At 71.9% G+C, this 57,249-nt stretch carries 46 protein-coding genes and 3 pseudogenes; 24 read left to right on the top strand and 25 right to left on the bottom strand.

What is annotated here, in order from left to right; translation table 11 throughout:
• Positions 1 to 37: 37 nt before the first annotated feature.
• The 3 genes from Pen02_RS33720 to Pen02_RS33710 all read right to left on the bottom strand — a co-directional run bounded on the left by Pen02_RS33720 (position 38) and on the right by Pen02_RS33710 (position 3,605).
• On the bottom strand, positions 38 to 1,036 hold the full coding sequence (locus tag Pen02_RS33720; protein WP_372445726.1) for a sigma-70 family RNA polymerase sigma factor: 999 nt from the start codon (positions 1,034 to 1,036) through the stop codon (positions 38 to 40).
• A 478-nt stretch (positions 1,037 to 1,514) separates the two neighbouring features.
• Positions 1,515 to 2,585 (bottom strand): N-acetylmuramic acid 6-phosphate etherase, encoded by a 1,071-nt coding sequence (locus tag Pen02_RS33715; RefSeq protein ID WP_203870226.1) that lies wholly within the window; start codon positions 2,583 to 2,585, stop codon positions 1,515 to 1,517.
• A 111-nt stretch (positions 2,586 to 2,696) separates the two neighbouring features.
• Positions 2,697 to 3,605 carry a MurR/RpiR family transcriptional regulator gene (locus Pen02_RS33710; protein WP_203870225.1) on the bottom strand — a complete coding sequence of 303 codons (909 nt, stop codon included), beginning with the start codon at positions 3,603 to 3,605 and terminating at the stop codon, positions 2,697 to 2,699.
• Positions 3,606 to 4,007: 402 nt separating this feature from the next.
• Between Pen02_RS33710 and Pen02_RS33705 the strand changes: the two genes are divergently transcribed.
• Positions 4,008 to 4,715 (top strand): SDR family NAD(P)-dependent oxidoreductase, encoded by a 708-nt coding sequence (locus Pen02_RS33705; protein ID WP_203870224.1) that lies wholly within the window; start codon positions 4,008 to 4,010, stop codon positions 4,713 to 4,715.
• Between the two features lie 211 nt (positions 4,716 to 4,926).
• Here the strand turns inward: Pen02_RS33705 and Pen02_RS33700 are convergent.
• Positions 4,927 to 5,589: pseudogene (locus Pen02_RS33700) on the bottom strand (dTMP kinase); the annotation flags it as partial.
• Between the two features lie 247 nt (positions 5,590 to 5,836).
• Between Pen02_RS33700 and Pen02_RS33695 the strand changes: the two are divergent.
• The 4 genes and pseudogenes from Pen02_RS33695 to Pen02_RS33680 form a co-directional block, all read left to right on the top strand.
• A pseudogene (locus Pen02_RS33695) lies at positions 5,837 to 6,391 on the top strand (nucleotidyltransferase family protein); the annotation flags it as partial.
• Positions 6,392 to 6,474: 83 nt separating this feature from the next.
• Positions 6,475 to 6,750, top strand: coding sequence for a hypothetical protein (locus Pen02_RS33690; protein ID WP_203870222.1), 276 nt, complete (start codon positions 6,475 to 6,477; stop codon positions 6,748 to 6,750).
• A gap of 13 nt (positions 6,751 to 6,763) precedes the next feature.
• Positions 6,764 to 7,537, top strand: a complete 774-nt coding sequence (locus Pen02_RS33685) for a metallophosphoesterase family protein (protein ID WP_203870221.1) — start codon at positions 6,764 to 6,766, stop codon at positions 7,535 to 7,537.
• 3 nt (positions 7,538 to 7,540) lie between these two features.
• Positions 7,541 to 7,687, top strand: coding sequence for a GPGG-motif small membrane protein (locus tag Pen02_RS33680; RefSeq protein WP_203870220.1), 147 nt, complete (start codon positions 7,541 to 7,543; stop codon positions 7,685 to 7,687).
• A gap of 183 nt (positions 7,688 to 7,870) precedes the next feature.
• On the opposite strand, the gene Pen02_RS33675 is transcribed toward Pen02_RS33680, so the two are convergent.
• Entirely contained in the window at positions 7,871 to 8,650 is a 780-nt protein-coding gene (locus Pen02_RS33675) for a M23 family metallopeptidase (protein WP_239141733.1), read from the bottom strand.
• Positions 8,651 to 8,779: 129 nt separating this feature from the next.
• On the opposite strand from Pen02_RS33675, the gene Pen02_RS33670 reads away from it, so the two are divergent.
• The 6 genes from Pen02_RS33670 to Pen02_RS33645 all read left to right on the top strand — a co-directional run bounded on the left by Pen02_RS33670 (position 8,780) and on the right by Pen02_RS33645 (position 16,142).
• A complete protein-coding gene (locus Pen02_RS33670; protein ID WP_203870218.1) occupies positions 8,780 to 9,535 on the top strand; it encodes an HD domain-containing protein in 756 nt (251 codons plus the stop codon).
• Positions 9,536 to 9,709: 174 nt separating this feature from the next.
• Positions 9,710 to 11,053 carry an ABC transporter substrate-binding protein gene (locus tag Pen02_RS33665; protein ID WP_203870217.1) on the top strand — a complete coding sequence of 448 codons (1,344 nt, stop codon included), beginning with the start codon at positions 9,710 to 9,712 and terminating at the stop codon, positions 11,051 to 11,053.
• A gap of 78 nt (positions 11,054 to 11,131) precedes the next feature.
• The gene (locus Pen02_RS33660; protein ID WP_203870216.1) at positions 11,132 to 12,199 is read left to right on the top strand and encodes a carbohydrate ABC transporter permease; all 1,068 of its coding nucleotides are present in this window, start codon (positions 11,132 to 11,134) and stop codon (positions 12,197 to 12,199) included.
• Position 12,200: 1 nt separating this feature from the next.
• Positions 12,201 to 13,166 (top strand): carbohydrate ABC transporter permease, encoded by a 966-nt coding sequence (locus Pen02_RS33655; RefSeq protein ID WP_203870215.1) that lies wholly within the window; start codon positions 12,201 to 12,203, stop codon positions 13,164 to 13,166.
• A gap of 109 nt (positions 13,167 to 13,275) precedes the next feature.
• Positions 13,276 to 14,301, top strand: a complete 1,026-nt coding sequence (locus tag Pen02_RS33650) for a LacI family DNA-binding transcriptional regulator (RefSeq protein ID WP_203870214.1) — start codon at positions 13,276 to 13,278, stop codon at positions 14,299 to 14,301.
• A gap of 215 nt (positions 14,302 to 14,516) precedes the next feature.
• On the top strand, positions 14,517 to 16,142 hold the full coding sequence (locus Pen02_RS33645; protein ID WP_203870458.1) for a glycoside hydrolase family 13 protein: 1,626 nt from the start codon (positions 14,517 to 14,519) through the stop codon (positions 16,140 to 16,142).
• A 29-nt stretch (positions 16,143 to 16,171) separates the two neighbouring features.
• Here the strand turns inward: Pen02_RS33645 and Pen02_RS33640 are convergent, their stop codons facing one another.
• Entirely contained in the window at positions 16,172 to 17,644 is a 1,473-nt protein-coding gene (locus Pen02_RS33640) for an MFS transporter (RefSeq protein WP_203870213.1), read from the bottom strand.
• Between the two features lie 192 nt (positions 17,645 to 17,836).
• Between Pen02_RS33640 and Pen02_RS33635 the strand changes: the two genes are divergently transcribed.
• Positions 17,837 to 19,864 carry an ABC transporter ATP-binding protein gene (locus Pen02_RS33635; RefSeq protein ID WP_307837754.1) on the top strand — a complete coding sequence of 676 codons (2,028 nt, stop codon included), beginning with the start codon at positions 17,837 to 17,839 and terminating at the stop codon, positions 19,862 to 19,864.
• A gap of 50 nt (positions 19,865 to 19,914) precedes the next feature.
• Here Pen02_RS33635 and Pen02_RS33630 read toward each other — a convergent pair whose 3' ends face one another.
• The 3 genes from Pen02_RS33630 to Pen02_RS33620 form a co-directional block, all read right to left on the bottom strand.
• Positions 19,915 to 20,190 carry a DUF6458 family protein gene (locus Pen02_RS33630; RefSeq protein WP_203870212.1) on the bottom strand — a complete coding sequence of 92 codons (276 nt, stop codon included), beginning with the start codon at positions 20,188 to 20,190 and terminating at the stop codon, positions 19,915 to 19,917.
• A 270-nt stretch (positions 20,191 to 20,460) separates the two neighbouring features.
• Positions 20,461 to 20,703: a flavin reductase gene (locus tag Pen02_RS33625; RefSeq protein WP_203870211.1), complete on the bottom strand. Its 243-nt coding sequence runs from the start codon at positions 20,701 to 20,703 to the stop codon at positions 20,461 to 20,463.
• 53 nt (positions 20,704 to 20,756) lie between these two features.
• Positions 20,757 to 21,032, bottom strand: a complete 276-nt coding sequence (locus Pen02_RS33620; protein ID WP_203870210.1) for a hypothetical protein — start codon at positions 21,030 to 21,032, stop codon at positions 20,757 to 20,759.
• A gap of 393 nt (positions 21,033 to 21,425) precedes the next feature.
• Here Pen02_RS33620 and Pen02_RS33615 point away from each other — a divergent pair, with 393 nt between their 5' ends.
• On the top strand, positions 21,426 to 22,214 hold the full coding sequence (locus Pen02_RS33615) for a helix-turn-helix domain-containing protein (protein WP_203870209.1): 789 nt from the start codon (positions 21,426 to 21,428) through the stop codon (positions 22,212 to 22,214).
• The gene (locus Pen02_RS33610) at positions 22,201 to 22,392 is read left to right on the top strand and encodes a DUF397 domain-containing protein (protein ID WP_203870208.1); all 192 of its coding nucleotides are present in this window, start codon (positions 22,201 to 22,203) and stop codon (positions 22,390 to 22,392) included. Before Pen02_RS33615 ends, Pen02_RS33610 begins: the two co-directional genes overlap by 14 nt.
• A gap of 134 nt (positions 22,393 to 22,526) precedes the next feature.
• Here the strand turns inward: Pen02_RS33610 and Pen02_RS33605 are convergent, their stop codons facing one another.
• The 5 genes from Pen02_RS33605 to xylA form a co-directional block, all read right to left on the bottom strand.
• Positions 22,527 to 24,134 (bottom strand): amidase family protein, encoded by a 1,608-nt coding sequence (locus tag Pen02_RS33605; protein ID WP_203870207.1) that lies wholly within the window; start codon positions 24,132 to 24,134, stop codon positions 22,527 to 22,529.
• A gap of 181 nt (positions 24,135 to 24,315) precedes the next feature.
• Complete coding sequence (locus Pen02_RS33600; RefSeq protein ID WP_203870206.1) at positions 24,316 to 25,821, bottom strand: hypothetical protein; 1,506 nt, start codon at positions 25,819 to 25,821, stop codon at positions 24,316 to 24,318.
• Between the two features lie 117 nt (positions 25,822 to 25,938).
• Positions 25,939 to 27,402 (bottom strand): hypothetical protein, encoded by a 1,464-nt coding sequence (locus tag Pen02_RS33595; RefSeq protein ID WP_203870205.1) that lies wholly within the window; start codon positions 27,400 to 27,402, stop codon positions 25,939 to 25,941.
• Between the two features lie 150 nt (positions 27,403 to 27,552).
• On the bottom strand, positions 27,553 to 28,971 hold the full coding sequence (xylB, locus tag Pen02_RS33590) for a xylulokinase (protein WP_203870204.1): 1,419 nt from the start codon (positions 28,969 to 28,971) through the stop codon (positions 27,553 to 27,555).
• Between the two features lie 213 nt (positions 28,972 to 29,184).
• Positions 29,185 to 30,372, bottom strand: a complete 1,188-nt coding sequence (xylA, locus tag Pen02_RS33585) for a xylose isomerase (RefSeq protein WP_203870203.1) — start codon at positions 30,370 to 30,372, stop codon at positions 29,185 to 29,187.
• Between the two features lie 132 nt (positions 30,373 to 30,504).
• Here xylA and Pen02_RS33580 point away from each other — a divergent pair, with 132 nt between their 5' ends.
• On the top strand, positions 30,505 to 31,854 hold the full coding sequence (locus Pen02_RS33580) for an ROK family protein (protein WP_239141731.1): 1,350 nt from the start codon (positions 30,505 to 30,507) through the stop codon (positions 31,852 to 31,854).
• A gap of 372 nt (positions 31,855 to 32,226) precedes the next feature.
• Here the strand turns inward: Pen02_RS33580 and Pen02_RS33575 are convergent, their stop codons facing one another.
• A complete protein-coding gene (locus Pen02_RS33575; protein WP_203870202.1) occupies positions 32,227 to 32,703 on the bottom strand; it encodes a MarR family winged helix-turn-helix transcriptional regulator in 477 nt (158 codons plus the stop codon).
• 116 nt (positions 32,704 to 32,819) lie between these two features.
• On the opposite strand from Pen02_RS33575, the gene Pen02_RS33570 reads away from it, so the two are divergent.
• Positions 32,820 to 33,944: a PP2C family protein-serine/threonine phosphatase gene (locus tag Pen02_RS33570; protein ID WP_203870201.1), complete on the top strand. Its 1,125-nt coding sequence runs from the start codon at positions 32,820 to 32,822 to the stop codon at positions 33,942 to 33,944.
• Positions 33,945 to 33,985: 41 nt separating this feature from the next.
• On the opposite strand, the gene Pen02_RS33565 is transcribed toward Pen02_RS33570, so the two are convergent.
• The 3 genes from Pen02_RS33565 to Pen02_RS33555 all read right to left on the bottom strand — a co-directional run bounded on the left by Pen02_RS33565 (position 33,986) and on the right by Pen02_RS33555 (position 38,713).
• Entirely contained in the window at positions 33,986 to 35,470 is a 1,485-nt protein-coding gene (locus Pen02_RS33565) for a sugar transferase (protein WP_372445720.1), read from the bottom strand.
• A gap of 234 nt (positions 35,471 to 35,704) precedes the next feature.
• Complete coding sequence (locus Pen02_RS33560; RefSeq protein WP_239141729.1) at positions 35,705 to 37,420, bottom strand: substrate-binding domain-containing protein; 1,716 nt, start codon at positions 37,418 to 37,420, stop codon at positions 35,705 to 35,707.
• 240 nt (positions 37,421 to 37,660) lie between these two features.
• The gene (locus Pen02_RS33555; protein ID WP_203870199.1) at positions 37,661 to 38,713 is read right to left on the bottom strand and encodes a lactonase family protein; all 1,053 of its coding nucleotides are present in this window, start codon (positions 38,711 to 38,713) and stop codon (positions 37,661 to 37,663) included.
• 354 nt (positions 38,714 to 39,067) lie between these two features.
• Between Pen02_RS33555 and Pen02_RS33550 the strand changes: the two genes are divergently transcribed.
• From Pen02_RS33550 to Pen02_RS33535, 4 genes are read left to right on the top strand one after another with little or no spacing between them, the layout of a single operon-like run.
• Positions 39,068 to 39,838 carry a GntR family transcriptional regulator gene (locus Pen02_RS33550; protein WP_239141727.1) on the top strand — a complete coding sequence of 257 codons (771 nt, stop codon included), beginning with the start codon at positions 39,068 to 39,070 and terminating at the stop codon, positions 39,836 to 39,838.
• The gene (locus Pen02_RS33545) at positions 39,838 to 40,581 is read left to right on the top strand and encodes a (Fe-S)-binding protein (protein WP_203870198.1); all 744 of its coding nucleotides are present in this window, start codon (positions 39,838 to 39,840) and stop codon (positions 40,579 to 40,581) included. Before Pen02_RS33550 ends, Pen02_RS33545 begins: the two co-directional genes overlap by 1 nt.
• A complete protein-coding gene (locus Pen02_RS33540; protein WP_203870197.1) occupies positions 40,578 to 42,059 on the top strand; it encodes a LutB/LldF family L-lactate oxidation iron-sulfur protein in 1,482 nt (493 codons plus the stop codon). The genes Pen02_RS33545 and Pen02_RS33540 overlap by 4 nt, the downstream gene beginning before the upstream one ends.
• Positions 42,052 to 42,723, top strand: a complete 672-nt coding sequence (locus Pen02_RS33535) for a LutC/YkgG family protein (RefSeq protein WP_203870196.1) — start codon at positions 42,052 to 42,054, stop codon at positions 42,721 to 42,723. Before Pen02_RS33540 ends, Pen02_RS33535 begins: the two co-directional genes overlap by 8 nt.
• A gap of 71 nt (positions 42,724 to 42,794) precedes the next feature.
• On the opposite strand, the gene Pen02_RS33530 is transcribed toward Pen02_RS33535, so the two are convergent.
• The 6 genes from Pen02_RS33530 to Pen02_RS33505 all read right to left on the bottom strand — a co-directional run bounded on the left by Pen02_RS33530 (position 42,795) and on the right by Pen02_RS33505 (position 50,808).
• Positions 42,795 to 43,397 carry a GTP-binding protein gene (locus Pen02_RS33530; protein ID WP_203870195.1) on the bottom strand — a complete coding sequence of 201 codons (603 nt, stop codon included), beginning with the start codon at positions 43,395 to 43,397 and terminating at the stop codon, positions 42,795 to 42,797.
• Positions 43,378 to 43,770 carry a DUF742 domain-containing protein gene (locus Pen02_RS33525; protein WP_203870194.1) on the bottom strand — a complete coding sequence of 131 codons (393 nt, stop codon included), beginning with the start codon at positions 43,768 to 43,770 and terminating at the stop codon, positions 43,378 to 43,380. Before Pen02_RS33525 ends, Pen02_RS33530 begins: the two co-directional genes overlap by 20 nt.
• A complete protein-coding gene (locus Pen02_RS33520; protein ID WP_203870193.1) occupies positions 43,760 to 44,182 on the bottom strand; it encodes a roadblock/LC7 domain-containing protein in 423 nt (140 codons plus the stop codon). The genes Pen02_RS33525 and Pen02_RS33520 overlap by 11 nt, the downstream gene beginning before the upstream one ends.
• Positions 44,183 to 47,068: a sensor histidine kinase gene (locus Pen02_RS33515; protein ID WP_203870192.1), complete on the bottom strand. Its 2,886-nt coding sequence runs from the start codon at positions 47,066 to 47,068 to the stop codon at positions 44,183 to 44,185.
• A 537-nt stretch (positions 47,069 to 47,605) separates the two neighbouring features.
• Positions 47,606 to 49,102, bottom strand: a complete 1,497-nt coding sequence (locus Pen02_RS33510; RefSeq protein WP_203870191.1) for an MFS transporter — start codon at positions 49,100 to 49,102, stop codon at positions 47,606 to 47,608.
• Positions 49,103 to 49,317: 215 nt separating this feature from the next.
• Positions 49,318 to 50,808 carry a catalase gene (locus tag Pen02_RS33505; RefSeq protein WP_203870190.1) on the bottom strand — a complete coding sequence of 497 codons (1,491 nt, stop codon included), beginning with the start codon at positions 50,806 to 50,808 and terminating at the stop codon, positions 49,318 to 49,320.
• A 335-nt stretch (positions 50,809 to 51,143) separates the two neighbouring features.
• On the opposite strand from Pen02_RS33505, the gene Pen02_RS33500 reads away from it, so the two are divergent.
• The 3 genes from Pen02_RS33500 to Pen02_RS33490 all read left to right on the top strand — a co-directional run bounded on the left by Pen02_RS33500 (position 51,144) and on the right by Pen02_RS33490 (position 54,089).
• Positions 51,144 to 51,734 carry a hypothetical protein gene (locus Pen02_RS33500; RefSeq protein WP_203870189.1) on the top strand — a complete coding sequence of 197 codons (591 nt, stop codon included), beginning with the start codon at positions 51,144 to 51,146 and terminating at the stop codon, positions 51,732 to 51,734.
• Positions 51,735 to 51,748: 14 nt separating this feature from the next.
• Positions 51,749 to 53,446, top strand: a complete 1,698-nt coding sequence (locus Pen02_RS33495; protein WP_203870188.1) for a hypothetical protein — start codon at positions 51,749 to 51,751, stop codon at positions 53,444 to 53,446.
• Positions 53,447 to 53,720: 274 nt separating this feature from the next.
• Positions 53,721 to 54,089 carry a hypothetical protein gene (locus Pen02_RS33490; RefSeq protein ID WP_203870187.1) on the top strand — a complete coding sequence of 123 codons (369 nt, stop codon included), beginning with the start codon at positions 53,721 to 53,723 and terminating at the stop codon, positions 54,087 to 54,089.
• A gap of 115 nt (positions 54,090 to 54,204) precedes the next feature.
• On the opposite strand, the gene Pen02_RS33485 is transcribed toward Pen02_RS33490, so the two are convergent.
• A complete protein-coding gene (locus Pen02_RS33485) occupies positions 54,205 to 55,968 on the bottom strand; it encodes a glycoside hydrolase family 6 protein (RefSeq protein WP_203870186.1) in 1,764 nt (587 codons plus the stop codon).
• 760 nt (positions 55,969 to 56,728) lie between these two features.
• On the opposite strand from Pen02_RS33485, the pseudogene Pen02_RS33480 reads away from it, so the two are divergent.
• Positions 56,729 to 57,249 (top strand): annotated as a pseudogene (locus Pen02_RS33480) (hypothetical protein); the annotation flags it as partial.

The raw sequence follows: 57,249 nt of genomic DNA, 5'->3' as shown, positions 1-57,249 counted from the left end.
GGTTTCCCGCCGCCGGGGCAGGAACCCGGGTCGTACGTCAGGCCGCCTGGAGCCCCTCCGCCCGGGCCAGCTCACGCAGCCGGCCCAGCGCCTGGATCTCCAACTGCCGGATCCGCTCCCGGGAGAGCGAGAAGCGGGAGGCGACCTCGGTCAGCGAGTGCTCCCGGCCGTCCTCCAGGCCGTACCGGGCCCGCATGATGCCGGCCGACCGGTCGTCGAGGTGGTTCAGCAGGCCCTCGATGCGCTGCCGCTCCAGGCCGGTGAGCACGATCTCCTCGGGCGACGGGGCGTCGCTGTCCGCGACCAGGTCGCCGAGGTTGGTGTCGCCGTCGTCGCCGACCGGAGTGTCCAGCGAGACGGTGTCCTGCGACCAGCGGACCAGCTCGTGCACCCGCTCCACCGGTACGCCCAGCGACGCGGCGATCTGCTCCGGCTCCGGGTCGGTACCCAGCTCACGGGTGAGCTGACGCGCCACGTTGCGCATCCGGTTGACGTCCTCGACCAGGTGCACGGGCAGCCGTACGGTCCGCTCCTGCTGTGCGATGGCCCGGCTGATCGCCTGCCGGATCCACCAGGTCGCGTACGTCGAGAACTTGTAGCCACGCTCGTAGTCGAACTTCTCGACCGCCCGGACCAGACCGGTGTTGCCCTCCTGGATCAGGTCCAGCATCGGCATCCCGGAGCGGACGTACCGGCGGGCGATGGAGACGACCAGCCGGAGGTTGGCCCGGATGAACAGGTCCTTGGCCCGCTCCCCCTCGACCACCAGCCGCTCCAGCTCGACGCGGCCGACACCCACGGGGAGCTTGTCCTCGTCGATCAGGTGTTCGGCGTAGAGGCCCGCCTCGATGGCCTTGGAGAGGTCGACCTCGGCGGCGGCGTCGAGCAGCGGTGTGCGGGAGATCTCGTGCAGGTACACGCCGACCAGGTCGCGCTCCTCGGCGACCTCGTCGGTCCGCATCACGATCTTCTTCTCCACGTTCCCCACGGTCCCCTCGTCGTTCCTCCCGGTGGCCCGGGTACCTGCCCCTGCCATCCCCACGTTCATCAGCCCTCCCCGTAACTTCCGCTGTGCCCCGCGGTGCTGACACCTACACAACAGTTGAGACGCGTTAGGGATTCCATCTGGTGAGTCGAAAGTGTCACGAATGCCTGAGTAGTTGCTGAAAGCACGATCGACGTTTGCTGTCAGTCGTCCCGATCGGGGTAGGTCGCAGCCGGCGACACCGCAGCTCCGGAGCCTGCGACGGCTGTGCACCGGCTATCGCACCATCGCCACACAACGACACACAGCGATCCAGGTCACCAGGTTGCTGCGATTCTCGTCACGCCTCGATATACGCACGGGGCGGCCGGTCGGTTCATCGCGCCGCCCAGAGGTTACCCCTCCGCCTGCCCAACAATCCGGAGCCCGGACATAGTCCCGCGCCGGTACGTCCGGTCGGCGACACCTTCCGGCACGGCGCCCGCCCGGCCCGGACGCCCGATCCTGGCCGGTACCGGACGGATCGGGCTCAGCCGGCGAGCAGGGCGATGGCGCCGCGTACCTGGTTGGCGGAGCGGTCCAGGGCGGCACGGGCGTCGGCGACGGCAGCGCCGGACAGCAACGCCACCAGGGCGGCCTTCAGGTCGCCGTCGGCCTCGGTCAGCGCGCGCTGTGCGACCTCCTCGGCGCATCCGGTCGCCTCGACCAGGATCGAGATCATCCGACCCCGCAGTTTCGCGTTGGTCGCGACCATATCGATCATGAGGTTCGAGAAGACCCGCCCGAGCTGGACCATCACCGCCGTGGAAAACCCGTTCAGCACCAGTTTCTGGGCGGTCGCGGCCTTCATCCGGGTCGAGCCGGTAACCACCTCCGGTCCGGTCTCCACCCCGATGAACACCGTCACCGAGCGGGCCGCCGCAGCGCCCGGATCGGCGCAGATCAGCACGGTGTCGGCGCCCGCGTCGGTGGCCGCCCGCAACGCCCCCAGCACGTACGGGGTACGCCCGCTGGCGGCCAGGCCGACCACCAGGTCACCGGCGCGTACGCACTCACGGGCCTCCTCGGCACCGCCCGTCTCGTCGTCCTCGGCGTCCTCGACGGCCCGCCACATCGCGTCCGGCCCACCGGCCAGATGGGCGCAGAACCAGCGGTCCGGGGCGTTGAACGTCGGTGCCAGTTCGGCCGCGTCGAGTACGCCCAGCCGGCCCGAGGTACCCGCGCCGAAGTAGTGCACCCGGCGACCGGCCCGCAGCGCCGTCACGGCCAGTTCGACCGCCACGGCGATCTCGTCCAGCACCTTCGAGACGGCGACCGGTACCCGCCGGTCGTCCTCGTTGATCACCTTCAGCACGTCCCGGACGGACATCAGGTCCAGGTCCCGGCTGCGCGCGTTGCGCAGCTCGGTCGGGGCGCTGACCCGGACCACGGGCCGGGGCTCCCGCGCCCGCCCGTCGCCGGTGGCCGGACGAGCGGCCTGCGCACCCGTGCCGTCCGGCCGGTGGTCCGGTTCACCCGGCGGGTACGACGACCCCGCGTCGGAATTCGGACGCGGGGTGCTGGCGGGTGGCGCACCGGGCTCGACCCGTCCGGTCGTCATGTCCGCCCCCCAGCACGTCGACCACCGTCGAGCCCGTCGCTCATGCCACCGCCCCGCGGTGGCCGGTGCCGGCGTCCGGCACCTCGGCGCCGAACCGCCCCATCCGTTGACTCATGCCCGCCTCCCCCTGACCCGGTGCGACTGCACCGCCTCGGCGGTGACCTCCAGTGCCTTCTTCGCCCTCGCCCGGTTCCGCGCCGCCACCCCGACGAAGAGGCAGTCGACCACCGTCAACTGGGCGAGCCGGCTGGCCATCGCACCGGACCGGTACGTCGTCTCCCGGGCCGCCGTGGTGAGCACGAAGTCCGCGACGTCGGTGATCGGCGAGCGCGGGAAGTTGGTCAGCGCGACGGTGGTCGCCCCTCGGGCCCGCGCCTGCTCCAGCACCTCGACGGCGTCCAGCGTGGTGCCGGTGTGCGAGATGCCGATCGCCACGTCACCCTTGCCGAGCAGGGCCGCCGAGGTCAGCGCGACGTGTACGTCCGGGAAGTAGAAGGCGGTCCGGCCGATCCGGTGCAGTTTCTGCTGGAAGTCGGAGGCGACGAAGCCACTCGCCGCGGCGCCGTAGATGTCGATCCGGCCGGCGCCGCTGATCGCCTCGACCACCTGCTCGCAGACCGCCGGGTCGAGCTGCTCCGCCGTCTCCTCGACCGCGCGGGCGTCGCTGAAGGCGATGGTGGCGATGATCTGTGCCAGGTCGGCGCCGGGTGGGATGTCACCGCCGACGACCCGGGCGTCCGGCGGCTCCACCCGGCGGGCCGCCTCGGCCGCGAGCCGGATCCGCAGTTGCGGGTAGCCGTCCATGCCCACGGAACGGCAGAACCGGATGACGGTGGCCTCGGAGGTCTCGGCCGCCGTCGCGAGATCGGTGATGGTGCGGCGAGCGGCGTCCGCGGGGTCGGCCACGACGAGTCTGGCGACCCGTTGCTCGGCAGGTGACAGCGACGGGAGCAGGCCGCTGATATGGACGATCAGCCCACCTGTCTCGTGACTCGCAGAAACCTTCGCAGTCTTCACCACGGATGAAACTTACTTTCACGGAGGCGGGAGCGTCAACCGTGACGCGCTACACCTGCGAAAGTACGCCCAACCAGTGGGAAATTGCGGCCGGTAAGGCCAGCCGAGCGTGCCATTCCCACCACACCTTCGTCTCGGCAGGGCCGCCGAGCCGCAGCACAGGACGGCGTCCGGGTGAATAGTCGTCCATCGATAGGCTACCGGAGCGGTCCCGGCGGTGGACCGGAGCACCGGACCGGAGAAGAAGTCCCGACCGCCCGACCCGGGAACCGGCGCCCGACAGCCGCCGATCCGCCTCCCACCGTACGACGGGGCGGCACCGGCCAACCGTACGGTACGGGGCCGGGTCGGGCTCCGGTGCCGGCCGCGCCGGGCGGGTCGGGTGTGGCCGATAGCGTGACACCCATGGCGGATCGCAGTGTGCTCATCACCGGTGGCGGAGGCGGTCTCGGCGGGGCGGTAAGCGCCGGCTTCGTCGCGGCGGGTTGGCGGGTGGTCGTACCCGTGCGCCCGGCCGGCGCGTCGGGACCGGCCGGCGCCTCCTCGACCGGGGCCGACGGGGTGCTGCGGGTGACGGCGGACCTGACCGATCCGGAGCAGGTCGCCGGCGCGGTCGAGGTGGCCGGCGGCGAGGCCGACGCGCCGTTGCGGGCCGTGGTCAACCTGGCCGGCGGGTACGCCTCCGGCGGTCTGGTGCACGAGACCCCGGTCGCCGACTTCGAACTCATGCTCGTCCGCAACCTCCGCCCGACCTTCCTGGTCACCCGGAGCGCGCTGCCGTATCTGGTGGAGGCCGGCGGCGGCTCGGTGGTCTGCGTCTCCTCCCGGGCGGCGCTCGCCCCGTTCCCCGGCGCGGCCGGCTACGTGACGGCGAAGGCGGCGGTGCTGGCCTTCGCCTCGGCGGTGGCCGTCGAATACCGTCAGTCGGGCGTCCGGTGCAACACGGTGGTGCCGAGCGTCATCGACACGCCGGCCAACCGGGCGGCCCAGCCCAACGCGGACCACTCCCGTTGGGTGGCGCCGACGGAGATCGCCGGGGTGATCCGCTTTCTGGCCAGTGACGAGTCGGCGCCGACGAGTGGCGCGACGATACCGGTGTACGGGCGGGCCTGAGCGGCGCCGGGCCGGCCGGCTCGACCGGATGCGGCGCAGCCCCGTGCGGCTCGGCCGAAAGCGGCGCGTTCGGGTGCGGCTCGGTCGCGTGCGGCTCGGCTGACCGGGTGGCCGGATCCGGTGTACCGAGCGGGTCGGTCGTGCCCAGCGAATCGGGTGTGGCCACCGGGTCTGGTGTTGTCAGCGGGTCGGGTGTGGCGAGCGGTTTCGCCGTGCCGAGCGGGTCGGGTGCGCCGAGCGGCTCCAGCCACTCTCGCATTCCGGCCAGGATCGCCCGGGTCACCTCGTCCGGCGACCGGTTGGCGTCGACCACCACGAACCCGCCGAACTCCGGCAGCGAGCGGTACGCCGCCGCTCCGGCGGCCAGGTAGGTGATGTTCTCGTGGTCGGTGCCCCGCGCCTCGATCCGCCGGTACGCCTCGCCCGGGTCCGTGGCGAGCAGGAAGGTGACGTCCGGCGGGGGGAAGATCCGGTACAGCAGCCGGGCCAGGGTCTCCCAGCGGCGCCCGCCACCGTGCGCCCGGATGCTGGCGTACTGGCAGACCGAGTAGCGGTCCATCACGGCGACCCGGGACCGGAGCCGGGAGCGGAGCAGCGCCCGCGCGATGGCCAGCCAGCGCAGGGCCGACTCGGCCAGCAGCATCCCGTTCCGGCCCAACAGTCGCTGGGCGTCCCGCCGGCCCAGTTTGCGGGCCAGCCGCCCGAACCAGCGCCGCCCACCGGCGTTCTGCCAGTACGTCGCCGGTAGCCCGGCCGCGCTCAGTCCGTCCGCCAAACGGTGTGCCTGGGTGGTCTTGCCCGAGCCGTCGATTCCGACCAGGGCAACGGACCGCAGCCGTCCCCCGTTCCGCCGCTCCTGCAGAGTTCGGGCCACGCTCAGCAACGGTACCCGGCCCGCGCAGCCCCCAGGCCCGACAACGGCGTGATCGGACGGCTTCGGGCCACGACCCGCCGTCCGTCCGGTCCGACCGGTTCCGGCGCCGGACGCCGACCGCCGTGTCCCGGGCCGGTCCGGGCGCTGCCCCGGCGCGGTGCAGGTGTGAAGGAACGAAGTGCCGGGTACCGGTAAATCTCCACCCCATTGACCAGATGTCAATACCCCACCGACACGGGAGACCCTGATGGATCACCGCGGCGACGAGACCCTCCTTGCCACCCTCAAGCGGGTCGCCGCCGTCCTCAAGCAGTCCGAGATCCCCTTCGCGCTGGGTGGCAGCTTCGCCGTGTACGCGCACGGCGGCCACTCCAGCGACCACGACGTCGACTTCCTCATCCGCGAGCAGGACACCGAGCGTGCCCTGGCGGCACTGGTCGAGGCCGGCTTCACCGCCGAGCGCCCCCCGGAGGACTGGCTGGTCAAGGTCTGGGACAACGACCGGTTGGTGGACCTGATCCACCGCCCGATCGAGACCCCGGTCACCGACGAGACCTTCCGGGACACGGTGGTACGACCGGTCGACGCCATCCACATGCCGGTGCTGTCGGCCACCCACCTGATGGTGCACAAGCTGCTGAGCTTCTCGCAGCACTACTGCGACTTCGCCCGTGGGCTGCCGCTCGCCCGCTCGCTGCGCGAGCAGATCGACTGGGACCGGGTACGCAAGGAGACGGCGCACTCCCCCTATGCCGAGGCATTCCTGGTGCTGTTGGACCGGCTGGACGTGGTGCCCTACTCGCCGGCCGGCGGGGAGCGGGACTACGCGACGGCCGGACGGGAGAAGGGACTGACCGCCATGGACGAGCGGAGCGAGGTGGCGACATGACCCAGCGCGGCGCGGGCGGCGGCGAGCCGCCCGACGACTATCTGGAGGCGGCGATCCAGCGCCTGCTCACCGAACGGACCGAGATCGCCGAGCAGGGCATCACGGTGTCCCGCCGGGACCACTCCGTGGTGCTCTGCGGCGAGGTGGAAAGCGCGCAGCGCCGGGAGGAGATCCTCCGGCTGGTGCTGGAGCACTTCCCCGAGGTGCCGGTGATGGTCGACATCGGACTGATCCGTACCCAGGCGCCGACCGAGGTGGAGGAACTGCGGTGAGGGAGGCGACGACATGGTGATCCGGATCGCGGCCGTCGGCGACGTACACCTGGACAAGGACGTGGTCGGGCGGTTCCGGCCGGCCCTGGAACAGTTGCCGGACAGCGCCGACGTGCTGCTGCTGGCCGGCGACCTGACCCGGCACGGCACCGAGTCCGAGGCCCGCTGCGTGGCGACCGAGTTCGGCAACCTCGGCGTACCGGTGGTCGCCGTGCTCGGCAACCACGACCACCACTGCGACGAGGTACCGGCGGTGATCCGGACCCTGGAGGACGCCGGCATCCTGGTGCTGGAGGGCACCAACGTGGTGCTGGACTGTGCCGGGGTGCGGCTCGGCATCGCCGGGGCGAAGGGCTTCGGCGGCGGTTTCGCCGGCCGGTGCGCCAGCGAGTTCGGCGAGCCGGAGATGAAGGCGTTCGTCCGGACCACCAGCGCCATCGCCGACCAACTCGGCGAGGCGCTGCGGGAGATGGACTGCGACGTACGGGTGGCGCTGACCCACTACGCCCCGGTACCCGACACGCTGGCCGGGGAGCCGCCGGAGATCTATCCGTTCCTCGGCTCGTACCTGCTCGGTCAGGCCATCGACTCGGCACCGACCGAGCTGGCCCTGCACGGGCACGCGCACGCCGGCACCGAGCGGGGCACCACCCCGGGCGGGGTACGCGTCCGCAACGTCGCGCACCCGGTGATCAAGCAGGCGTACAGCGTGTTCCACCTGCACCCGCCGTACGCCGGGGCCACCGCCGGGAAGGTTTCCGCGATCAGCGCCCGGGGTAGTTCCTGAGCCATGGAATTCTTGCTCTGGATCCTCGCGGTTGTACTGGTGGTCGCCGGTGTGTTGGCACTGTTCCGGCGGCAGCTCCTCTGGGGCATCGTGCTGATCGTGGTCGGACTTCTGGTGGGTCCGTTCGGCGTCAGCATCTTCAGTAGTTGACCTCCGATCGACGCTGGTGCCGCGCGGGCCCCGCACGACTGACAGCCACCCTTCCCGACTGAACGACCCCACTACCCCCACAGGCGAGCCGGGGTCGCCGCGCCCGGGTCTCCGTCTCCCCCTGGACGACCCGGGTCCGGCGACCCCGGCTGTTCGTCTGTCCGGACTACCGCCGGCCGCCGGTCAGCAGCGCGGTACGCCGGGGATGAAGCCGTCGTACCCGGTGAGGACGTAGGCGTCGGAGATGAAGCGTCCGGTGCCGATCCGGTCCCAGATGTTGCTGGTGCCGTAGGTGCCGGTCACCGTCGTACCGGTGGTCTGGCAGCCGATGGTGACGCTGGCGCCGTCGGCGACGGTGCCGACCGAGGCGTACCCGGTGCCGGGGCCGGACCGGACGGTCAGCGGGCTGCCGGCGGTGTTCACCGTGCCGGAGCCGGTGCTGCCGCCGGAGCAGCCGTTGTCGCTGGTGTAGGTGCGGGTGCCCCAGTAGAGCGCGAGTGCGCCGTTGAACCGCACCTGGATGTCGGAGCCGTTGAGCCGCTGCTCGTAGTGCAGGTGCGGGCCGGTGGAGCCGCCGGTGGTGCCGACGTACCCGATCACGGTGCCGTGGGCGACGGTCCGGCCGACGGCCGTGTTGAAACTGTTCAGGTGCGCGTAGTACGTCGTGTACCCGCCGCCGTGATTGATCCGCACATACTTGCCGTAGCTGGTGTTGCCGAGGTCGGTGACGACGTCGACGGTGCCGGGCGCGCTGGCCACCACCGGGTCACCCTGGTCGTCGGTCCGGTTGAAGTCGACGGCGTTCGCCGGGCTGTGGTTGGTCCGGGTCTGCCCGGACCAGGACTGGCCACACGGGAAGGGCACCTTGAAGGTGGGTGCGGCGGCGGCCGGCGAGGCCGGCACCAGCACCGCGGCGGCCAGCACCAGACCGGCGCCGACCGAGGCGAACAGGCGGAAGCGCACGAGAAACCTCCTATGGAGAAAGTTTTCCATGTATGGATTGATCGTGGCAGAAAACTTCAGTCAGCGGAAGGGCGGCGCCGGGCGCGGGCGGGGTCCGGCGGTGGAGCCGATCCGGTATACCTGGACGACATGGCCTCGCCGACGTACCTGAGAAGCATGCCGCTGCACGCCGTGACCGAGGTGTACGGCGAAGCCGGCCTGCGGGACCGGTTCGGGCTGGAGACGGAGCGCTTCGCGGCGGCGGACCGGGCCCGGCTGGCGGCGGCGCTCGACCTGGCCGGCACGCTGCACCGCGACGACCGGCGGGTACGCGAGCCCTACCTCAACCACCTGCTCCGGGTGGCCATCCGGATCATCTGCTACTACTCGGTCACCGACGTCGACGTTCTCGTGGCGGCACTGCTGCACGACGCGGTGGAGGACCATCCGGCGGAACTGGCCGGGCTGCCCGCCGGTACGTCCGGGACGGCGGCCACCGAGGCGGCACTGGCCGAGGTGGCCCGGCGGTTCAACCCCCGGGTCGCCCGGCTGATCGCGGCGGTCACCAACCCGGAGTACGACCCCGACCGCGACCGGGACGAGCAGTACCGGGCGCACCTGGCGGAGAGTCTGGACCGGGAACCGTGGGCCCGGGTCATCAAGGTCTCCGACTTCACCGACAACGGTGTCGGGGTCATCCACACCACCGGCGACAAGGTGCAGCGCTCGGCGCGGAAGTACCGGCCGCTGGTGCCGCTCTTCCGGGACCTGGTCACCCGGCCGGACACCCCACTCGGCGACGACGCGCGCACGCACATCCTCGGCCAGATAGACCTGGCCGAGCAGCGGTTCGCGGCGATCCTCGACGATCCGGCCGAGGCACCGGCCGCCCCCAGCGCCGAGTAGTCGGGTTTCGTCCTGTCGTCGCCGCGGCAATTGCCAGGTTTCCGAATCGTTACGGCCTCGTGGCTCACCGGGTCTGGACGACCTTGGTTGCAAGCGCTTACATGTGGTGACGCCCACAGGCCGGCGCGGAAGCCAACAGGCAACCGGCACGCCGGCACACGAAAGGAGGACGGCATGGCGGTCCAGTCCAGACCACGCCAGGCCCTCGCGATAGCCGGTGTGTTGGCCCTGGCACTCGGCGCCACCGCCTGCTCCGGCGACAGTGAGAGCGGGCTCGACCCGGACTCCGCCGAGTGCGCCCCGTACTCGGCCTTCCAGGGGCACGACGGCGAGAGCGTGTCCATCTACGCGTCGATCCGGGACGCCGAGGCCGACCTGCTCCGGCAGTCCTGGAAGCAGTTCGAGGACTGCACCGGCATCGAGATCGACTACGACGGCAGCGGCGAGTTCGAGGCCCAGCTCCAGGTCCAGGTGGACGGCGGCAACCCGCCCGACCTGGCCTTCATTCCGCAGCCCGGGCTGCTCGCCCGGTTCGCCCAGGCCAACAAGCTCAAGCCGATGACGGCCGAGCAGAAGACCCTGGCGGACACCAACTACCCGGCCGACTGGCTGAAGTACGCCACCGTCGGCGGCCAGCTCTACGGCACCCCGCTCGGCGCCAACGTGAAGTCCTTCGTCTGGTACTCGCCGAAGGCGTTCGCCGAGAAGGGCTACCAGGTGCCCACCACCTGGCAGCAGATGATCGAGATCAGCGACAAGATCGTGGCGGAGAACAAGAAGCCGTGGTGCGTCGGTCTGGAGTCGGGTGAGGCCACCGGTTGGCCGGCCACCGACTGGATCGAGGACCTGATGCTGCGTACCCAGCCGGCGGAGGTCTACGACCAGTGGACCACCCACGGCATCCCGTTCAACGACCCCCGGGTGTCGGAGGCGGTCGACCGGGTCGGCTCGATCATCAAGAACCCCAAGTACGTCAACGGCGGCTACGGTGACGTCAAGAGCCTGACCACCACCCCGTTCCAGGAGGGCGGCCTGCCGATCCTCCAGGGCCAGTGCGCGATGCACCGGCAGGCGAACTTCTACGCCAACTACCTGCCCGAGGGCACCAAGATCGGCCCGGACGGCGACATCTACGCCTTCTACTTCCCGGCCATCGACCCGGCCAAGGGCAAGCCGGTGCTGGGCGGCGGCGAGTTCACCGTGGCCTTCACCGACGGCCCGGCCGTGCAGGCGGTCCGGCAATACCTGATGACCGGCGAGTACGCCAACTCGCGGGCGAAGCTCGGCAACTGGATCACGCCGAACAACAAGCTCGACGTGAGCAACGTGACGCAGGCCGTGGACAAGCTCTCCATGGAGGTCCTGCTCGACAAGAGCGCGGTCTTCCGGTTCGACGGCTCCGACCTGATGCCCGCCGCCGTCGGTTCGGGCACCCTCTGGAAGGGCATGGTCGACTGGGTCAACGGCAAGGACACCAAGAGCACCCTCGACTTCGTCGAAGGCTCCTGGCCCAAGTAACACCCCTGACGGTCCGGCCCGCACCGCTGTGGGCCGGACCGTCGGTCTTTCGTTCACTTCCGGCGTTGGAGGCGCTGAATGGACTTCGCCGACGAGGCACCGAAGCTGCTCATGCTGCTGTACGGCCTGATCGCCTTCGCGGTCGTGGTCGGCGGTCTGCTCGTGCTGCTCGACGTCGTACCCAACTGGTTCGCCCGGCGCCGCGAGGCGGCGCTGGTCGCGGCGGCCCCGGTCGACGCTCCGGCGGCGGCCGGCCCCCGGCCGCGCCGCCGCTCGGTGGCCAACCGCCCCGAGGGCGCGCTCGCGCTCTTCTTCCTGCTGCCCACCCTGCTGCTGCTGGCGATCGGCCTGGTCGTCCCGGCCGTCCGCACCACGGTGCTGTCCTTCATGGACGGTAACAGCGACAACTGGGTCGGGCTGGCCAACTACAGGTGGATGTTCGCCCAGGACGAGATCCTCGGCATCCTCACCAACACCCTGATCTGGGTGGTCCTGGTGCCGCTGGTGGCCACCGCGATCGGGCTGGTCTACGCGGTCCTGGTCGACCGGGCCCGGTTCGAGGCGGTGGCCAAGGCGCTGATCTTCATGCCGATGGCCATCTCCTTCGTCGGCGCCAGCATCATCTGGAAGTTCGTCTACGCCTACCGCTCCGGCGAGTACGACCAGATCGGCCTGCTCAACCAGGTCTGGGTGATGGTCGGCGGCGAGCCGCAGCAGTGGCTCAACAACGCGCCGCTGAACACCCTGCTGCTGATCGTGATCATGATCTGGATCCAGGCCGGCTTCGCGATGGTGGTGCTCTCCGCCGCGATCAAGGCGATCCCGGGCGACGTCGTCGAGGCGGCCCGGCTGGACGGGGTGAACCCCTGGCAGATGTTCTGGCAGATCACCATGCCGAGCATCCGGCCGGCCCTGATCGTCGTGGTGGTCACCGTCTCGATCGCCACGCTCAAGGTCTTCGACATCGTCCGGACCACCACCAACGGCAACTTCGACACCGGTGTGATCGCCAACGAGATGTACAACCAGGCGTTCCGGTTCGGGCAGACCGGCCAGGGGTCGGCACTGGCCGTCTTCCTCTTCGTCCTGGTCATCCCGATCGTGATCTACCAGGTCCGCAACCTGCGCAAGCAGCGGGAGGTATGAGATGACCACCACGACCCCGCCCGCGCTGACCGGTACGCAGGACGTCGCGACGCCGGTCACCCGGGCCGCCCGGGTACGCCGCCGGCTCAACAACCCGTTCGCGACCGGCGCCTCGATCCTGATCGCGGTGCTCTGGACGATCCCCACCTTCGGCCTCTTCGTCTCCTCGTTCCGCCCCGAGGACGAGATCAAGACCACCGGTTGGTGGACGGCGTTCAGCAGTCCCCAGTTCACCCTGGACAACTACCAGGAGGTGCTGTTCGGCCGCTCGGCGTCGTCCGGGCAGCTCGCCGGGTACTTCATCAACTCGCTGGTGATCACGATCCCGTCGGTACTCTTCCCGCTGGCCTTCGCGGCACTGGCCGCGTACGCGCTGGCGTGGATCAACTTCAAGGGTCGGGACTGGATCTACATCGCCGTCTTCGCGTTGCAGATCGTGCCGTTGCAGATGGCGCTGGTACCGCTGCTCAGCTTCTTCTCCGAGGGAGTCAGCCTGGGCGGGATCGAGCTGATGCCGGCCTGGAACCTCGACGACCAGGAGAAGTTCGTCCAGGTCTGGTTCGCACACACCTGCTTCGCCCTGCCGGTCGCCGTCTTCCTGCTGCACAACTTCATCTCGCAGCTACCGAAGGACCTGATGGAGGCGGCCCGGGTGGACGGCGCCACCCACCCGAAGATCTTCCGCTCCATCGTGCTGCCGCTGATCGTGCCGGCGCTGGCCGCGTTCGGCATCTTCCAGTTCCTCTGGGTCTGGAACGACCTGCTGGTGGCGCTGATCTTCGCCGGTGGCAGCAGCGAGGTGGCTCCGCTGACCGTACGCCTCGCCGAGCTGGCCGGTACCCGGGCCAACGAGTGGCAGCGGCTCACCTCCGGGGCGTTCATCTCGATCGTCGTACCGCTGATCGTGTTCCTGTCCCTCCAGCGCTTCTTCGTGCGTGGCCTGCTCGCCGGCGGTGTCAAGGGCTGACCGGGCGTCGAGGGTCGACCGGCTGCCGGACGACGGCGGAACACGTCCGGCAGCCGGGACCCGAGCCGGGCAGCCACGACCGGCGGTACGGCCGGATCAGGATGAGGTCGTGACCACAATCGACGACGTGGCCCGGCTGGCGGGCGTCTCCACCGCCACCGTCTCCCGGGCGCTGCGCGGGTTGCCGACGGTCTCCGAGACGACCCGGACCCGGGTACTGCTCGCCGCCGAACAACTCGACTACACCGCGTCGCCCAGCGCCTCCCGACTGGCCGGCGGCAAGACCGGCAACGTCGCCGTGATCGTCCCCCGGATCACCCCCTGGTTCGTCGGCGCCGTCGTGGAGGCGGCCGAGGAGATCCTCCAGACCGCCGGGTACGACCTGCTGCTCTACAACATCGGCGGTCGCGAGCACGCCCGGACCCGCCTGCTGCACAAGGCCAGCCTGCCCAAACGGGTCGACGCGGTGATGCTGGTGGCGACGCCGGTCCGGGCCGACGACCTGGCCACCATCGCCAGCCTGGCGCTGCCCGGGGTCACGGTCAGCTCCGGCCTGGTGGTGCCGGGCTGGCCGAGCATCCGGATCGACGACCGGGCGGCCGGCCGGACCGCAGCCGAACACCTGCTCAGTCTCGGCCACCGGCGGATCGCCTGCGTCTGGGGCGATCTGACCGGCGAGTTCGCGGACCCGGCCCACGCCGAACGGCGGCACGGCTACCAGGAGGCACTGCGGGCGGCCGGGATCAGCCCCGATCCCCGGCTCGGGATCGAGACCCGGGCGGACGCCGAGGGAGGCCGGTCGGCGACCGAGCGGCTGATCGCCCGGGGCGAACTGCCCACCGCGATCTTCGCGAGCTGTGACGAGGTGGCGATGGGCGTGGTCAACGGGCTGCGGCTGGCCGGAATCCGGGTACCCCAGCAGGTCAGCGTGATCGGCATCGACGACCACGACCTGGCCGTGGCGTTCGGGCTGACCACCGTCGCCCAGCCCGCCGCCGAGCAGGGCCGACTCGCCGCCGGTACGCTGCTGGGTCCGTTGGCCGGTCGGGCCCGTACCGAGGCGGAGCTGGCGCCGACGATCCTGCCCACCCGGCTCGTCGTACGTGATTCGACCGGGCCGGCCAGGGAAGACTGAAGCTGATCCGACCGGGCCGGGCCGACGGTGACCCGATCCGCCCGGAGCAGACTGGAGGCGGATCGGCCGAGCCGTACGCCGGGCCGCCGCCGAGTCGCGACCGATGGGAGAGCACCCTGAACAGCACCGAGACGACGACCACCGCCGCCGGGACGAGCGCCGAGCCGACCGGTACCGGGCCGGCCGAGCGCGGCCCGTGGTGGCGGCACGCGGTCATCTACCAGATCTACCCCCGCTCGTTCGCCGACTCCGACGGTGACGGCGTCGGTGACCTGCCCGGCATCACCGCCCGGCTCGACCACCTCGTGGAGCTGGGCGTGGACGCGGTCTGGCTGTCGCCGTTCTATCCGTCGCCGCAGGCGGACGCCGGCTACGACGTGGCCGACTACCGCGACGTGGACCGGCTCTTCGGCACGCTGGCGGATCTCGACCGGCTGATCGCCGAGGCCCGGGCCCGGGGCCTGCGGTTCATCGTCGACCTGGTGCCCAACCACACCTCGGCGGCGCACCACTGGTTCACCGCCGCGTTGGCCGCCGGACCTGGCTCGGCGGAGCGGCAGCGCTACGTCTTCCGGGACGGCCGCGGCCCCGGCGGCACCGAGCCGCCGAACGACTGGCAGAGCGTCTTCGGCGGTCCGGCCTGGACCCGGGTCACCGAACCGGACGGCACCGCCGGGCAGTGGTACCTGCACCTGTTCGACCGGGGCCAGCCGGACCTGAACTGGGACCTGCCCGAGGTCCGCGCCGAGTTCCTCGACATCCTGCGGTACTGGCTCGACCGGGGTGTGGACGGTTTCCGGGTCGACGTGGCGAACGGGCTGGTCAAGCAGGCCGACCTGGCCGACTGGCATCCGCCGGTGGAACCGGTCACCGGCGAGGGCACCGAGATGCCCCGCCCGCCGATGTGGGACCAGGACGGCGTACACGCGATCTACCAGGACTGGCGGCGGGTGCTGGACGAGTACCCCGGCGAGCGGATCCTGGTCGCCGAGGCGTGGGTACAGTCCGCCGAGCGGCTGGCCGCGTACGTCCGGCCGGACGAGATGCACCAGGCGTTCAACTTCGAATACCTGGAGGCGGCTTGGACGGCCCCGATCCAGTACGCGGTGATCACCCGTTCGCTGGCCGCCAACGAGACGGTCGGTGCCCCCACCACCTGGGTGCTGTCCAACCACGACGTGCTGCGGCACGCCAGCCGGCTCGGGCTGCCGGTCGGCACGCCCCGGCCCCGGGGCATCGGCGTCGACGACCCGCAGCCGGACCCGGTGCTCGGGCTGCGCCGGGCCCGGGCCGCCACCCTGCTGATGCTCGCGCTGCCCGGCTCGGCCTACCTCTACCAGGGTGAGGAACTGGGTCTGCCGGAACACACCACGCTGCCGGACGAGGCCCGGCAGGACCCGACCTGGGAGCGGAGTGGACACACCCAACGCGGCCGGGACGGCTGCCGGGTGCCGATCCCGTGGGAGGCGGACGCCCCGTCGTACGGGTTCGGGCCGGGGGACGCGAGCTGGTTGCCCCAGCCCGCGCTCTGGGCCGAGTACGCCCTGGACCGGCAGCGCGGGGTGGCCGGCTCGACGTACGAGCTGTACCGGACCAGCCTGCGGCTGCGCCGCGAACTCGGCCTCGGCACCGGCACGGTGTACTGGCTGACCAGCCCGGACGACGTCCTCCACTTCCGCAACGGCGGCGTCCGGGTGCTGACCAACCTCGGAGCCGACCCGGTCGAGTTGCCGGCCGGTGCCGAACTGCTGCACGCCAGCGGGCCGCTCGACGGCGACGGCCGGGTCCCGACCGACGTCACGGTCTGGCTCCGGGCCGCCGAGGAGGCCGGTACGGAATAGGAGCCACCGCAGCCGGTACGACCGGTGGTTCAGTCGGACGGGCCGGTCGGGCGGGGCGCCCCGGCCGGCCCGGTGCCGTCCGGGGTCACCTGCTCGGCCCGTACGGTGAGCAGCTCGTGCACCCGGCGGATGTCCCGGGGCGCGGTGCGGGAGGCGAGCCAGTACATGATCCCGGTGGGTATGAAGAAAAGCTGGAACGCGGCGAGCCCGACGGCGAAGTTCAGCGGTGGCGGGAAGGCCGAGCGCAGCGCGGCGGCGGCGACCCCGATCAGCCCGTTGCCGGCCGCCCGGCCCACCCCGTTGACCAGGTTGCCGAGGCTGTAGACCGTACCCCGGTGTTCGGGCGGGTTGACGTCGGCGATCAGCGCGAACCAGTTCGGCGAGTTCGCCGAGGTGAGGCCGAGCGCGAGCAGCGCGGCGAGCAGGCTGAACCCGACCGTCGGCTCGGTCAGGACGCTGCCGAGTACGGCGGCGGCCACCGTGCCGGCGCCGGCACCGTCCGGCACCTCGATCCGGATCGGCACGAAGAACAGCACCGCGTAGAACGGCACCGCCGCCAGCACGCCGATCGCCGCGACCATCGCCCGACCCCGGGGGGTACGCCGTTGCACGGCGTCGCCGACCAGCCCGCCGACGATGGAGAGCACCCCGCCGAGCTGGAAGAGTACGGCGAAGATGCTGCCCACCACGGTGGCGGTGGCCGACGAGTACCCCTGGGCCTCGGCCCGTTCCCGGAACAGTGCCGGCAGCCAGACCAGCGAGCCGAAGGCCACCTGGGCGGTGAGCCCCTGGAGGACCAGCCACCGGTTCGTCCGGCGGTGCAGGATCTCCGGCAGGTCGGCCCGGCTGATCCGGTAGTCGTAGTCCCCGCCGACGGCCAGCGCGTCGGCCAGCTCCGGTTCGCTCTGGCCGCGCCGGATGTCGTAGGTGAGCAGGTAGGCCACGGTCGCCACCAGGCCGGCGACGCTGAGCAGCAGGAACGGTCGACGCCAGTCCTGTGCGCCGAGCACGCCGCCGACCAGGGTGCCGGCCAGGGTGCCGATGCCCTGGGAGAGTCCCCAGAAACTCAGCACGACGCCCCGGCGGCGCGGGCTGACCAGGTCGGTGACCACGGAGAAGCCGACCGACCCCACCGCGCCGAGCCCGATCGCGGCCAGCAGTTGCGCGCCGAAGAACGTCAGGTAGGTCGGGGCGACCGCGCTGCCGGCGGTGCCGGCGGCCCAGAGCAGCGTGCCGATCATGAGCAGCGGCTTGCGGTTCGTCCGGTCCCCGACGTAGGCCCAGCCGACCGCAGCGATGGCGCTGACCAGGAAACTCGTCGCGGTCACCGCGCCGACCGCGCCGGTACCGACGCCCAGCGCCGGAGCGATCGAGCCGTAGAGCGGCGGCACCAGCCCGATCGCGACGTTGTCCAGCGAGGCGAGCACCACGAAGACCGCGACGCTGTAGAACCGGTGGACCGGCCCCCCGCCCCGGGCGACCCGCTGGCGACCGATGGTCATGTCCGGCACCTAACCAGGATCCGGTAACGGCGAGGTGACGGTGCCGGCGGGGCGGCGTACCGGATGTTTACCGATTGGTACGGCATTCCGGATGGCCGGTGAATGCGGGATCGTAGTGTTTTCGCGACCGTCCGTAATGGCGGGATGCCGGGGGGCGGTTCGTCGAGACCGGTTCGGATTCCTGGAGGAGCGGTGGAGTCGACGAGGATCAACGTGCAGCGGACGACGGACTCCGACGGGGCGCCGGCCCCGAAACCGGACCAGCCCGACCAGGACCGGTCCGAAGCGGCCCAGGACCAGTCCACGGCGGCCCAGGACCCGTCGAGAACGGCGTTGCCCGAGCTGGCCGACGCGGACTGGATGCACCACGGGGCCGCGTTCGCGGAGACCAGCTTCTGGACGGTCGCCCGGCGGCTGCCGTCGATCATCCGGCAGGCGGTACTGCTGGCCTGGCGGGTGAGCCGGGTCGACACGCTGGCCGCGATCGGCCTGAACATCGTCGCCGGCATCATGATCACTTTTGGCCTGCTGGCGACCAGCACCGTACTGCGGGAACTCTTCGCCTCCGGGCCGACCCCGGACCGGGTCCGCTCGGCCGCGCCGGGACTGGTGGTGGCGGCGCTGGCGGTGATCGCCAAGGGTGGACTGAGCATCGCCGCCGGCTGGGCCCAGGCCCGACTGGCCCCGCAGATCAACTACCGGGTGGAGCTGCGGCTCTTCGAGGCGACCACCGCGGTCGACCTGGCCGCGTTCGACGACGCCGGCTTCGCCGAGGAGATGGACCGGGCCCGGGACCGGGGCATGACCGAGGCGGCGTCGATCGTCGACGACACCGTCAACCTGATCACCGGCGTGGTCGGGGTGGCCGCCACCGCCGCCGCCGTCACGGTGATCCAACCCCTGTTACTGCCCTGCCTGCTGGTCGCGGCGGTGCCGTCGGCGGTGACGGCGGTCCGGATCGCCCGCCGGGAGTACGTCGCACTGCTGGCCCGGATCACCCGGCGACGCCGGATGTGGATGCTCGCCCATCTGATGGCGAACCGGCACACGGCGGTCGAGGTGCGGACGTACCAGATGCGGGGGTTCCTGCTCGGCGAGTACCGCCGGGTGATGACCATGGAGACGGCGGCACAGCTCCGGCTGGTCCGCTCGCAGACCTCGACCCGGGTGGGTGGCGGTTCGCTGGCCGGGCTGGCCACCTTCGCGGTCTACGGCGTACTCGGCTGGCTGCTGCTGGCCGGCGTGGTGCCGCTGGCGGCGGCGGCCACCGCACTGCTGGCGCTCCAGGCCGCCCGGACCAGCCTGGGCAACACCATCCACGCCACCAACTCGCTCTACGAGGACGCGCTCTACTACCGGGACTTCCTGACCTTCCTGGACCGGGCCGACGCGCGTACCCGGGGCGCGGGCGGCGGCACCGTCTCCGGATTCGAGGAGATCGAGGTCGACGACGTCAGCCTGCACTACCCGGACACCGACCGGCCGGCGGTGGACCGGGTCAGCCTGACCGTACGCCGGGGCGAGGTGATCGCCCTGGTCGGCGAGAACGGCTCTGGCAAGACGACCCTGGCCAAGCTGCTGGCCGGGCTCTACCAGCCGACCGGCGGGACGATCCGCTGGGACGGGGTGGACATCGGCACCCTCGATCCGACGAGCGTCGGCGGCCAGGTGGCGGTACTCAGCCAGGACTGGTGGAAGTTCCCGTTCACCGCCCGGCAGAACATCACCGTCGGCCGGTACGACCGGCCCGAGGACGCCGGACCGTCCGTGGTGGACGCCGCGACGGCGGCCTCGGCGCACGAGATGGTCACCGGGCTGCCGCGCGGCTACGACACGCTGCTCGACCGCGGTTTCCGGGACGGCCACGACCTCTCCGGCGGCCAGTGGCAGCGGCTGGTCGCGGCCCGAGGGCTCTACCGGGAGGGCCGGCTGCTGATCTGCGACGAGCCGTCCGCCGCGCTCGACGCGCGGGCCGAGCACGCGCTCTTCCAGCAGTTCCGCCGGCATCCCGACCGGACCGTCGTGCTGATCACCCACCGGCTGGCCAACGTGCGGCACGCCGACCGGATCTACGTGATGCGGGACGGCCGGCTGATCGAGCAGGGCGACCACGAGCGGCTGGTCGCGGCCGACGGTCTCTACCGGGAACTCTTCGACCTCCAGGCCAGCGGGTACGCGGAGTCCGGCGGGTATCCGGGTCCCACTGGGTACCCGGACTGACGCCGCCGGCCCGACCGCGCTCCGTCCCCGACCACCGGCCGGCTGGACGGTTACCGGGGCGGGTAGACGTCCCGGCGCTCCTCGACCCGGCGGTACTCCGTCGGCTCGGTGGTGGTGACCTCGCGGTACTCGGTCGGTTCCGTCCGGGTCACCACGGCCCGGCGCCGGTTGCCCCAGATCACCGTGGTCATGATCAGACCGAGTACGCCCGCCGCCATCAGGATCCAACCGACGACGTCCAGGTCCAGGCCGCCGACGCTGAGGTTCAGCGCGAAGGTGAGGATGGCGCCGAGCGCGATCAGGAAGATGCTGGTGCCGATACCCATGACATGCCTCCTTGCAGGGGTGTGGGCTGTCAGGGTCCTGCTACCCAATCGCCGGGACGCCGAATCGTCGTAGCCGGCTCACCTGCCGAAACGCCGCTATTGTCCACTCCCGGCCCGTGGCGAACAGGCTCAGCGAGCGATCCAGGTCACACCCCGGGCCACTCCGAAGGGCAGAACAGTGGCCTCGGGGTGCTTCCCCGTCGGCGCCGACCCGGGTGATGCGCGGGAGGTGGGAGCCGGTGCCGACGATCCGGGGATGCCGGACCGGCGCTAACGGCGCCGGGGCACCCAGTAGATGATCTGCCCGACGATCAGCGCGGGATGCCGGTCGGGCAGTGCCTCCAGGGCGCGGGCGAGGTGCGCGGCGAGATACATCATCAGCCCCACCCGATCGCCGTCGAAGCCGATCAGCAGTGCCAGGCGGGCCGGCGCGCACGGCCAGTCGTGTTCGCATTCGCAGCAGGCGTAGGTGTCGGTGGGGAGGTGCTGCCCGGCCGCCTGGCGCTCCCGCACCCGCCTTCGGGCGACGTGTCGTTCCCATCGTGCCCATGGCCCGATCACGGGGTCTACACCCGCTCGGCGTGCCGGGCTCGGTGCTGCTGGGCCGGAGTCAAGCCGCCCGCCCGACCGTTGGCCAGGTACGCCCGGGTCGGCCCGTTCCACCCGTCGTACCGGCGTGCGTTGCGGGAGTCGGGATAGTCGATCCACGGGCGTTGCGGCTGTTCCGGCTGCGGGGGCGGCGACGCGTCCTCGTGCCCGGCCCGTGCTTTCCGCGCGGTCCTGGCGTCGACCGTGGCAGTCCGGACCGCCCGGCGGAACTCGACACCCGTCAGTGGGGGCATGCTCGGCGCGTACGGCATCGGCACCCGCCGGGCCGAGTCGGGGCAGATCCATCGGTGTCCACACCAGCAATACCGCCACAGGCGCCACCAGACCCGACGATGGCGAAGTCTGCTCCCTCGTACCCGTCTCATTCCTTTGTCCTCCCGTTCCGGTAAACAACAGGAAAGGGGGCGGCGCCCGTGTCCCCTACGAGCAACCGCCCCCCGTTGACGGAAAGCGACCCACCGTCGGGGCGGATCTTGCGGGCCACGCCCCCGGCATGTGAAGCGGGCCGCGGAAATTGCTCCTCCGTCTGCCCTCCACCCTGGACGGCGACGTAGCGATATCGGAAGATGAATGCGATGGCTGCCTGATGGTGGCGCCATATCTGCCGACCACCCGGGGTGATAATCGTGAATGACCACCCGCCATCGCTGCCGGCTCGCATTCGAGAGCTGCGTACGCAGCGGAAACTGTCTCAGGACAGGCTGGCCGCCGCGATCGGCGTGTCGAAGTCCTCGGTGCAGAACTTCGAGTCAGGAAAACTCATACCGCAGGAAGGTACGGCGCAGCGCCTTGACGAGGTGTTCGGCACCGGCAACGAAATTCAAGGACGGGCAAAGACGGCACACGAAGACCTACGCCCGTGGCTACGTCCGTGGGCCGAGCACGAGCGCCGCGCGTTGTTGCTGCGGGCCTGGGAACCGCTGTTGATCCCGTGCCCGCTACAGCGTGAGCCGTACATGCGAGAGATGTTTGCGGGAGTCCCGGCGAACGCGGGGAGGGTGGAGGATCTCGTCGCGAACCGGACAGCCCGGCAGGCAGCCATTATGGATCAACATCCGCCGGTGACGATTTCCTGCATCATCACCGAATTCGCGCTCCGGCGAGGTCCACGCGGGGTCATGAAAGATCAGCTCGGATACCTGGCCGACATCGGCGAGAGCCCATCCGTCACGGTGCGCGTGCTCCCGGATGCCGTCGGAGGACTGCACGCTGGCCTGGGTGGTCCGATCTCACTCGCAACCCTGAGAGACGGCAGGCGGGTCTCATACCTTGATGATCAGCTACAGGGCAAGGTGGTGACCTCGGCGCGGGATGTGGGCGAGTTGGAGCTATCCTGGGAGTCGATCAACGGCTTGGCAATGGCGGCAGACCTGAGCAGAGACCTGATTCTGGAGCTACTCAATGACCACAAGTGACGCCCCGGCCTGGCGGAAGTCCACGCGTTCCGGCGGCAATTCAAACTGTGTCGAGGTGGCCGACAACCTTCCGGGCCGGGTGCTGGTGCGGGACACCAAGGACCGGGACGGCGGCACGCTGACCTTCGGCCCGGCCGCCTGGCGGGCGTTCGTCAGCCTGGCGAAGACGCACGCCTGACACCGAGGTACCGACGAACAGCCCCCGGCCCGGCAAAACCCGGGTCGGGGGCTTCGTCATCTCAGGTCAGATCCCGTCTGGCACCAGTCCAAACGCCCTGACCTCACGGTCTGTCCTTCCGTGCGGAGTGGACGTCAGGGTGCGCAGCTCGCGGCCCGGTCGCCGACGTCGGCGCAGCGGAACAGCGACGGGTTGACCTCTGACGGCGGGCGCCACTTCTGCGACGCCTGCTCGTAGTCGTAGGCCAGGGCCAGCAAGCGGGCCTCGGTGTAGGCGGTACCGAGGAAGGACAGCCCGACCGGCCGGCCGTTCGCCGGGTCGTACCCGATCGGCACCGCGACCGACGGGTACTGCGCCCGCGCGCCGATCCCGGCGGACCCGCTGCCGACGAAGACGATCGCGTCGAGGTTTCCGGCCGTCAGCACCGAGTCGATCCGCTCCCGCGCCCCGGCGATCCCGGTGTCCCGGTTCGACTCGTACTCCGCCTTTGCCGCCGGATCGGTCAGGTCGACCTCGTTCGAGGCGACGAGCTGGGTCTGGCCGAACTTGACGGCGCCCTCGGCGGCGTGCGCCAGGTTCCACTTCACCACGTCGTCGAGGGTGTCCATCGGCGCGCTGCGGGGCAGCCGGGCCAGGTAGGCGTTCAGGTCGCGCTTGAACTCGTACGTCAGGATGCTCGGCGGCAGGCCGCCGGTGTTCACCGTCACCGGCACCACCTCGGCGCCCCGGGCGCGCAGCACGTCCAGCGCCTCGGTGAACAGCACGCCCTGGTTGCCGGTCGGGGTGCTGGCGACGCCGATCCGGGCGCCCCGCAACGCCGTCGTGGAGAGCGTCCTCGTGTAGTCGGTGCCGACCACTCCGGCGCTGGTGCCGGTGACCGGGTCCTCCGGGTCGATCCCGGTCAACGCGGTGAGCAGGGCGGCGGCGTCGTAGACGGTCCGGGTCATCGGGCCGGCGGTGTCCTGGCTGGCGGCGATCGGCACCACCCCGGTCCGGCTGACCAGCCCGACCGTCGGCTTCACCCCGACCAGCGAGTTCGCCGCCGACGGGCTGAGGATCGAGCCGGACGTCTCGGTACCGATGGTGACGGTGGCCAGCGCCGCAGCGGCGGCCGAACCGGAACCCGAGCTGGACCCGCTCGGCGTCTGGCTGACGTCGTACGGGTTGAGCACCTGGCCGCCGAGCCCGCTGTAGCCGGACGGCATCCCGTTGGTGGTGAAGTTGGCGAACTCGGTCAGGTTGGTCTTGCCGAGGATGATCGCCCCGGCCGACTTCAACCTGGTGACCAGGAAGGCGTCCTTCGCCGGGTACGACTTCTCCAGCGCCATCGCCCCGGCGGTGGTGGGCAGCCCGGACAGGTCGATGTTGTCCTTGATCAGCACCGGGATGCCGTGCATCGGCCCCTTCGCCCGGCCCCGGCGGCGCTCCTCGTCGGCCCGCTTCGCCTGGGCGACCGCGTCCCGGGCGACCACCCGGACGGCGTGCAGCCCCGGGCCGTTGGTGTTCAGCGTCCGGATCCGCTCCAGGTACGCCTGGACGAGTTCCTCGGAGCTGATCCGCCGGGCGGCGAGCGCCTCGCGGATCTGCGGGATGCCCGCCCGTTCGAGGTCGAGCGGGAACGGGCGGTGCCGCCCGGTCGCCTCGGACGGGGCGCCGAGCGAGCCGGCGACCAGTGCGGCGACGCCGGTCAGGACAGTGGCGAGTACGACGAGCCGGAACGCGGGTCGCGGCCGGGTTGGCACAGCGGATTGATGCACCTGCACGCCCTTCCATGAGGCCACGCCGGGGCGGCCGACGGGCGCCCGGGCATGAGGGGGATCTCGGAAGCACACGGTCTTGATGTTGAGGCTACGATACGGATCGATTTCCAGCCGGTAAAACGATCTTCGTGCCGGCCCGTCCCGCCGGAACTGCCCGACCTGGTCAGCGATTGAGGGTGCGGGTCAGGCCGGCGACGACCGCCGTACTGAGCACCCAGCCGGCCAGGACCAGCAGCGCGGCCACGTACTCGGTGCCGCCGACGGGTTTCCAGGCGTTGTCGTGTCCGAGGTTGACGATCGGCAGCAGCAGGTCGAGGGCCTGGAGTGCGGCGTTGCGCTCCGGCGCCTCGGCCGGATTCCGGGCCGCCGACGGATCGAGGGTGAAGCTCAGCGTGCCGAGAGCCCAGAAGGCGAGCAGCCAGATGCCGGCCAGCCAGGTGCGGTAGCCGTACCCGACCAGGCCGTCGACCAGGACACCGAAGAGCCGCCCCGGCACCCGCAACGTGGCCCGGCGGCGCCGCTGCCGCTCCAGCAGTACCCGGCGGGCCTCCGCCTCCTGCCCGCTCCGCCGGTAGTGCTCGGCGAGCTGCTCGTACGGCTGCGGGGTGTAGCCCTCGGGACTGCGCCGCAGCCAGTCCAGCCGCTGCCGGACGGTCACCGGCACCGGCGGCGACGGCTCGCGCGGCGGGGACGGCGCCCGGGCGATCAGCAGCCGGTAGGTGCAGCCGATCAGGTCCAGCTCCGCCGGCCAGGTCGCCGGATCGTCGAAGATCGTGTCGGCCTGTAGGCCGGAGAGGCGTACCCGGCCGGCCGGTCGCTCGGCCAGGGTCAACCAGACGCTGCCGACCCGGGCACCGCCGAGGTGCAGGGCGAACATCGCCGCGCCTTGGAGCCGCGCGTTGTGGAAGTTGAGCTGGCTGCCGATCTGGGCGTGCATCAGCAGCACGTCGCCGTCGGCGGTGAAGCCCCACCGGGCGGTGAGGCTGCCGGCCACCGTCAACCGGTCGGCGCTCAGTGCCGCCCCGGCCGGATGACGCAGGGTGGCGCCGTCCAGGGCCAGGTTCCCGCCGACCGTCGCACCACCGAGCCAGACCTGGCCGTCGGCGACGAACCCCTGCCGGGCGTGCAGGTTGCCGGTCACGCTGAGCCGGCCCGCCGCGAGCGCCGTACCCGGGTCGATCGGCGGAAACACCGGGTCGCCGGCCGGGGCGAGGTCGGCCAGCCGGGAGCCGTTCAGGGTGACCGTGCCGCCGACGTGGGCGTCCCGCAGGTCGACCGGACCGGTGACGACACAGTTCAGCAGCACCAGGTCGCCGCGCAGGTGCAGCAGCCGGGCGCGCAGCCCCGGCAGGTCGCAGTCGGTGAGGGCCAGGTTGACCGCCCGAGCCTCGGTCAGCTCCGGTACGTCCGTGAAGCTGCACCCGCCGATCGACACCGGAACGGTGATCTCGGCGTGCCGCAGGTCGAGCCGACCGACGATCCGGGCGGACCGCAGCCGCAGCGCGGCCCGGGAGCCGGCCGCCCGGTCACCGCCACCGGTGAGCAGTTCCGCCAGCACCTCGGCCCGGACCGGGTGCGTCGACCCTCGCAGGTCCACCTCGGCCCCGCGACCGAACGCCGACCACACCCGCCGTTCCGCCGGATTCCACCGCCACGAAGCGCTGCGCACGACAGCGAGAATCCCAGACCCACGCCACTCCCGGGTACCGCGCCCCGGCCCGTACCCCGGCCGGACCGGCCAGGTCGAGCGGCTTCCGTCGACCGACCGGCACGTGCTGGTACCGCGCTACCAGCGCCAGTTCCGCCAGGTCAGCGCCGGCCGCCGGCCGCCGATCGCCGTACCGGCCTGCCGGGCGAGCCGGCCGAGCAGCGGCGCGACGAGCCAGAGCAGTACCAGCGCGTAGCCGGCGAGCGCGGCCCGGTGCGGCCCGGCCACGTCCGGCATCCGCACGAAGGGGAACCACAACGGACTGAACTCGGGCGTGAAGTGGCAGAGCGCCTCCAGGTAGTAGTCGTCGTCGTAGCAGGTCCACGGCCAGAGCTGCGCGAACACCAGGCTGTTCGCCGCGCCCCAGACCGAGAGCGCCACGGCGGCCAGGGTGGCGAGATTCGCCCACGGCCCGGCCTCCGCCGCGCCCAGCCGTACGGCCATGGCCAGGCTGGCCGGCAGGATGGCGATCAGGAAGAACCTCGGCCCCCAGTACAGGCCGCCGTACCAGGCCCACCAGGAGGCGTAGACCAGCACCAGGCCGGCCACGAAGACGAGCCACGACGACCAGACCGCACCGACGCCTGCCCGACCCGCCCCGTCCCGCTCCGCCAGCCACCGCCGCGCCGGCAGGAACAGTCCCGGCGTGAACCAGAGCAGCCCCTTGCCGAACGAGAAGACGATCGCCAGCACCCCGAGCAGCAGCGGATAGGAGAACCCCGGCCGGCCCGAGTACGGCATCACGGTCTCCCCGCCGCCGTTGTTCACGTACGCCCGGTGCAGTGGATCGCCGAACCGCAGCCACGCCTCCCCGGCGATCAACGCCCCGGCGGCCAGCGGCGCCGACAGGTAACGCAGCCGCCGCTCGCGGACGCACCGCACCAGCACCACGAGGCCGAGCGCGACCAGCGAGGCGGGCGTGTTCGCCACCCCGAGCACCACCGCGACCCAGCCGGCCAGCCGGGTCGGCCGGCGGGTCCCCGGCAGCGTCGCGGCGAGCAGCCCGACCCCGACCGTGGTCGCGGTGAACATCTCGCCGTAGAAGTCCTGCACGTGCACGGCGACCATGCTCCCGGCGACCAGCAGCAGCAGGAACCGCCGGAGCAGCCGCCCGGCCATCCGACGACGCAGCAGCAGATAGAGCGCCACCAGGCCGAGCCCGAAGAGCAGCATGTTGTACTGCGCCAGCACCGGCTGCGGGTCACCGAACCACCGGCCGACCATCCACAGCGGAGTCGCGAACAGCGGACCGATCAGCGAGTACGCCATCTCCGGCGACCGCCCCGCTTCGAGCAGTTCAAGCAACGCCTGGTAGCGGGCCAGTCCGTCGCCCATCATCGGCGGCCTCGGCGTGACCGCCAACAGCACCACCCCGGCCGCCACCAGCACCCACTCCAGCACGGCCCCGATCCGACCGCCCGGTCGCCGACCCACCCCCGACCTCGCCGCCCCGCAACCCCCGGCCGATCCGACCTCCGCCCACTTTCCCGGCTTCCCGGACTCCTCCGACTCCCAGACGTCACCGGCCGCCGGAGCGTCCATTCGGCAGTCCTCCCCACCGCTCACACACCGTCGAGCCGGAACTCCGGCCACCCGCAGTGTGCCAAACATCGACGGACGGGCCTGTAGGCATCGGTGGATGGATGCCTACAGGCCCGTGCGGACGATGAACGTGCGGAGAACCCGCTGCGACTAACTCGCCGCCGGACGGTCCAGGATCAGGTCACGAGCCCGGGCGTACTGCTCGCGGATGCGCGGGACGGCGCTACCGGCGTACTCCTCGGAGCGGCCGGCGGACCAGGTGGGCGGCTGCGCCCCGCCCTGGACGACCCAGGCGGCCTGCCGGGCCGCCCCGTCGGCGACGTACTCCCCCGGCTCCGGCACGAGCACCGGGCAGCCGAAGACCTCCGGCGCGATCCGGCGTACCGCCTCCGAGCGGGCACCGCCGCCCACCAGGATGATCCGGTTCACCGTCGCCCCCTGCGCGAGCAGCGCGTCCAGCCCGTCCGCGAGCGCGCAGAGCATCCCCTCCACCGCCGCCCGGGCCAGATGCCCCGGAGTCGACGTCCGCAGGGTCAGCCCGTGTACCGCCCCGGTCGCCAGCGGAAGGTTCGGCGTCCGCTCACCCTCCAGGTAGGGCACCATCACCAGCCCGTCCGCACCGGCCGGCGCCGCCAACGCCAGTTTGGCCAGCTCGTCGAGGCCGACCCCGAGCATCGCCGCCGCCGCGTCCAGCACCCGGGCCGCGTTCAGCGTGCAGACCAGCGGCAGGAACCGGCCGGTCGCGTCCGCGAAGCCGGCCACCGCACCCGACGGGTCCGCCGCCGGAGCCTCCGCGACGCTGAACACCGTTCCCGACGTACCGATCGAGACGACCACGTCACCCGCGACGGCGCCGACGCCCAGCGCGGCGGCGGCGTTGTCCCCGGTCCCCGGCCCCAGCACCGCGCCGCCGGGCAGCCGCCCGGCAACCTCCGCCGGCCCGAGTACGGTCGGCACCGCCACCACTCGGCCGAGCGCCCGCTCCAGCAGATCCGTCCGGTACTCCCCGGTCGCCGGTGACCAGTATCCGGTCCCGCTCGCGTCGCCCCGGTCGGTACGCAGCGCGTCCAGCCCCGCCGCACCGCCGAGTCGCCAGGTCAGCCAGTCGTGCGGCAGGCACACCGCCGCCACCCGTGCCGCGTTCTCCGGCTCGTGCCGGGCCAGCCAGCGCAACTTGGTGACGGTGAAGCTGGCCACCGGCACACTGCCGACCGCCTCCGCCCAGGCCCGTCGCCCGGTCTCGCCGCCGCCGAGTTCCTCGACCAGCTCGTCCGCCGCCCCCGCCGACCGGGTGTCGTTCCACAGCAGCGCGGGCCGGACCACCTCACCCGACTCGTCGAGGCAGACCATCCCGTGCTGCTGTCCGCCGACCGCCACCGCCGCCACGTCGTCGAGCCCGCCGGCCTGCTCGACGGCCGACCGCAACGCCTCCCACCACGCCTGCGGATCGACCTCGGTCCCGTCCGGATGCGCCGCCCGGCCACTGCGGACCAGGGTGCCGGTCTCGGCGTCCCGGATCACCACCTTGCACGACTGGGTCGACGAGTCGACCCCGGCAACGAGCGCCACCTCACGCCCTCCCTCTGGACTCAGCGGAATCGGTTATCGCAGGTCAGCACGGATAAACTTCGTACCCGCATCGGAGCGCGAGTCTGGTCGCGCACCCCGACCGGGTCAGGGGTTGGGGGCCGGATCGCCCGCGTCGGGATCAAGCCTGACCGCCCAGAGCGGGCGATCCGGCCCCCAACCCCACCCACCGCCAACAGTGGGCAGAACAGGCAATCAGCGAGCCCCGAGCAGGTGCTCCACGGCAAGCTGGTTCAACCGCACGAACCCGAACCCACGTCCCGCCACCGCGTCCACGTCCAGGTCCTCGAACGCACTCCGATCCGCCAGCAGATCCGAGTATGTCTCGCCCGGGTTCAACGTCGGCGTCGACAGCTCCGTCACCTTGCTGGCCGCCAGCGCCTCCTGCACCTCCGGGTCGGCCCGGAACGCCGCCGCCCGCTCCTTCAGCAGGAGGTAGGTCCGCATGTTCGCCGCCGCCGACGCCCACACCCCGGAGTAGTCCTCGGTACGCGACGGCTTGTAGTCGAAGTGCCGGGGCCCGGTGTATGCCGGCCCGCCCTGCGGCCCGCCGTTCTCCAGCAGGTCGACCAGGGCGAACGCGTTCATCAGGTCACCGTGCCCGAAGACCAGGTCCTGGTCGTACTTGATCCCGCGCTGCCCGTTGAGGTCCAGGTGGAACAGCTTCCCGGCCCAGAGCGCCTGGGCGATCCCGTGCATGTAGTTGAGCCCGGCCATCTGCTCGTGCCCGACCTCGGGGTTCAGGCCGACCAGCTCCGGGTGGTCCAGCTCGTTGATGAAGGCCAGCGCGTGCCCGACCGTCGGCAGCAGGATGTCGCCGCGCGGCTCGTTCGGCTTCGGCTCGATGGCGAACTTCAGCCCGTAGCCCTGGTCGATCACGTACTGAGCGAGCAGGTTGACCGCCTCGCGGTAGCGGTCCAGCGCGGCCCGGATGTCCTTGGCGGCGTCGTACTCCGCGCCTTCCCGGCCGCCCCACATCACGAAGGTGTCTGCGCCCAGCTCGGCGGCGAGGTCGATGTTGCGCAGCACCTTGCGCAGCGCGAACCGGCGTACGTCGCGGTCGTTGCTGGTGAAGCCGCCGTCCTTGAAGATCGGGTGGGTGAAGAGGTTGGTGGTGACCATCGGCACCACGAGACCGGTCTCCTCCAGCGCCTTGCGGAACCGGGAGATGTGGTGCTCCCGGGCGGCGTCGTCGGAGCCGAACGGGATCAGGTCGTCGTCGTGGAAGGTGATCCCGTACGCGCCCAGCTCGGCGAGCCGGTTGACCGCCTCGACCGCGTCCAGGTCGCTGCGGGTCGCCTCACCGAACGGATCCCGGGCGGTCCAGCCCACGGTCCAGAGGCCGAAGGAGAACTTGTCGGCAGGGGTTGGTGGGGATGCCATGGCTGACCTCCAGGGGACCGACTCGACAGTGCGGAAAGGGGCGGGTGTGAAACCCCGGGTTGACGCCCCGGCAACCCGGCCGATTTGTTTATCGGTTGAATTATTTGAGCACGGTATGGCATTGTCAATACCGTGGCGCAACCCGCGGCGGTGCCGGTCGGCGCGGCGGTAACCGCCGTCCGCCAGGCGAGCCTGCGCGAGCACAACCTGGCCCTGGTGCTGCGACAGATCGCCACCGCCGACCGGCCGCCGTCCCGGGCCGACCTGGCCACCGCGACCGGCCTGACCCGGGCCACCGTCTCCGCACTGGTCGACGACCTGATCACCGGACGGCTGCTCACCGAGGTCGCCCCGGCGCCCCGGTCCGGCGCCGGCCGGCCCGCAGTGGGGCTCACGCTCGCCGACCACGGTCCGGCCGGGCTCGGGCTGGAGATCAACGTCGACTACCTCGCCGCCGTCCTGGTCGACCTCACCGGCACGGTACGACACCGCGCGGTACGCCGGGTCGACCTCCGCCCGGTGCCCCCCGCCGAGGCCCTGTCCCTGGTCGGCGAGCTGATCAGCGAGGCGGGGGCCGAGGCGGACCGGCAGGACCTGACCCTGGCCGGTACGGCGCTCGCGGTGCCCGGCCTGGTCACCGCCACCGGGCTGGTCCGGCTCGCCCCGAACCTCGGCTGGCGGGACGTGGACGTGCCGGCCCTGCTCGGCGCGCATCCGATACTGGGCGGGCGCGGGCTGGGCGTGGACAACGAGGCCAACCTGGCCGCACTCGGCGAACTGCACGCCGCTCCGCCCGGTTCGGCGAACTTCGTCTACATCTCCGGCGAGGTCGGCATCGGCGCCGGGATCGTGCTGCACGGCACCCTGTTCCGGGGTGCCCGGGGCTGGAGCGGCGAGATCGGCCACGTGCCGGTACACCCGGAGGGCCGGCCCTGCCGCTGCGGCGGTCGCGGCTGCCTGGAGCAGTACGCCGGCCAGGAGGCCATCCTGGCCGCCGCCGGCCTGACCGACCCGCCGTCCGCCCGTGCTCCTTCGACCGGCCGACCCGCCCGGCGCCACGGCCCGAACGGTCCGCTCCGCGTCGACGGCGACCGGGCCGACGACGGCTCGGCCGCCCGGGGGATTCCGGTGCCGGGCGCGGCGATCGCCCGGCTCGCCGAGGCGGCGGCCCGGGACGACCCGGCCGCCTGCCGGGCCCTGGTCGACGCGGCGACCGCACTCGGGGTCGCCGTCGCCGGGGTGATCAACCTGCTGGACGTGGACACGGTGGTGCTCGGTGGCGTCTACGCGCCGCTGGCCCGCTGGCTGGCCCCGACGGTGCGGGCCGAGATCGGCCGTCGGGTGCTGACCGCCGCCTGGTCGCCGGTGACCGTCCGGGCCGCCCTGCTCGGCGGGGACGCCGCCGCACTCGGGGCCGCCGGCTCGGTCGTCCGTACGGTGCTGGAGCAGCCCGCCCGGTGGCTCGGCCGCACCGCCCGATAGCCAACCTCGTCGTCCCCGGCGCGATTCGGCGTCCCGGGCAAGGCCCGTCCTCGGCCAGGACGAGACACGGCAGGTCCGGGCGAACCTCGTTGTCCCCCGGCGAGATCCGGCGTCCCCGGACGAGACTCGTTATCACCGGCGGAGACCGGATTCGACCGGCAGTCAACGGCGGCAGCGGGGCCGGGGCGACCGCAGCGAGGAGGCCGAGAACCGCTCGCTATTGTTGCCCCCGAGCAACTATTCCGAACAGCAACCATTTTGGCGACAGGAGTGCCAGCGCCGATGCGCAAAGCTCGACGACCCGGCCGACGGCTCGCGGACCACCGTCCCGACCGACGCCCGGACAGCGCGGACGGACGGCCGAGGCTCCGCTCAGGCGGAACGTTCGGTCGGCTCGACGTCCGCCCGGAACGCCTGGTCGAACTCGATGAGCCCGCGCAGCAGCGCCTGCCGGCCGGCCGGAGTCATCCCGGCGAGCGTCTCGGCGAGCCGCGCCCGGCGGTCGGCGCGGATTTCGGCGAGCAGTTTCTGCCCGACCGTGGTGAGATGCAGGGAGATCTCCCGACGGTCGGCCCGGCCCGGCTCCCGTTCGAGCAGCCCGGCCGCGACGAGCCGGTCGCACAGCCGGCTCGCCGAGGAGAGCAACATGCCAAGGATCCCGGCCAGGCCGCGGAGGTTGATCCCGTCGAACTGCTCGACCACCATCAGGGCGCGCATCTGCGAGCTGGACAGCCGGCCGCTGGTCCGCTCCCGGGCGGCGTCCCAGATCGACAGCAGCGCCGCCGCGGCGGTGTCCACCGCCGTGGCGAGCGTCGCATCCGGTCCGCCGGGACCGCCGGATTCAGCCATGGTGATCCCGACACTACCGCCGACATCCAGGTGACCGCATCGGCGCGGGCCCGGACGACGGATCCGGGCCGGTCAGAACGGCCGGCCGGCAGCACGGTACGGCCGGCGGGTCGACGATGACGGGCCGGTTGACCGACGTCCGCCGTACCCTGGCCGAGGCGCCGGCGGACCTCGTCGTCGAGCGCTTCGGCGCCGAGCTGACCAGGGCGTACGGGGCGGCGGAAACGGAACTGCTCCAGGTCGACTACCGGCTCGCCGCGCTGGTACCGCTGCACGGGGGCGATCCGGTGGTCGGGGCCGGCAGCCCCGCCTGGCGGTGCTTCGACCATCAGGCCCCGGTGGTGCAGGACGGCGTGTTCTACCTACCGGTGACGCATCGCGGCGAGCGGCTCGGCGTACTCCGGCTCGCGCCCGCGCCCGAGGACCCGGAGCGGCGCGACGAGCTGGCGGAGGCGGCGACCGCGCTGGCGCACGAACTGGTCGCGGTACGCCCCGGCACCGACAAGTACGCCGTCGGCGCCCGAACCCGTCGGCTGACCCTGGCCGCCGAGATGCAGTGGGAACTGCTGCCCGGCCGGAGCCGGATCCGTCCCTCGTTCAGCCTGGCCGGCCAACTCGAACCGGCGTACGCGGTGCGCGGCGACAGCTTCGACTGGGCCGACGACGGGCAGCGGCTCTGGCTCTCCACGGTCAACGGCATGGGCGAGGGGGTCACCGCCTCGATGCTCACCTGCCTCGGCACCAACGCGCTGCGCAACGCCCGCCGGGCCGGCCTCGAACTCGCCGACCAGGCGGCCCTGGCCGACCAGGCGATCTACGCCTACCACCAGGGCATCCAGCACCTCTCCGCGCTGCTGCTGGAGTTGGACCTGCGTACCGGGGTGGTGACGGCGGTGGACGCCGGCTCGCCACGGCTGCTCGTGCTGCGCGAGGGCGAGGTGATCGAGCAGCCGCTGGACGACCAGTTCCCGCTCGGCATGTTCGACGGCACCATCTACCAGTCGCAGCGGTTCGAGCTCGCGGTCGGCGACCGGCTCTTCATCGTCAGCGACGGCGTGGTCGACGCTACCTCCCGCACCGCCCGGTACGCCGACACCGCGCTGCACCGCTCCATCCGCCGGACCAGGCCGTTGGCTCCGCTGGAGGCGGTACGGTCGCTCCTCGGCGACCTGCGGGCGTTCGTCGGCAGCGACCTGATCGACGACGCCGTGGTGGTCTGCCTGGACTGGCGCGGGATCTGACCCGCGCCTTCCCCGGGGGCGGGGAGGTCTCGGACCCGGGGTCAGTACGCGCCCCGGGTCCGGACCACCGCGCCGAAGGTCTTCCACAGAATGGTCAGGTCGGCGGCGAGTGACCAGTTCTCCACGTAGTAGAGGTCGAGCCGGATGCCGTCCTCCCAGCTCAGGTCCGACCGGCCGCTGATCTGCCAGAGGCCGGTGATGCCCGGCTTGACCAGCAGTCGGCGGGCGACGTCGCCGTCGTAGCGGGCCACCTCGGACGGCAGCGGCGGGCGGGGCCCGACCAGGCTCATGTGCCCGAACATCACGTTGGCGAGTTGCGGCAGCTCGTCGAGGGACCACTTGCGCAGCACCCGGCCGACCCGGGTGACCCGGGGATCGACCCGCATCTTGAACATCAGGCCGTCGGTCTCGTTCTTGGTGGCCAGGTCGGCCAGCAGTGCGTCCGCGTTGACCACCATGGTCCGGAACTTGTACACCCCGAACTCCCGGCCGCCCTGCCCGACCCGGATCTGCCGGAAGATCACCGATCCCCGGCTGTCCAGTTTGATGGCGAGCGCGACGACGGCCAGCAGCGGCAGCAGGAACGCCAGCGCCGTGGCGGCCAGTGCCCGGTCCACGAAGGACTTGACCACCTTGCGGGCGCCCCGGAACTCCGGCGCCTCGACGTGGATCAGCGGCAGCCCGGCGACCGGCTGGGTGTGGATCCGTGGCCCGGCGACGTCGGTCAGCGCCGGAGCCAGCACGAGGTCGATCCCGGTCCCCTCCAACTGCCAGCCGAGCCGGCGCAGCCGGGTGGCGGTCAGCTCGTTCGAGGCGGTCACCGCGACCGTGTCGGCGTTGATCGCCGAGGCGGCGTCGACGATGGCCCGGAACGAGCCCAGCACCGGTACGTCACCGAGGCGCTGCGGCACCGGGGCGAGCAGCGCGTCCGGGATGCAGGCGCCGACCACCTGGTAGCCGGCGTACGGCTCGCGGCGCAGCGTGTGCACCAGTTCGAGGACGTGTGCGGTGTCGCCGACCGCGAGCACCCGCCGGGACCAGCCGGCGCCCCGGGACCGGGACCAGTGCAGCCGTTTCCGGGCGGCGAACCGGGCGACCACCAGCCCGACGGTGCCGACCGCGAAGGAGATGCCGAGGAAGCCCCGCGAGACCCCCACGTTGGCGAGGTAGCCGGCGATCGCGATCCCTCCGGCGAGCCGCAGGCTGGCCGAGGTGACCCGACGGTACTCGTCGGCGCCGTAGCCGAGCACCCGGTGGTCGTAGCAACGCAGTGCCTTGAGCGAGGCGAGCCAGGCGAGCACCAGAACCGGCCCGACGATCCCGTACGGGATGTCGGAGCCGCGCGCCTCGTCGCCGCCGAACCGGGCGAAGTAGCCGCCGATCACCGCCAGCACCAGGATGACGGTGTCGAGCACCAGCAGGGTACGGATGTAGCCGCGCTGACGCATCCGGGACGAGGTCGCGGATGCCCCCGAGGTCGACTCCGGAGGCATCGTGGTGGGGCTCAGCAAAGTCGCCGACGTCACCGGCCCTCCCTCGCTCCAGGGGGCACCCGATAAGCCGCTCGCTGCCTCGTCGAACGGCCCCGGAGGCACTTCGACATCTTCACCTACCAGGGGCATCACCGAGAGCTTCCGACAGATTACTGTCATTTGTTTGCGTCGCCGGTCGTCCGGCTGCTCACGTTCGGCAACGCGACGCCCGCCGCACCGGCACGGTGGCCGGTACGGCGGGCGTGGTCGAGCGGGTCGCGGCCGGGGTCAGCGCGGGGTGGACGACTCGCGGGCGGCGATCGCCTGGAGGAAGATGTCGCCGATCTTCGCGGGGTCCTCGGTGACGAAGGCACCGCCGCCGGTCACCTTCGGGATCGAGTCCAGTTCGGCCTTGCTGACCTCGGCACTGATGCCGATGATGATCACTCGGACCGGGCGGTCCGGGTCACTGATCCGCTTCAACTCGGCGAGCAGGGCCGCCTGGCTGATCCCGTCGGCGTCCTCGTTCTTGCCGTCGGTGAGCATCACCACCGAGTTGACCCGGCCCGGCTGCCAGTCGTCCTGCACGGCCCGGTAGCCGGCGAGGATCGTGTCGTAGAGACCGGTGTCGCCGAGCTTCTTCGGGGTGATCGTGCCGAGCTTGCTCTCCAACTGCTCCCGCTGGGCGGACATCGGGCCGATCGGCACCAGCGAGCGGTAGTCGCGGGAACCGTTCAACTCGGTGGAGAAGACCCACAGGCCGAGCGCCCAGGAGTCGTCGAAGAGCGCGAGACCGCGCCGGGCCGCCTCCAGGGTGACCTGCATCCGGGTGGCGTTGTTGGCGGTCGGCACCTTGCGGGACATCGAGCCGGAGATGTCGATGATCGCCAGCATCCGGCCGGTCTGGGTGGCCACGGCCCAACTGGAGAGCACCCGCTCGATCAGCAGTCCGTCCCCGCCCCCGGCGGTGCCGCCGGGGTTGGGCGCCGGAGTGGTCGGCGTCGGCTGGCTGGTGCCGGCCGGGCTCGGCGCACCCCGGGGCGGCGCGAAGCCGTCGGCCCAGGTGCCGTCCGCGGCCCGGAGCCCCTGCGCGGCCAGGTCGCGCCGGAAGCCGGCGGTGCCGAGCGCCGCGAAAAGCTTGTCCGCAGCCGCCGCCTTGGCCGGCTCGATGCCGGGCATCACCGCGTACGGGTAGTCGAGCGAGATCGGCGCGGGTTCGAGGTAGAGGGCGGCGAGTGGTACCGGCGGCTTCTTCGCGTTGAACTCGATGACGTCTTCTTCGGAGAGCGCGGCGGCACCCAGGCCACGGGCGATCGACGTCGGGTCGGTCGCCCGGGGGAACTGGGCGATCAACTCCTCGCGGACGGCCGAGACACCGGTGGCCAGCGCCCGCAGCGCCGCCGTGGTCGCCTGCTGGGCCTGTGCGCCGCCGGCCGACTGCGCGGCGATGGAGAGCGAGAGCAGCCCGGCCAGGCCGGCGGCGTCCCGGCTCGGCTCGACCAGCCCGGTCTTGAGCTGGGTACCGGTGGTGATCCGGCCCAGCAGGTCCTTCCAGCCGAGCTTCTTCTGCGGCCAGCCGACGGTGGTGGCGAGCGGCTCCGGCATGGCCACCACCACGGGGCTGCGGGCGACCGAGGTGTTGTTCTGCGGCGCGAACGCGGGAGCCTGCTGGCGCAGCCGCAGCAGCCAGGTGGAGGAGTCCGGCAGCCAGACGTTGGGCAGTACGGCACTGCCGCTGGCCTGCCCGACCCCGGACACCGACACGCCGTGCTGACCGGCGACCGCCGCAGCCATCTCGACGGACTCGGCGGCGGTGACCTCGACCGCCACACAGAGGCCGTCGACCTCGGCGCCGTCGGCGGCCCAGGCGTCCGCGGTCTTCTCGACGGCTGGAGCGATCTCCGGCGCGGCGGCGAGGGTGAGCTTCAGCTCCCCGGAGCAGTCCGACCCGGTCCACTGCCGGTAGCCGTACCACCCTCCGACGGCGACGAGGACGAGCGCCATCGCACCGGCGATGACACCCGCCCCTCGAATACTCTTACGCATGCGATGGCGGCCAGGCACCTGACCATCTTGAGGGCTTCTGCGAAGTCGTGCCAGGGGCGAACGGCGGAATGTTACCGAGAAGGCAAAGACTTTCCGAGTTTCGTTCACTTTAGGTAGTCGACCGGCCTCAGACCGTCGAGAATACCGCCCAACAGGGCGCCATCGGTCCACCACCCGCCAAAAAGATCTTATGCTTATTTATAGAAGAATTAAGGGCCCGTCCCCGAGTACGCAGGTCGGACTCGGCACCGCGATCCGGGTGGGCGAATCCGCCGGTATCCCGGATGCGGGGTCCACCGTGAACACCGCGATCGCGTCGGCCCGTTCCTCTGCGACGTAGAGGTGACCGCCGAGCAGCGCCAGGTGCCGGGGCCAGTCGCCGAGGCCGGAGACCTCCGCCAGATAGCGGGGCGTGGCGTCGTCGAGGGCGAAGACCGTGACCGTGCCGACGCCCCGGTTGGCCAGGTAGAGAAACCGGCCGTCCGGCCCGACCGCGATCTCGGAGGGCTGCACGTGGCCGGGCCGGCGACTGGCCTCGACCCGGCCCCGCTCGACGAGCCGGCCGGCGTCGTCCCAGGCGTACGCGGTGACGGAGGCGTCCAGCTCACCGGCGACGAAACAGCGCCGGCCGTCCGGGTGCCGGGCCAGATGCCGGGGGCCGGTACCGGGCCGGGTCGGGTACCTGTCGACCTCGCGCAGCCGCCCGTCGGACGTCCGGTCGTACCTGTAGAGCGAGTCGGTGCCGAGGTCCACCGCGAGCAGCCCGGTACCGGCCGGGTCGGGCGAGACCATGTGCGCGTGCGGCCCGGCCTGGCGGTCCGGTACCGGCCCGCGTCCGTCGTGCACGACCAGATCGGACCGGTCACCCGGCGCCCCGGTCGCGTCCAGCGGATGTACGGCGACACTGCCGCTGCCGTAGTTCGCCACGAACAGGAACTCCCCGGCCGGGTCGACGGCGAGGTGGCACGGGGCGGCACCACCGGTGGACCGGACCGAGAGCGGGGTCAACGCACCGTCGGGTTGTACCGTCCAGGCGCTGACCGTGCCGTCGGGCAGCTCGTTGACCGCGTAGAGCACCGGCAGCCGGGGATGCCGGGCCAGGAACGACGGCGACGGCGTGGCCGCCACCACGCCGAGCGGTTCCAGTCCGCCGGTGGCGGTGTCCCGGCGGGCGGCCACGATGCCCGTCCCCCGCCCGCCGCTCTCCGCCGTATAGCAGCCGATGTGCACGATCCCGGCACCGCCCGACATGCCTCGCTCCTCCCCGGCCGGCCGTCCGGCCGCGCCGTTGCACACTCGTCCTGTCCAGGTCCCGGACCCGACCCGTCCGACCCGGCCCGACCCGTCGATCCGTCCGGCCCGACTCGTCCGTCCGGCCCGACTCGTCCGTCCGGCCCGACTCGTCCGTCCGGCCCGACTCGTCCGCCCGGTCCGGCGCGGCCCGTCCGGCCCGAGTCGGGTGACCCGAGTCGCCCGGCCCGGTCGGGTGACCCGATCCGATCGGTTGGCCCGATCCAACCAGAGTGGGCCGCCGCCGGCCCGGCGATCACCGTCGGCCGCGGGGATCTTCCGGGCCCGGACGTTTTCCCTATAGGATCTTCGATCGTGAACGGTCTGCTCCGACCGGCTCGCCGGACCACGCTCGCCGACGACGTGTACGAGTCGGTGCGCGCCCTCGTGATGGACCACGCCGTGGCACCCGGTGAACGGATCAACATCGACGCGCTGGCCCGACGGCTGGAGGTGTCACCGACCCCGGTCCGCGAGGCGCTGGCCCGGCTGGAGGCCGACGGGCTGGTCCGCAAGCGCCCGCTGGCCGGGTACACGGCGGCGCCGCTGCTCACCCGGGCCGAGTTCGACGAGTTGGTGGAGATGCGGCTGATCCTGGAGACCGCCTCGGCCCACCGGGTCGCCGAACGGTTCAGCGGACGCCGCGACGCCACCGGCAGCGACAGCGACAGCGGCAGCGGCGACAGGGCGGCAGCCGGGAACGGGGACGGTGCCGGCGCGGATCCGCCGGGATCGGCCGACGTCCTGGCGCAGCTCCGCCGCGAGGCCGAGCTGCCCGACCAGGTACCCGGGACCGAGGGCTTCGCCGCGATCGCCGCGTTCACCGCCCAGGACGCCCGCTTCCACCACCTGCTCGCCGAACGGTCCGGCAACCGGATGCTGCACGCGGCCGTGGTACGCCTCCGCGCCCATCTGCACCTGTTCCGGCTGCACTTCCCCACCGCGCACTACGGGACCAGTGCCCGGGAGCACCTGCGGATCGTCGACGCGATCGGCACCGGCGACCCGGACGCCGCCGGCTCGGCGATGCGCGCCCACCTGCTCGCCGCCGCCGACCGGCACCTGCCGTTCTTCGAAGGATCCTGATGCGGATAGCCCTCTTCGTGACCTGCGTCAACGACCTGGTCTTCCCGGCCACCGGCCAAGCCGTGGTACGCGTACTGGAGCGGCTCGGCCACACCGTCGAGTTCCCGGTCGAGCAGTCCTGCTGCGGGCAGATGCACGCCAACAGCGGGTACCGGGCCGAGGCGTTGCCGCTGGTCCGGAACTTCGTCGACACCTTCGGCCGGTACGACGCCGTGGTGGCCCCGTCCGGCTCGTGCGTGGCGATGGTCCGGGAGTCGTACCCCCGGCTGGCCGGACCGGACCCGGAGCTGGCGGCGGCGGTCGCCGAGCTGGCGCCCCGGGTTCACGAACTCTCCGAACTGCTGGTCGACGTGCTCGGGGTGACCGACGTCGGCGCCGCCTTCCCGCACCGGGTGACCTACCACCCGACCTGCCACGGGCTGCGGATGCTCCGGCTCGGCGACCGGCCGCTGCGGCTGCTGCGCGCGGTACGCGGGCTGGACCTGGTGGAACTGCCCGGCGCCGAGGAGTGCTGCGGGTTCGGCGGCACCTTCGCGGTGAAGAACGCCGACGTCTCGGCCGCGATGCTGGCCGACAAGTGCGCGGCGGTCTGCGACACCGGGGCGGCGTACGTGGCGGCGGCGGACAACTCCTGCCTGGCGCACATCGGCGGCGGACTGTCCCGGCGCGGGCGCTCGACCCCGGGCGCCCCCCGGGCCGTCCACTACGCCGAGATCCTGGCGAGCACCGAGGAGGAGGCATGACCACCGGCACCGGGAACATCGTCGCGCCGCTGCCGTTCCCGACGGCGGCCCGACGCGAGTTGGCGGACGGGCAACTCCGGGCCAACCTGCGCCGGGCCACCCACACCATCCGGGACAAGCGGCTCCGGGTGGTCGGCGAGGTGCCGGACTGGCCGGCGCTGCGCCGCTCCGGCGCGGCCATCAAGGACGACGTGCTGGCCCGGCTGCCGGAACTGCTGGAACAGTTCGAGGCCGCCGCCACCGCCGCCGGGGCGACCGTGCACTGGGCCCGGGACGCCACCGAGGCGTGCACGCTGGTCACCGAGTTGGTCCAGCGGACCGGCAGTACCGAGGTGGTCAAGGTCAAGTCGATGGCCACCCAGGAGATCGGCCTCAACGAGGCGCTCGCCGAGGTCGGCATCGAAGCGGTCGAGACCGACCTGGCCGAGCTGATCGTGCAGCTCGCCGACGACACCCCGTCGCACATCCTGGTACCGGCGATCCACTACAACCGCCGGCAGATCCGGGACATCTTCGCCAGCCGGATGCCCGGGGTCGACCTCGACAAGCTCACCGACGATCCGCCCGCGCTCGCCGAGGCGGCCCGCCGGCACCTGCGGGCCAAGTTCCTCAGCGCCAAGGTGGCGATCTCCGGCGCCAACTTCGCCGTCGCCGAGACCGGCACCCTGGTGGTGGTGGAGTCCGAGGGCAACGGCCGGATGTGCCTCACCCTGCCCGAGACGCTGATCTCCGTGGTGGGCGTGGAGAAGCTGCTGCCGACCTTCCGCGACCTGGAGGTCTTCCTGCAACTGCTGCCCCGCTCCTCGACCGGCGAGCGGATGAACCCGTACACCTCGCTGTGGACCGGGGTCACCCCCGGGGACGGGCCGCAGACGCTGCACATCGTGCTGGTCGACAACGGGCGTACCGAGACGCTGGCCGATCCGGTGGGGCGGCAGGCGCTGCGCTGCATCCGCTGCTCGGCCTGCCTGAACGTCTGCCCCGTCTACGAGCGGGTCGGCGGGCACGCGTACGGGTCGGTCTACCCGGGTCCGATCGGCGCGATCCTGTCCCCGCAGATGACCGGCCCGGACGCGGGCGCCAACCGGACGTTGCCGTACGCCTCGACGCTCTGCGGCGCCTGCTTCGACGCCTGCCCGGTCCGGATCGACATCCCCGAGGTACTGGTGCACCTGCGGCAACGGGGCGTGGACGCGCGGCGGGGCCGGCCCTCGGCGGAACGTACCGCGATGCGGGCACTGGCCTGGACGATGCGCGACCGGCGCCGGTACGCCGCCGCGCTCCGGGCCGCCCGGCGCGGCGCGGCGCCACTGCGCCTGGTCACCGGGGCACGCGGTCAGGTACGCCGGCTGCCGTGGCCGCTGTCCGCCTGGACCGCGAGCCGGGACGCCCCGCTGCCGGCCGGCCGGACGTTCCGGGACTGGTGGGCCGGGCGGGACCGCACCGGCGGAGAAGGGACGGGTGGGGACCGTGGATAGGTCGGCTCGGGACGAGATCCTGGCCCGGATCCGGGCCGTCCGGCCCGACGAGCCGGTGTCGGTGCCCCGGGAGTACCGCACCGGGCCGGTTGCCGGCGGCACGGTCGGGGAACCCGGCGAGGCGGAGGCAGCAGCACTCGACGGGGAGCTGATCGAGTTGCTGGTCGACCGGCTGGTCGACTACCGGGCCACGGTGCGCCGTTGCGCGCCGCAGGACGTACCCGGGGCGCTGGCCGAGCTGCTCGGCGAGGTGCCGACCGTGGTCGTACCGCCGGGAGCGCCGGTGCGGTGGCTGTCGGCGTACCTCGGCCGGATCCGCCGGGACGGCGACCCGGAGCCGCTGACGGTGGCCGACCTCGACGCACCCGGCGTCGCCGTGGTCACCGGCTGCGCGGTGGCGATCGCACAGACCGGCACGCTGCTGCTGGACGGCGCGCCCGACCAGGGGCGCCGGCTGCTCAGCCTGGTACCCGACCACCACCTCTGCGTGGTCCGCGCCGGGCAGGTGGTCGGCGGGGTGCCGGAGGCGCTGGCCCGGCTCGCCGACCCGACCCGACCGACCACACTGGTCTCCGGACCGTCGGCGACCAGCGACATCGAACTCGACCGGGTCGAGGGCGTGCACGGACCACGCCGGCTGGACGTGCTGGTCGTCACCGACTGACCCCGCCCGGCGCCCCGGCCCGGCCGTGGTCGGTTCGCCGCGATCCGCTCGCCGCGATCAGGTTGCCCCGGTCAGGTCGCCGCGACCCGCTCGGCGCGCCGGGCGGCGACGTGCTCGACCAGGGCGACCAGCACCACCTTGCCGGACTGCCGGTTCCGGGCGTCGCAGAGCACCACCGGCACGTCCGGGTCCAGGTCCAGCGCGCTGCGCACCGCCTCGACCCCGAACCGCTTCGCCCCGTCGAAGCAGTTCACCCCGACCACGAACGGGATGCCCCGCCGTTCGAAGTAGTCCACCGACGGAAAGCAGTCGGCGAGCCGGCGGGTGTCGGCCAGTACCACCGCGCCGAGCGCCCCGAACGCCAACTCGTCCCAGAGGAACCAGAACCGGTCCTGTCCCGGCGTGCCGAAGAGATAGACCTGGAGATCCTCGTTGATGGTGATCCGGCCGAAGTCCATCGCGACGGTGGTGGTCTGCTTGCCCTCCACCCCGTAGAGGTCGTCGGTGCCGGCCCCGGCGTCGGTGAGCACCTCCTCGGTCTGCAACGGACGGATCTCGCTCACCGCGCCGACCAGGGTCGTCTTGCCGACCCCGAAGCCACCGGCGATCAGGATCTTCAGGGCCAGCGGGATGCGCCGCTTTCCCGTCTCCTGGTCAGAGAGCCCGGAGTCCATTGACCACCGCCTTGAGGATGTCGTCGTCGGGGAACTGGCGCGAGGTGGGTGGGTCGTACATCGAGATCCGGCCGTTGCCGAGCAGGTCGCCGAGGAGCACCCGGACCACCCCCACCGGCAGGTTGAGGTCGGCGGCGAGGTCGGCGACGGTGATCGGCTGCTGCGCGAGCGAAATGATCGCACGGTGCTCCGGCGGAGGCTGCGGATCGTCGTCGCCGTCCTCGTACGGCGGGCCGGCCACCACGTACGCCACCAGGTCGAACCGGCCCGCCGACGGCTCGACCCGACCACCGGTCATCGTGTACGGCCGGACCACCGGTCCCGCGTCGTCGTCCAGCCAGTCGTGGTGGTGCCCCGGTGCGTCACTCCGCATCTGCCGGCGCCCGCGGTGTTCGGTTCGGCGCGGACAGGTTCTGCCCCACCCGGGTGACCAGCATCGCCATCTCGTACGCGATCACTCCGATGTCCGACGCGGCGCTGGCCAGTACGGCGAGACAGGCGCCCTGCCCGGCGGCGGTCACGAAGAGGAACGCGGACTCCATCTCGATCACGGTCTGCCGTACCGGACCGGCCTGGAAGTGCCGGCTGGCCCCCTTCGCCAGGCTCTGGAAGCCCGCCGCCATCGCCGCCATGTGTTCGGCGGCCTCCTGGGCCAGCTCCCGCGACGCGGCCATCAGCAGCCCGTCCGCCGAGAGCAGTACGGCCTGCTGGGCGGACGGTACGCGCTCCACAAGATCGTCGAGCAGCCAACTGAGATCCGCACCCGGCTTCGTCGTGTGCACCACTCACCCGTCCCCTTCAGAATTCGTGACACCCGGATCGGCGACCCGGGAGGTGGCATCGGAGGTGTCGCCGGTCGACGGCAGGTCACCGGCGTCCCGCCGTCCCCGCGCCGTGCCGGACTGCAACGCAGCCATCACCGCCCGGATCTGCTCCGGAGTACGCGGCTGCGGCTCGTCGAGCGCCTCGTCGGAGGATTCGGCGCCACTGGACCGCGCGGACCGGTCGGAGGTGGCGACCGGTCCGTTGCGCAGTTGCGGCGCGAGGCTGGTCTGCCGGATCCGCCGGGGCAGGCCGTCGGGGCCGACCGGGCCGGCGGCCGGGCGTACCGGGCCGCCGCTCGGCGGTACCTTCGGCAGCACGACCGTGTCGTCGTCCAGTCCCGGGCGCAGCCGACCGCCGTTCGTCGGCCCGCTCGCCGGAGCGCCGCCGGTCGTCGCACCGCTGGTCATCGGCCCGGTGCTCGTCGGGCCGGTGGTCGTCGGACCACTGGTCGTCAGACCACCCATCGGACCACTGGTCGTCGTCGGACCACTGGTCGTCGTCGGGCCGGTGGCCGGCGGAGCGCTGTCCGTCAGGGCGCTGGCCGTCGGGCCGGTGGGCGTGGCTGGCTCGGTGGTCCGGCCGGGCAGGTCCGTGGTCGCGCCCGGCGTTCGGGAGGTCTCGGCCGCCGGGTTCGCCGCGGCGGGCACGTCGGTGGGGACGGCGTCGGTGGCCACGGGGTCGGCGGTCGGGGTCGGCTGCGCGGGCTGCGGCCGGCTGGCGGCGACCAGGGCCGCGAGGGCGGCACCCGCCTTCCGGCGCGGCCCGAGCGCGGTGGTCGAGCCGGCATCCGGAGTCGGATCGTCGCCACCGTCGCGGGTCGGGGTCACCCCGGCGGGCCGCCCGGACTGCGCCGGCATCTCGATCGTCTCCGAGCCGTCGGCGGCACCGCCGAGCCGGCCGGGCCTGGTCGGGCGTACCGGACCGGTCGGCTCGGCAGCCGGCCCGGCCGGCGGCCTGGCGCCGCTGTCGGGTACCACGAGGTCGCCCGGGATGAGCGCGACGGCGGTGACCCCGCCGTACGGGGAGGGCCGCAACTGCACCCGTACGCCGTGCCGGGCGCCGAGCAGGGCGACCACGAACAGGCCGAGCCGGGCGCTGTTCGACGGGTCGAAGTCGGGAGGGTCGGCCAGCCGTCGGTTCGCCTGGTCGATCGCCTCGGCGGCCATGCCCAGGCCACGGTCCTCGATCTCGATCGTGTACCCGTTGGCGACCACCTGGCCGGTGACCTGCACGCGGGTGTGCGGCGGGGAGAAGGAGGTCGCGTTCTCGACCAGTTCGGCCAGCAGGTGGATGACGTCGCCGACCGCCCGGCCGGCGGTGGCCGCCGGTGCCACGTTGACCAGGTCGACCCGGGCGTAGTCCTCGACCTCGGAGATCGCGCCCCGGATCACGTCCACCATGGACACCGGGTTGCGCCAGCCACGGCCGGGTGCCGCTCCGGCGAGTACGACCAGGTCCTCGGCGTGCCGCCGCATCCGGGTGGCCATGTGGTCGAGCCGGAAGAGGTCCTCCAGCTCGTCCGGCTGGGCCACCCGCCGTTCCATCCGGTCCAGCAGCGCGAGCTGGCGGTGCAGCAGGGTCTGGCTGCGCCGGGCGATGTTCAGGAAGACGTCCCGGAGGCCCCGGCGCAGCGCGGCCTCGTCGATCGCCGACGCGATGGCGGTCCGCTGCACCTCGCTGAACGCCTGCGCGACCTGGCCGATCTCGTCCTGACCGTAGTTCAGTGGTGGCGCCTCGGTCTCGACGTCCACCTCGTCGCCCTTGCGCAGTCGCCCGACCACGTCGGGCAGCCGCTCGTCGGCCATGGTCAGCGCGGCGGCCCGCAGGCTGGTCAGCCGCCGGACCAGGGATCGACCGATCCGCAGCGCGATGACGGCCGAGGCCAGTACGGCGAGGAAGCCGAGCAGGCCGGCCAGGCCCAGCCGGAGCAGGATGCCGGCCGCCACCGGTCGGCTGCGGTCGGCGAGCGCGTCGGCGCCGGTCAACTCGAAGTCGCGCAGTTGCCGCTGCACCGAGTCGTAGCTGCTCTGCCACTCCCGGGGGCCGACCGGCAGCGTGGCGCCGCCGCCCCGGCCGATCAGGTCGTCCTCCATCCGGCGCATCCGGACGAACGAGTCCCCCTCGGTGAGCTGCTGGTAGTCGGCCCGGTCGGCGTCCGGCAGCTCCGCGATCGCGGCGGCGTAGAGGAACCGGTGGGTGCCGACGATCTGGACGAACTGGGCCTGCTCGCCCGGCTTGAAGCGCCCGGTGTGGAAGGCCCCGGCGAGCAGCGCGTCGGCCTGGGCCAGCACCTCGCGGGCCCGGCCGAGTTCGGTCAGGCTCCGGGCCTCTCTGGCGAGGCCGTCGTCCGGCAGTGTGTTCAGCGCGGAGAACGTCCGGAACGCCGAGTCGATGATCCCGCTGTAGAGGCCGAGCGCCCCGCTGGCGTCGACGGTACGCCGGTCGATGAAGACCCGTCCGGAGCGCAGCGCGTCGACCGCGGTGAGCAGTTGGTCGATCCGGGTGTCGAGCAGCTCGCCGGTGGTGTCCCGCAGGTCGGCGTCGGAGGTGCGGCGCCGGAAGTCGGCGATCGCCCGGTCGGTACGGATCCGCTGGTCGGCGAGGGCGGTGCCGGCTACCGGGTCGGCCAGTTGCAGCACCGACAGCCGCCGCTCCTGCTGAAGCTCCACCACCAGCGCCTCGCCCGGCCGCCCGATCTCGTCCAGCAGGGTCTGGGTGGAGAGCAGATTCGACGCGGGCCCGACGGTGAGCGTGGTCGCGAAGATCCAGAGCGCCGACAACGCGAGGATCGGCACGGCGACCAGCGCGACAATCTTCGAGCGGATCGGCCAGTTCTGGGTTTCCATCAGACCTCGCCGGAAGGGGATATGTCAGGGTCGACACCCGCACCGGCGGCCCGCGGCTCCGGCCAGAGTCCGAGGGTCACGGGCGCGCGTGCCTTCGGCAGGATACGTAATCAACGGCGTGTGCACTACTGGACGAGGGGCTCCGAGTTGATCGAATCGGCCAAATCAATTGATAACTGTCTTTCTTAATTGATCTCGACGCCCTTCGATGCACCCGGCCGTACGCCGTACCCGGTGCCATCCAGCCATGCCGATCGGAACTGACGGGTGACCGCCGGAAATACCGCCGTACCGGGCGGGCCGTCCGGTCGACCGCCGGATCGAGGGACGGGACACCGTCGGCCGACCCGACAGCCGGCACACCCGTTGGGCCGATGGGAGTGGGCGGCCCGGCCGACCCACTCCCACCAGCAATTCCTACCTGAAATGTCGCGCTCCGGCGTCAGTCCCCGCCGTCAGTCCCCGGCGTCGTCGAGTCACGGCATCATCAGGTCACGGCGTCGTCACTCCCCGCCGTCAGTCCCCGGCGTCGTCGGGTCACGGCGTTCGGTCGGCCACCTCCGGTTGGGCGGTGCGTACCGCCCCGGCCCGGAACAGCCCGACCGCCACCGCCAGGTAGGGCAGGGCGAACAACGCGAAGACCACGCCGTGTCCGGCCACCGTCGAGGCGAGGGCGTAGCCGCCGTACACCCCGATGGTGACCACTTCGGTGCCGAGCCCGGCCAACGAGGTGACGGTGGCCCGGGCCGGACCGCTGATGCTCTCCTGGAGGCGTACGTCCGCCACCAGGCTGGCCATCTGGAGGGCACAGAACGCCACCGCCACCAGTACGAAGCCCGCCGGTCGGCCGGTCAGCGCACCCACGGCCAGGGCCACCCCGGCCACGGCGACGGTTGCGGCGAACCGCCCCGCCGACAGGCGCTGCCCGATCGGGGTGAGCAGGCCGCCCACCATCACCCCGCCCCAGACCAGCAGCACCAGCAGCGGCACCGTGGACACCGAGGCGACCTGGCTGGCCAGCAGCGGCGCGTACTCCTCCAGTGCGCCCCAGATGCCGAGCATCGCCGGCAGGATCAGCAGCGCCCGGCGTACCCCCGGGTTCTGCCGTGCCTCGGCCACCGCGACCCGCAGCAGTGCGAGGTAACCGGACGGCTCGGGATCGGTGACCGGCGCCGGGGCGGGCGCGACCCCGGAGGCCCGGTCGCCGACGGTCGGCGAATCCGTGGTCAGCACACCCGTGGTCGGCACGACGTCGGTGGCCGGCACGACGGCGGTCGACGCGTGGGTGCTCGACGCGTGGGTGCTCGACGCGTGGGTGGCCGGCACGCCGCCGGTCAACGCGCCGGTCGAGGGCACGTCGGTAGCCGGCACGCTGGTGGTCAACGCGTCGGTGGTCGACGCGTCGGTCGGCGGCACGTCGGTGGTCGGGGCGCCGGTCGGCGGTGCGGCCCGGTGCTCCGGTAGCGCCAGTCCGGTGGCCGCGCAGAGCAGGCTGGCGAGCACGCTGGCGGCCCCGACCGCGAGATAGCCGCCGGCCGCGAAGACCGGCGCGGCGACCGCGATCGCCAGCAGCGCGCCGAACAGGCTGACGCTGCTGGCCCGGCCGATGACCTTCCCGTACCGGTCGGCCAGGCCGAGCCGGTCGAGTTCGTCGTAGAGCAGGGCCTCGGCGGCGCCGGACTGGAGGGCACCACGTGCGCCCCACAACACGAAGCCGAGCGCGAAGACCCAGTAGGAGGGGGCCACCACCCAGAGCCCGAAGCCGACGGCACCGAGCAGCGGGGCCCCGGCGAGCAGCCGCCGCCGCGACACCGCGTCGGCCCAGACGCCGGACGGGACCTCCAACACGATCGAGGTCAGCGACCAGATGACGAACAGCGAGGAGATCTGGGCGACGGAGAGCCCGGTGTCGGTGAAGAGCAGGGCGTACACCGGGTAGAGCAGGACGAAGTCGTCGAGGAATGCGTACAGGTAATAGGTGCGGGTCAAGCGCCGCGCACGAGTTGTCGGCGCGGTGAACGAGGTGACGGGCATGAGGCCTTCCCACTAGGACGTTTCGGACTCGGATCGGGTCACGAACGTCCGGGTGGGCCCCGGCAACGCGGGCCGGGCCGGCCTCCGGTGGGGACTTAATGTCGGAGTCGGTGTCTCATGCCAGCCAGTCTAGGGCGTCGCCGGGCCGAGTGTGGTCCGCGAGAAACGGGCGTCCGCCGACACGCTCGCGCCGGGAACGCCGTCCGGGCCACCGGTCAGGCGCTGACGGCCAGCCCCAGCCCCTCGGCGACCCGCCGCCCGTACGCCTCGTCGCACTGGCTGAAGTGCCAGACCATCTTCTCCTGGATGTGCTTGTCGCACTGGCCGAGCAGTTTGACCATGTTCTTGACCAGGTCGTCCCGCTCCCAGTCGGGCATGGTGCGGAACCGCTCGCCAGCCTGGGCGTAGTTGTTCTGCCGCTCGATCGGCGCCCGCACGAGCTGCCCCGAGACGTGCGGCCGGTACTCCCGGTACGACTCGTCGGCCTCGGCCAGCCCGGCCACCGAGGACGGCTCGAAGTTGACGTGCGGGTTACCGCCCCGGTTGTCCACCCGGTACGACATCTGCCCGCCGTCCTGGTTGGTGTTGACCTGGACGTCGGGTCGGGGGGCGTTCACCGGCAACTGGAGGTAGTTCGGACCCACCCGGTAGCGCTGGGTGTCGGAGTAGGAGAACGTCCGGCCGACTAGCATCTTGTCGTCGCTGAACTCCAGCCCGTCGACCAGCACACCGGTACCGAAGGCGATCTGCTCGTTCTCGTTGTGCACGTTGCCGACGTTGCGGTTCAGCGTCATCATCCCGACCGGGCGCAGCGGGAAGACGTCCTCCGGCCAGGTCTTGGTGTCGTCCAGCGGGTCGAAGTCCAGTTCCGGGTGCTCGTCGTCGCTCATGATCTGGACGTTGAGCTGCCAACTCGGACAGTCGCCGCGCTCGATCGCCTCGTAGAGGTCCTTCGAGGCGTGCCCCAGCTCGGTCGCCTGGATGGCGGCGGCCTGCTCCTCGGTCAGCGACTCGATGCCCTGCTGCGACTTCCAGTGGTACTTGACCAGTACGCCTTCGCCGGCCGCGTTGACCATCCGGTAGGTGTTCACCCCGAACCCGTCCTGCCTGCGGTAGTTGGCCGGGATGCCGCGCGGGCTGAACAGCCAGGTCAGCATGTGCATCGACTCCGGCGTGTGGGACATGAAGTCGAAGATCCGGTTCGGCTCCTGCCGGAAGGTGACCGGGTCCGGCTTCAGTGCGTGGATCACGTCCGGGAACTTGATCGCGTCCCGGATGAAGAAGACCGGCAGGTTGTTGCCGACCAGGTCCCAGTTGCCGTCGTCGGTGCGGAACTTGACCGCGAAGCCGCGCGGGTCGCGGGTCGCCTCGGAGGAGTCCCGTCCGCCGATCACGGTGGAGAACCGGACCGAGACCGGCGTCTTCTTTCCCCTGCTCTGGAACAGCTTCGCCCGGGTGTACGTCGAGGCCGGCTCGTCGCCGATCGTCCCGTACGCCTCGAACTCGCCGTGCGCGACGAAGCCGCGCGCGTGCACCACGCGCTCCGGGATCCGCTCCCGGTCGAAGTGGCTGATCTTCTCCAGGAAGTGGTAGTTCTCCAGCGTCGCGGGGCCACGCGAGCCCACGGTGCGCTGCTGCTGGTTGTTGTGTACGGGATGCCCCTGCCGGGTGGTGAGGGTCGGCTTCCTCGCCTGGGGATCGCTCATCGGTCTCCTCCTGGTCGTGCTCTCGCTGGCACTCGGGACGGCGCCGAGGTTCCGGCCGGCCGATCGGCGCATGATCCAGCCAAGCGCCTTTTCTGGAATGAGTCAAGTTTTGTTCGCCGGCCCGCTCCGGCCGGACACCCCCGGGCTCCGTACCGCGCTGCGACATCGAGGCCATCGGGGTCCGTCGAACCGTTCCGGCCTGTTTCTCCCGGTCAGAGACCCTACGGGTAGTTCCTACCGCTCCGCACCGCTTCCCGCCGACGGGCGCGAAAGTGTGCCAGATCTGGATTGGTGATCAGGGGCGAGCGGGAATACCAGGTAGCGAAGGAGGAGCCATGTCGCCCATAGAAGTCGCCCTCATCGTCCTTGTGGTCCTCGCCGTCGCCGCGGCCGTTCCGGCCATCTGGGTGGCCAGTCGCCGCCGCGCCCTGCGCAGCCGGTTCGGCCCCGAGTACGACCGGCTGGTCGCCGAACAGCAGAGCCGGACCGCCGCCGAACGCGAACTCCGGGAGCGCGAGCGCCGGCACGCGGAACTGACGCTGACCCCGCTGACCGCCGACGCCCGCCGGCAGTACGCCGCCGACTGGGAGGAGATCCAGGCCCAGTTCGTCGACTCCCCGGCAGCCGCCGTGGGCGCGGCCGACGAACTGGTCACCCGGCTGATCGCCGAACGCGGCTATCCGATCGGCGGGTACGACGACCAACTGGCCCACCTCTCCGTCGAGCACGCCCGCACCCTGACCCACTACCGGGACGCTCACGAGATCCATCTGCGCAACGAGCGCGGCGAGGCGAGCACCGAACAGCTCCGCCAGGCCGTCGTGCACTACCGGGAACTCTTCGCCGACCTGCTCGGCGAGGACCCCGTACGCCAGCCCTCGGACGAGCCCCGTCCGGACACCCCGCAGGACGTACCGAGCCGGTGAGGAGGCCCTCTGTCATGCGTCAGCAGGAACAGCAGACCGACAACGACGGTCCCGACGTGATCCGCTCCGAGCCCGTACCCGTGGTCGGGCCCGGCCAGGCCGAGCCGACCGGTGACACCGACGGCCGGCACCGGAACCGGTACCGGGAGGGCACCGGCGACCAGGGCCCGGACGCGCTGGACGAACGGGGCTCGTACGACAACGACCTGGCCACCAGCGGCGCCGGACCAGCCTGGCCGGCGGACCCCGCCGAGGCGGCCCGCGATCGGGACGACCGGCGGGGCGGCGGCCGGTCGGACGACGAACGGGCCGAGGACGCCGCGCTGGACGACGACGCCCTCCCGGAGCGCACTCCGACGAACACCTTCGACTCCGGCGGCGACTCTCCGGGTACCGGCGACCGGGGTGACCTGGCCGATGCCAGCCAGGCCCAGGCCGCCGGTAGCCCGGCCGCCGACGGCAACCCCGACGACCTGGACGGGCCGACCGACGGCGGGAAGCCGTCCGGCGGCAGGGAGGCTGCCGGGAAGGCGGATGCCACCAGCCGCGCGGACGTCGCCGGGAAGGACGCCGCCGACGACCCGGACGGCGTGCCGTGGACCGACGGCCGGGCGACGGCGGACGACGACGCGGGGAGGACGGACGGCGGGGCGACGAAGCCCGACGGCGTGACGGGGAAGGACGGCGTGACGGGGAAGGCGGACGGCGTGGCAGGTACGGACACCACCGCAGCGACGGACGACGTGAAGCGGTCGGGCACCACCGCAGCGACGGACGACGTCGAACGGGCGGACACCACTACGGCGTCGAACGGCGTCGAACGGGCGGACGACGGCGGAGCGCGGAGCGACACCGACGGGCCCTGGAACGCCGACCGGAAGTCGTCCGGCGAGCCGGAGTTCCACGAGCCGGCGCCCCTGCCCACCAGCTTCGGCGCCACCACCGTCGCCGGTGCGGCGGCGGCCGCCGCGCTGGCCGGCAGTCACCGCGACCCGCGCAACGACGACACGGTCCGGTCCGGCGACGGGCCGGCCGACGACCGGATCGACGGGGTCGGCGACGAGCGGGTCGGGAGCGGAACACGACCGGGCGTACCCGATCGGAGCCTCGGTGCGGCCGACGCCGCCACCGCCACCCGGGCCGGCGATTCCGGCGCCGACGCCAGTCGGTCCGAGCCGCCGGTGGACCCGTTCGGCCGGGACGCGCCGGAGGGTTCGACGGCGGTCGGCGTGGCCCGGCCGACGAACCCGGACGTACTCAGCGCGGGCGACCCCGACGCGCTGACCGGCGGTACCCGCGTCCCGGCGGACGACGCCGGCGGTACCCGCGTCCCGGCGGACGACGGTGGCCCGGACCGGATCGACGCGCGGGACGAGACCACGACCACGGGTCCGAGCAGAACGGTCGACGGCGGTCTGCTGCCCGGCGCGGCACCGGCCGAGCCGATCGTGGCCATCCTCGACGAGGAGGCCGCGCAGGGGTTCCGGGACCGGTGGCGTGAGGTGCAGCTCCGCTTCGTCGACGACCCGCCGGGGGCGACCGCCGACGCGCACCGGCTGGTCCAGGAGTCCGTCGAGGCGGTGACCGCCGCTCTGAGCCGGCAACGCGACGACCTCGGCGGTTGGCAGCGCGACGGCGCGACGGACACCGAACAGTTGCGGATGGTGGTACGCCGGCACCGGGACTTCCTGGACCGCCTGCTCGGCCGGTAGCCGACCCGGCACCGGATCCGGCTCCGACGGCTCCCCGGCTCCCGTCACACCTGGCGGGCGCCGGGGAGCCGTCCGTGTGCCGGACCGCCCGGGCCGCCGGCACGCGCCGCCGTCGTCGGGCCACCGGCACGCGCCGCCGTCGTCGGGCTGCCGGCACGCGCCGCCGTCGTCTGGCTGCCGCCTGGACAGGTATGGCGGCGGTCCTCCGGGGTAGTCGATCCGGACGACCGACCGGTCCGGCGCCCAGTCCCATCCGGACAGGAGGGCAGCAACGATGACGGAACGCGATCCGAGGCCGAACCGGCCGCTGGAGGACAGCCCCGAGGTGGCCGCGGCAATCGAGGACGACACCGCCGTACCGCAGTTGGCCTCCGACGGCGGGCCACGGGCGGAGAACCCCGAGTTCGTGGACCCCGAGGACGTCCAGGGCGACTTCCCGGCCACCGAGGACCTGCTCGGCGACCCGCACGGGCAGGGGGCGGGCAGCGCGGGAGACACCCGTACCGGGGCCGAGCAGCCCTGGGACCCGGAGGACCTGGCGGCGGCGCAGGGCCGCGACCCGACACCGGGCAACGTCGAGCGGGCCCGGCAGGAAATCGAGCAGCGGGGTACGGCGGCCAGCGTGGAGAAGACGGTGCCCTGACCGGCGGTACCCGGGAGCACCCCGCCCGTCACGGCGGCGGTCCCCGGCCGACGCGTCGCCGCGCCGACCGGGGACCGCCTGGTGGTGTTCTCGCCCCAGTGGTACTAGCAGCCGATCAGAGCGCCGGGTACGCGTTCTGCATCAGCTGGGTGAGCTGCGCCGGGAACCAGGCACCCGAGATCGGGGCACCGGAGAGTGCGCCACTCATGTTGTTGTTGTTCCGCGGGTTGCCACCGTAGGTCGGGTCGCACATCCGGTCGAAGCCCTTGCCCTCGTCGTTGTCGATCTGGGTGCTGGAGCCGTCCGACTCGCCCGGGGGCTTGATCCAGACGTACGCGTCGATCCCGCTGGCGGGCGCCGCACGCGGACGCTCGCCCAGGCCGGCACCGCTCTGGTTGCACCAGTTGCCGAGGTGGATCCGGCGGTCGATGCGGGAGCCGTTGACCTGCTGGTTGATGTCGCCCGAGGTGACCGCGCCGGTGGGCCGGGCCGAGCCGCCCCAACCGTTGCGCGAGGTGTCGATCAGCATGCCGATGCTGGAGCTGAAGCCCTGGCTGATGAGCTGGGTACGGAGTGCCTGGGCAAACCGCTGCTCGTCCACGTACCGGTTCCAGTCGATCCAGGTCGACTGCCGGTTCTGCTCGGTCACGTTCAGGTACGGCTCGAGCGTGGCCGAGTAGTTGGCGGTGTTGGCGATGAAGCCGTGCACGTTGGCCTGGGTGCTGCCCTCGGCGCGGGCGGCCTCGGCGAAGATCTGCGCGGAGGCGTTGAAGTTGTCGTCCCACCCGATCCAGCCGTGGTGGCCGGCGTCGATGTAGTTGTAGACGTTCGGGATCGCACCGAGCTTGGCCAGGGCGTAGCCGACACCCTTGACGTAGTTGCCGTTGGCCTTCATGGTGTCGCACTGTGCCGTCGCGGTCTCCCGCGGCGAGACGTTGGTGACCAGGTTCGGCAGCGAGTCGATCTCGATGATCGCGATGATCCGCAGGTTCCGGTACGCCGAGTTCGCCATGATCGTCGCGATCGGGTCGATGTACTCGGACTTGTACCGGGGCAGCGCGTCCGCCGGAAGTTCACCGTTGGAGGCAAGTGCCGCACAGTCCCGGCCGGGCAGGTTGTAGATGACGATCTGGATGTAGCCGGCGTTCTGCGCCAGCGCCTCGTCCAGGTGTGCCTTCAGGCCCATCGGACCGTTCGAACTGCTGTCCGGGGTGCCGTTGATCGCGGCGATCCGGTCCAGCCAGACACCGGTCGGGTTGTTGGAGATCCGGTTACCGCCGGAGACGCTCTCCGCCTTGGCCTTCCACTCCGGGTTCACGTAACCCCGGGCGCCCGAGTACGGGTTGTCCACCCGGGTACCGGGGTTGCCGGTCGGGCCGGTCGTCGGGCCGGTGGTCGGGCCCGTCGTCGGTCCGGTCGTCGGCCCGGTGGTGGGGCCGGTGGTGGGGGCGGTGCCGTTGCAGTTCGTCCCGTTGATGCTGAAGGACGTCGGCGCCGGGTTGCTGCCGCTCCAGGAGCCGTTGAACCCGATGCCGGTGGAGGCGCCGGTGGCCAGGTTGCCGTTGTACGACATGTTCGTCGCGGTGACCTGGGTGCCGGACTGGGTCCAGTTGGCCGACCAGCCCTGCGACACCCGCTGGTTGGCGTTCCCGAAGTTGAAGCGGAGGGTCCAGCCGTTGATCGCGTCACCGACGTTCCGGATGGTGATGTTCGCGGTGAAGCCACCCTGCCACTGGTTGGCGGTGTAGGTGACGCTGCACCCGGGGGCCGCCTGCGCCACCGACGCCGGGATGGTGACCAGACCGGCGGCGACCAAAGCGCTCGCACCGGCCACCGCGACGACTCTCTGCCGGACGGACAATCTACTCCGTAAATTCATGCCACTGATCTCCTTGGGCCAGCCGGTCACGACAGGCGGGACCGGCGCGGCGGTCACACGGACCTGCGTCAGGTGGGTTCGTCCGTGGACGCCATGGGGGACTGCGGTATGCCCGACCCGGACGGGCGGAACTGGTGGTGGTGCCGGCCGCGGTCAGCGGCCGTGGTGACGCCGTCCGGTGAACCGGCTGCCCTCGGCGTCTGCTGCGCGGTGTGGCTCCCCCAGCACAGTGGATGAATTCTTGCATGGGAGCGCTTCCACCACAACACCCCGGCAGTGATGGGTGACGATTCCCTGCTCGCACTGGCCGTCGTCGGCCCCGCTCCCGACCTGCGGCGGCACGGTCGGCCGGGCACAGTGGACGCCACTCCGGCGGCATCGTACCCCGGAACCGCCGCCAGGGTCGCGGACCTGATCCTCCGCCCGGAGCCGCTCCACGATGGACCCCGTTCCGGCGGGCCCGAACGGGACGAGCGGTGCCTATCCCCCGGATCTACCCGATCGCGGCGGAACCCCCCGACCCGTCCAGGAACCGGCGACCGGGGCACAGCCGCCGAATCCGCCCCGGGCCGCCGAGCCGGCGCAGCGGGTGCCGAGCCGATCGCTACCCGCCAGAGGTCCCCAGGTGGCACCTGTCGCCTCCTTCTCTGCCCGTTCGGGGAAATGCTGAAAAAATCCGATGAAAGCTCACAAATTCGCTAATCTCGGTCATGGCTCGTCTTCCGGCGAGCTGAGGCAAGAGGGAAGGATGACGAAAGTCATGTCCAAGAAGTTCCTCGGCAAGGTGATCGCAGGAGCCGCTCTCGGCGGCGCTTCTCTACTCGTTTTCGCCCCCTCGGCCGCCCTCGCAGACGGCGGCTACCACCCGGAGGGGCACCGGAAGGACAACGCGGGCCGTACCTTCGCGAAGCCGCACGTGGCAAAGCCCGGGGACAAGGTCGAACTCATCGAGGTCTGCCCCGAGGCGCAGGAGCACGCGTGGCTGTGGTCGAAGGTCACCGGAAAGGTGGAACTCGCCCCGAAGGACCACAAGGACGACTACAAGGCCGGCAAGAAGTACGAGGAAGGCAAGGACGACTACAAGGCCGAGAAGAAGCACGAAGAGGGCAAGGACGACTACAAGGCCGAGAAGAAGCACGAAGAAGGCAAGGACGGCTGGGACGACGGCAAGAAGGCCGAGGACAGCGACAAGAAGGCCGAATACGACGGCAAGAAGGCGGAAGACGGCAAGAAGCCCGAAGAGAGCGGCAAGAAGGCCGAAGACGGGAAGAAGCCCGAGGA

The organism is Plantactinospora endophytica (assembly GCF_016862915.1).
GTDB lineage: Bacteria > Actinomycetota > Actinomycetes > Mycobacteriales > Micromonosporaceae > Plantactinospora > Plantactinospora endophytica.
The sequence above is the reverse complement of the archived record's forward strand: the minus strand, read 5'-3'. Positions and strand labels throughout refer to the sequence as shown.

What these genes read in the sequence shown, in the direction of transcription:
- Pen02_RS33545 (WP_203870198.1), top strand. Translation starts at nt 39,838, where the DNA reads ATGCGGATAGCCCTCTTCGTGACCTGCGTCAACGACCTGGTCTTCCCG.
- Pen02_RS33595 (WP_203870205.1), bottom strand. Translation starts at nt 27,402, where the DNA reads ATGGACGCTCCGGCGGCCGGTGACGTCTGGGAGTCGGAGGAGTCCGGG.
- Pen02_RS33705 (WP_203870224.1), top strand. Translation starts at nt 4,008, where the DNA reads ATGGCGGATCGCAGTGTGCTCATCACCGGTGGCGGAGGCGGTCTCGGC.
- Pen02_RS33715 (WP_203870226.1), bottom strand. Translation starts at nt 2,585, where the DNA reads ATGACGACCGGACGGGTCGAGCCCGGTGCGCCACCCGCCAGCACCCCG.
- Pen02_RS33530 (WP_203870195.1), bottom strand. Translation starts at nt 43,397, where the DNA reads ATGGACTCCGGGCTCTCTGACCAGGAGACGGGAAAGCGGCGCATCCCG.
- Pen02_RS33500 (WP_203870189.1), top strand. Translation starts at nt 51,144, where the DNA reads ATGTCGCCCATAGAAGTCGCCCTCATCGTCCTTGTGGTCCTCGCCGTC.
- Pen02_RS33660 (WP_203870216.1), top strand. Translation starts at nt 11,132, where the DNA reads ATGGACTTCGCCGACGAGGCACCGAAGCTGCTCATGCTGCTGTACGGC.
- Pen02_RS33560 (WP_239141729.1), bottom strand. Translation starts at nt 37,420, where the DNA reads ATGGCGCTCGTCCTCGTCGCCGTCGGAGGGTGGTACGGCTACCGGCAG.
- Pen02_RS33495 (WP_203870188.1), top strand. Translation starts at nt 51,749, where the DNA reads ATGCGTCAGCAGGAACAGCAGACCGACAACGACGGTCCCGACGTGATC.
- Pen02_RS33525 (WP_203870194.1), bottom strand. Translation starts at nt 43,770, where the DNA reads ATGCGGAGTGACGCACCGGGGCACCACCACGACTGGCTGGACGACGAC.
- Pen02_RS33720 (WP_372445726.1), bottom strand. Translation starts at nt 1,036, where the DNA reads ATGGCAGGGGCAGGTACCCGGGCCACCGGGAGGAACGACGAGGGGACC.
- Pen02_RS33670 (WP_203870218.1), top strand. Translation starts at nt 8,780, where the DNA reads ATGGCCTCGCCGACGTACCTGAGAAGCATGCCGCTGCACGCCGTGACC.
- Pen02_RS33620 (WP_203870210.1), bottom strand. Translation starts at nt 21,032, where the DNA reads ATGCCCCCACTGACGGGTGTCGAGTTCCGCCGGGCGGTCCGGACTGCC.
- Pen02_RS33690 (WP_203870222.1), top strand. Translation starts at nt 6,475, where the DNA reads ATGACCCAGCGCGGCGCGGGCGGCGGCGAGCCGCCCGACGACTATCTG.
- Pen02_RS33555 (WP_203870199.1), bottom strand. Translation starts at nt 38,713, where the DNA reads ATGTCGGGCGGTGCCGGGATCGTGCACATCGGCTGCTATACGGCGGAG.
- Pen02_RS33485 (WP_203870186.1), bottom strand. Translation starts at nt 55,968, where the DNA reads ATGAATTTACGGAGTAGATTGTCCGTCCGGCAGAGAGTCGTCGCGGTG.
- Pen02_RS33490 (WP_203870187.1), top strand. Translation starts at nt 53,721, where the DNA reads ATGACGGAACGCGATCCGAGGCCGAACCGGCCGCTGGAGGACAGCCCC.
- Pen02_RS33640 (WP_203870213.1), bottom strand. Translation starts at nt 17,644, where the DNA reads ATGACCATCGGTCGCCAGCGGGTCGCCCGGGGCGGGGGGCCGGTCCAC.
- Pen02_RS33610 (WP_203870208.1), top strand. Translation starts at nt 22,201, where the DNA reads ATGACCACAAGTGACGCCCCGGCCTGGCGGAAGTCCACGCGTTCCGGC.
- Pen02_RS33655 (WP_203870215.1), top strand. Translation starts at nt 12,201, where the DNA reads ATGACCACCACGACCCCGCCCGCGCTGACCGGTACGCAGGACGTCGCG.
- Pen02_RS33540 (WP_203870197.1), top strand. Translation starts at nt 40,578, where the DNA reads ATGACCACCGGCACCGGGAACATCGTCGCGCCGCTGCCGTTCCCGACG.
- Pen02_RS33665 (WP_203870217.1), top strand. Translation starts at nt 9,710, where the DNA reads ATGGCGGTCCAGTCCAGACCACGCCAGGCCCTCGCGATAGCCGGTGTG.
- Pen02_RS33570 (WP_203870201.1), top strand. Translation starts at nt 32,820, where the DNA reads ATGACGGGCCGGTTGACCGACGTCCGCCGTACCCTGGCCGAGGCGCCG.
- Pen02_RS33685 (WP_203870221.1), top strand. Translation starts at nt 6,764, where the DNA reads ATGGTGATCCGGATCGCGGCCGTCGGCGACGTACACCTGGACAAGGAC.
- Pen02_RS33575 (WP_203870202.1), bottom strand. Translation starts at nt 32,703, where the DNA reads ATGGCTGAATCCGGCGGTCCCGGCGGACCGGATGCGACGCTCGCCACG.
- Pen02_RS33505 (WP_203870190.1), bottom strand. Translation starts at nt 50,808, where the DNA reads ATGAGCGATCCCCAGGCGAGGAAGCCGACCCTCACCACCCGGCAGGGG.
- xylA (WP_203870203.1), bottom strand. Translation starts at nt 30,372, where the DNA reads ATGGCATCCCCACCAACCCCTGCCGACAAGTTCTCCTTCGGCCTCTGG.
- Pen02_RS33680 (WP_203870220.1), top strand. Translation starts at nt 7,541, where the DNA reads ATGGAATTCTTGCTCTGGATCCTCGCGGTTGTACTGGTGGTCGCCGGT.
- Pen02_RS33515 (WP_203870192.1), bottom strand. Translation starts at nt 47,068, where the DNA reads ATGGAAACCCAGAACTGGCCGATCCGCTCGAAGATTGTCGCGCTGGTC.
- Pen02_RS33630 (WP_203870212.1), bottom strand. Translation starts at nt 20,190, where the DNA reads ATGGGTATCGGCACCAGCATCTTCCTGATCGCGCTCGGCGCCATCCTC.
- Pen02_RS33510 (WP_203870191.1), bottom strand. Translation starts at nt 49,102, where the DNA reads ATGCCCGTCACCTCGTTCACCGCGCCGACAACTCGTGCGCGGCGCTTG.